The sequence below is a fragment of the Saccharomonospora sp. NPDC046836 genome, from assembly GCF_040645195.1.
Taxonomy (GTDB): domain Bacteria; phylum Actinomycetota; class Actinomycetes; order Mycobacteriales; family Pseudonocardiaceae; genus Prauserella_A.
Window position 1 is genome coordinate 1 of record NZ_JBEYXW010000034.1, and the last position, 55,477, is coordinate 55,477.

A 55,477-nucleotide genomic window follows, 5' to 3' on the forward strand; every position below is an offset into this window, starting at 1 on the left:
ACAAGTTCAAGGTCATCAACGATTCACTGGGGCACAGCATCGGCGACAAGGTGCTGCGGATCGTCGGGCATCGGCTGCAGCACTGCGTGCGCGGCACGGACCTCGTTGGCAGGCTCGGCGGGGACGAGTTCGCCGTCGTAACGTTCGGCGTGGCCGGAGACGACGGCATCCGCTCGCTGATCCGGCACCTGCGCTCGTCACTGACCAGGCCGATCACCCTCGACGGCCGGCAGCTGCGCATCGACGCGAGCATCGGGGTCGTGATCGCGAGGCCCGGCGACCCGCGATCGGCGGAGGATTTGATCCGCGACGCCGATGTGGCGATGTACGAGGCGAAGACGCGTGGCCGCGGGCGGTACGAGTTCTTCGACGTGGAGCTGCGGAAACGTGTGCAGCGGCAGCTCCGGCTCGAGCAGGACCTGCGTGAAGCGGTACGGACCGGGCAGCTCTGGATGGCCTACCAGCCTGTGGTCGACCTGCGGGAGTCCGAGACCGTCGCGGTCGAGGGGTTGATGCGGTGGCGGCACCCCACACACGGGGCCATCTCGCCTGCCGAGTTCATCCCGCTCGCCGAGGAAAGCGATCTGATCAACCTGATCGGCGACTACATGCTGCACACGACGACCAGGGAGATCGCCGCGCACCGGGCGACCTTCGGCGGCGACACCCGCCTCACGGTGAACCTCTCCGCACGTCAGCTCGACAACGCCTCGCTGGTCCAGACCGTGCGGGACGTGCTGTACAGCACCGGGCTCCCCGCGCGGGCCCTGTGCCTGGAGATCACCGAGAGCACGTTGATGCGCGAACCGGTGGCGGCGGGGCGGGCGCTGACGGCGCTGCGCGAGCTCGGTGCGCGGCTGGCGATCGACGACTTCGGTACCGGTTACTCCTCGCTGGCCCAGTTGTGGAAGCTGCCGCTGGACACGCTGAAGATCGACCGGTCGTTCGTCGCCGGCCTCGGTGGCCCCGACGAGTTCGATGCCGAGCCGATCATCAAGGGCATCGTGACCATGGCGCACAGCATGGGGCTCACCGTGATCGCCGAGGGTGTGGAGACCGAGCGGCAGTGCACCATGCTGCGTGACCTCGGCTGTGACCAGGCGCAGGGCTACTACTTCGGCAAACCGGCGGGCCTCGCGGAGCTGGCTACGCCGACCGACTCTGCCCACCGCAGGTGATCACTCGACGATCAGCACCTCGAGTGTCCGGGGTCCGTGCACCCCTTCTACCCGGTTGAACTCGATGTCGCTGGTGGCCGAGGGACCGCTGATGAAGGTCAGCGGGCGCACCGGGTCCAGCCGGGCCAGTGCCTCCGGCACACTCACCACGACCTGCTCGGCACGCACCACGCACAGGTGGTAGTCGGGCACCAGGCTGAGCATCCGGCGGCCCTGCGCCTGCCCGGAGTCCAGCACGATCGTGCCCGTCTCGGCGATGGCCACGGCGCAGCCGGTCAGGACCCCGTCCACGGCGTCGAGCTCCGCCAGCGGCAGCGGCGGTTCGTCCGGGCGCCAGCGCACCGCGGGGACCTGCCACGACGCGGGAGCATCGGCAGGCACGGCAACGGTTGCCGTGCCGCGGCTGGTGAGACAGCCGGCAATACGTTCCGCCATCTCCGCGGCAGGCACCCGGTGCACGATCGCGCGGTAGTCGGCGACACGCTCGGCCAGTAGCCCCAGCGTGTCGGTAGCGGTCCTGCTGCGCTCGTAGTCCCTCGGCACCGGGGTGGCTACTCGGCGCCGGGCGCCGCGAATCCGTGCCAGAATCTCCTCGCGAGCCTCAGCCACGGGTCCGCCTCCACCACGCACGGAACGACTCCTTCGGCACCGCAGGAAAGTCGCGTGTGGACGTCCACTTCGAACCCGGCCAGGGCAGCCACGAGATCGTGCCGTCGCGGGCGAGCAACCGCGACAGCGAGCCCGCCTTCTGCGCTGCCTCGTACCGCTTCGGATCGGCGAACACCCAGGCCGCCGCGGCCATCGCCAGCGCCTCCGGTGTGCGCTTTCCCTTCGCGGCCACCACTTCCGAACGCAGCTGGGTCAGTACCTCGGGGATGTTGATGCGCACCGGACACACCTCGTAACAGGCGCCGCACAGCGACGACGCGTACGGCAGCGACGCGGCCTGCTTGTCGCGCATGTCACCGGCCAGCTGCGGAGCCAGAATCGCCCCGATCGGTCCCGGGTACACCGACCCGTAGGCCTGCCCGCCGGTCCGCTCGTACACGGGGCACACGTTGAGGCATGCCGAGCAGCGGATGCAGCGCAACGCCTGCGCTCCGACCTCGTCGGCGAGGGTGGCCGTGCGCCCGTTGTCCAGCAGCACCAGGTGGAACTTCCGCGGCCCATCGCCCGGCGTCACGCCCGACCACACAGACGTGTAGGGGTTCATCCGCTCCGCTGTGGACGAACGCGGTAGCAGTTGCAGAAAGACCTCGAGGTCCTGCCAGGTCGGCACGAGCTTCTCGATTCCCATCACCGTGATCAGCGTCTCCGGCAGTGTCACGCACATCCGGCCGTTGCCCTCGGACTCCACGACAACCACCGAACCGGTGTCGGCGACAGCGAAGTTGGCACCGGAGATGGCGACCTTGGCCGAGAGGAACTTACGCCGCAGGTGCCTGCGAGCCGCCTCGGCCAGGTCGGCAGGCTCGTCGGAGGCGGGCGGTTCGGTCATCTGCCCGCGGAAGATCTCGCCGATCTCAGCACGGTTGCGGTGTATGGCCGGCACCAGGATGTGCGAGGGGCGATCGTGTCCCAATTGGACGATCAACTCGGCGAGGTCGGTCTCGACGGCGTGCACGCCTCCGGCTTCGAGCGCTTCGTTGAGACCGATCTCCGCGGTGGCCATGGACTTGACCTTCACAACCTCGTCGGCACCCTCGGCGCGAACGAGGTCGAGCACGATCTGGTTGGCCTCGGCCGCGTCGCGGGCCCAATGCACGACACCGCCGCATGCGGTGACCGACTCCTCCAACCGCACCAGGTACGTGTCGAGGTTGGCCAGCACATCGTCCTTAATGGCCGCACCGGCGAGTCGCAGCCGCTCCCAGTCATCCAGCTCGGCGACCACCCCGGCCCGCTTGGCGCGGATCGTCGTGGTGGCCTTGCGCAGGTTGCTGCGCAGCTGTGTGTCGGCGAGCGCGGTGTGCGCTGCCTTCGGGAACGTGGGGCTACCCAGCCAGGTCACCGGGTTGCGGGCACCCATGGTTCCTCCTCCGTGCTGGCCAGGATCTCCGCGAGATGCACCGTGCGGACACCGCTGCGCATGCGGGACAACCCACCGCCGATGTGCATCAGGCACGAGTTGTCGCCCGCGGTCAGCACCTCCGCACCGGTGTCCTGGACGCTGCGCATCTTGTCGGTGAGCATCGCAGTGGACGTCTCGGCGTTCTTCAGTGCGAAGGTCCCGCCGAAACCACAACACTGCTCGGCCCCGGGCAGCTCGGTCAGTTCCAGGCCGCGCACCGTGCGCAGCAACCGCAGCGGCTTGTCGCCGACCTTGAGCATCCGCAGCGAATGGCACGTGGGGTGGTAGGTGACCCGATGCGGGAAGTACGCGCCGACATCGGTCACGCCGAGCACATCGACCAGGAACTCGCTGAGCTCGTAGGTCCGCTCGACGGCGGGGGTGGTGCCGCACAGGCTCGGGTGGATCTCCCTGACCATCCCGCCACACGAGCCCGACGGCGCGACGATGTAGTCGTAACCGGCGAAGGCTGCCGCGTAGTCACTGGCCAGTGGCCTGGCATGGTCGTAGTAGCCGGTGTTGTAGTGCAATTGCCCGCAGCAGGTTTGTTCCAGCGGGAAGTCCACTTCACAGCCGAGGCGTTCCAGCAACCGGAGCACAGCGCGCCCGGTGTCGGGGTACAGGGTGTCGGTGAGGCACGTGGCGAACAGTGCCACCCGGAGCTTGGTCATGGCCGTACCTCCGCGAGCCTGCGCGCCACCGCCTGCCACGCCGCACGCTCCCCCCGCGGCTCGTAACGGGCCAGTGGCGCACTGACGGGTGCACCCGCGAGTACCCCCGCCGTCCTCGCCTGCACGAAGACATTGCCGAGCGCGCTGGCTTCCACCGGACCGGCCAGCACCGGCAACCCGCACGCGTCGGCGGTGAACTGGCACAGCGGTTCGTTGCGGGCACCGCCGCCGACGAGATGCACCACGTCGAGCGAACGATCGGCGAGCCGCGCTGCCGTGCGCAGGGACGCTGCATGCGCGACCGCGAGCGACTCCAGAATCGTGCGCACCACCGCGGGCGGGCTTGTCGGCTCCGGCTGTCCGGTGTCGCGACAGACCCGAGCGATCCTGGCGGGCATGTCTCCCGGAGCCAGGAAAACCGGATCGTCCGGATCCACAATGGACCGAAAAGGTGGCTCGCGCAGCGCTGCGTGCAACACATCGGTGAGCCTAATGTCGTGACCCTGCTCCCGCCACACCCGCATCGACTCGCTGAGCAGCCACAGTCCCATCGTGTTGCGCAGGAACCGTACCGTCCCGTCGATACCGGCCTCGTTGGTGAAGTTCGCCGCGCGGGCCGCCTCAGTGAGCACCGGCGCGGGCAGTTCGAGCCCGACCAGCGACCAGGTACCGCAGGAGATGTAGCCGAAGCGCTCCCCGTCGGCGGGCACGGCGGCCACAGCGGACGCCGTGTCGTGCGAGGCCACCGTCACCACCGGCACACCGTCCGGCCCCACGCCGATCGGCTCGCCCGGCTGCCGCAGCGGCGGCAGCAGTCCCGCCGAAATGCCGGTGCGGTCGAGCAGTTCGGTGGACCAGCGCCGGGTGGTCGCGTCGAGCAGCGCTGTGGTGGACGCGTTCGTCACCTCAGCGCCGAGCTCACCGGTCAGCCAGTAGGCGATGAGGTCCGGCAGCAACAGCAACGTCTTGTCGGCAAGCCGGCCCGGCGGCTCGGCCAGCAGTTGGTAGATCGTGTTGAACGGCAGGTACTGCAGGCCGGTGATGCCGTACAACGTCGTGTCGTCGACATACTGCCGCAGCCGGTCGGCCATGCCGTCGGTACGCGGATCGCGGTAGCACCGCACATCGCCGTCTAGCTTGCCGTCGGGTCCGATCAGGCCGTAGTCCACCGCCCACGAGTCGATGCCGATCGACACGGGATCGGCCGGGGCGGCCTCGCTCAATCCGGCGACGATCTCGCCGTACATTTCCTCGACGTCCCAGCGCAAACCCCCCTCCGCCCGCTCACGCGGGCCCGTCGCGAACCGGCGCACCTCGGTGAGATCGACCCGGCCGTCCGCGACGGTGCCCAGCATGACCCGGCCGCTCGTGGCACCGAGGTCGACCGCGACGAACGAGGTCACCTGCCGACCTCGACCAGCGGGATGTCCAGCAGGCTGGCGACCGCGCGCAGTTCGGCGGCCCGGTGCCCGACGCCGAGCGCCCAGTGGTGCGCGACGCCGCTGGCCGACCAGTCGTCGGTCCACTCGCCGGGGTCACGTCCGAAGTCGACCCGGCTCGTGGTGTTACCGATCCGCATGAGTGGACCGTCGACGACCGCGCCCTCGGACACGATCAGCGAGTACCGGCCGTCGCGGTCCTGGCCGACGCCCAGCAGCGTCACCGGACCGTGTGCGACGTCGAACTCGACCGACACACCCCAGCCGCGCTTGCCGTGGTAGACCCCCAACCCACGCAGCAGCGGCCTCTTCGCGCTGATCGCCAAGTGTGCGGGACCGTCGTGGCCCATCTCCACGTGGCCACGCGTGAAGTCGAGCGCCTGCAGCTCGGTGAACGAACCACCGGCGCCGAGTACGTCCATGATCAGCATTGCCAGGCTGGTGCGCAGCTCGTACTCGCCGGCGGCCGGGATGCCGTGCGCCGTCAGCAGGCTCGCCCCGAGGATCATCCCGGCTCCGAGCCGCTCGTGCTGTTCACCGTCGAGGCCACGGTGGTAGTAGGCGAGGCTGTCCAGCTCGAAGTCGGCCACCAGCCGGTCGAGTCCGACCGAGACCCGCGCACCCCACTGGAGATCCACACGGTCCACTGAGGAGTCCAGCTCGAAGACCGACTCGGCCTCGGCGACCTTCGTAGCCACCTCGTCGTCGCTGACCTTCTCCACGCGCACGCGCAGGTCGTCGAACTCCAGCACCTCGACGTGGCCACCGAAGTGGGCGTTCACCATCGTCAGGTCGGTCGAGACGTCGTACATGCCCGGGTAGAGGTGCCCCATCAAACCGTGCCTGCCGTGCCGCAGCACCTTGCGCACGGCCGCGGCGGAGATCCACCGCCCGATCTTGGCCCAGGCACGCTCATCCCGCAGGTACCCGGACACACTGCGAAATTCCACGCCCGCGCGGCGGAACGCGTTGGCCATCTCGGGCAGCGGGCAGGCGCCGCAGTAGGCCAGCCACTGGCCGGTGTCGAACGTCGCGTGGTCCATCGACTCGGTGGGCTGCAGGTTGATCAGCAACACCGGGGCACCGCTGCGTTGAGCGATGGGCATCAACATGGTGGCCGTCATGTAGGTGGTGAGGAACCCGACGATCAGATCGCACCCGGCCACGCGGAGCTTCTCCGCCGCGAGCGCGCCTTCCTGTGCGTCGGAGATGAACCCGACGTCCACGATGTCGGCGTCGAACCCGGCAATGCGCTCGCTGACGTAGGCCGACGACTGCCGCAACGTCGGCAGCAGATCCGGGAACTGCGGCCAGTAGGCGCCGAGCCCACCGGCCACCAGTCCGATCTTGGGCCGCCGCTTGCTGTTGGTCATGCTGACTCCTTCGTCACCTCAGGAACGCGGCTGCGACGCCTGCGTCGACCGGAATGTGCAGTCCGGTGGTGTGGGACAGCTCGCCGGAGGTCAGCACGAACACGGCATTCGCCACGTGTTCCGGCAGCACCTCCCGCTTGAGCAGAGTCCGCTGGGCATAGAAGGTACCGAGTTCGGACTCCGGCACCCCGTAGACGGCGGCACGCTTCGCTCCCCAGCCAGAGGCGAAGATGCCGGAACCGCGCACGACACCGTCGGGGTTGACGCCGTTGACGCGAATACCGTGCTCGCCGAGCTCCGCCGCCAGCAACCGCACCTGGTGCGCCTGGTCGGCCTTCGTCGCACCGTAGGCGATGTTGTTCGGGCCCGCGAACACACCGTTCTTGCTGACGATGTAGACGATGTCACCGCCGAGCCCCTGCGCGATCATCGCCCGCGCCGCCTCGCGGGCGACGAGGAACGACCCGCGCGCCATCACGTCGTGCTGCAGGTCCCAGTCCCGGGCGCTCGTCTCCAGCAGTGGCTTGGACACCGACAACCCCGCGTTGTTGACCACCAGGTCCACGCCGCCGAACGCCAGCGATGCCGCCACTACCGCACCGGCGACGCCGTTCTCGTCGGTGACGTCGACCGCCACTGCGACGGCCTTGTCGGTGTTGCCGATCTCCTCGGCGACCGCGGTTGCCGCGGCGAGGTCGCGGTCGGCCACCACGACGCACGCGCCCTCGGCTGCCAGCCGCTGCGCGATGGCCTTGCCGATACCGGATCCACCGCCGGTCACGAGCGCGATCCGGGTCGCCAGCGGCTTCGGCTTGGGCATCCGCCGCAGCTTCGCCTCCTCCAGCTCCCAGTACTCGATGCGGAACTTCTCCGATTCCGGGATCGGCGCATAGGTCGACACCGACTCCGCGCCGCGCATCACGTTGATCGCGTTGACGTAGAACTCGCCCGCCACGCGCGCGGTCTGCTTGTCCCGGCCGAAACTGAACATGCCGACGCCAGGCACCAGCACGATCGCCGGATCCGCACCACGCAGTGGCGGCGAGTCCGGTGTCGCGTGCCGGTTGTAATACGCGGCGTATTCCTCGCGGTAGGTCGCGTGCAGTTCCTTCGCCCGCTCGATCACCTGCTCGAGTGGAGCGGTACCCGGCAGGTCCACGACCAGCGGCGCCACTTTCGTACGCAGGAAGTGGTCCGGGCAGGACGTACCCAGCGCCGCGAGCTCAGTGTGCTTCTCCCTGACCAGGAACTCCAGAACCTCTGGACTGTCGGTGAAATGTCCGAGCTGCGGCGAGTCTGTGGAGGCGAGCCCACGCAGCACGGGGAACAACGCGGCCGCGCGCGCCCGTCGATCCTCTTCGGACAGTGGTTCGTACCAGGGGATTACCGCACCGAACGGCTCCGGATCGCCGTGCTCGGCCAGGTAGGCCTCGGCGGTGCGGATTATCTCCAGCGAGTGCTGCTTGCACTCCTCGCTGGTGTCGCCCCACGCCGTGATGCCGTGCCCGCCGAGGACGCAGCCGATCGCCTGCGGGTTGGCCGTCTTGATCGCGGAGATGTCCAGTCCCAGCTGGAAACCAGGCCGTCGCCATGGCACCCACACCACGCGGTCACCGAAGATCTTGCGGGTCAGCTCCTCGCCGTCGACCGCGGTCGCGATCGCGATGCCCGAATCGGGATGCAGGTGGTCGACGTGTGCCGCGTCGACAAGTCCGTGCATCGCGGTGTCGATACTCGGTGCGGCCGTGCCGCCCTTACCGTGCAGGCAGTAGTCGAATGCGGCGACCATCTCGTCCTCGCGCTCCTCGCCGGGGTAGACGTCGACGAGTGCCCGCATCCGGTCGAGACGAAGCACGGCGAGGCCCGCCTCGGTGAGGGTGCCGAGATCACCACCGGAGCCCTTGACCCACATCAACTCGACGTCAGTACCGGTCGCCGGGTCGATGTCGGTGCCCTTCGCCGAGGCATTGCCGCCCGCGTAGTTCGTGTTGCGACGGTCGGCGCCCAGCTCGTGTGAACGGGCGAGCAGCTCGGCGACCGCGGGATGCTGCGTGGTCATTGTCGTCAGGCTCCCCATCCGGCGGCAGTGCCGCCAACGCGTTCCGCCACGATCTGCTCGGCGTAGCCGCTGCGCCGGTACGCCGCGATCGGGTCGGGGTCCAGTCCCATCTCCTCCCGCAGCTCGGCAAGCAGCGGCCGGACGTCGGTGGAGAAAGCGTCTACCAGGATTCCGTTGGCGCCCAAGACATCCCCGGCCCGCTGCGCAGCCCGCAAGGCTTCGGAGTCCACAAGCAACGCCTTCGCCGTCGCCTCCTGCACGTTGAGCACCGAGCGGATCAGCGCCGGGATCTTCGGCTCGATGTTGTGGCACTGGTCGAGCATGAAGGCGACGCCCGACGCGGCGTCGAGGCCGCCGCCGAGCACGATCTCGACCATGATCCGGAACAGCTGGTACGGGTCCGCGGCACCGACCATGAGGTCGTCGTCGGCGTAGAAGCGCGAGTTGAAGTGGAAGCCGCCGAGCCGGTTCTTGCGTAACAGGAACGCGACGATGAACTCGATGTTGGTACCGGGTGCGTGATGGCCTGTGTCGACCAGTACCTGCGCCTTGTCGCCGAGTTCGACACAGTGCGCGTAGCTGGTTCCCCAGTCCGGCACGTCGGTGGCATAGAACGCCGGCTCGAAGAACTTGTACTCCAGCAGCATCCGCTGGTTCTCACCCAGCCGCTCGTATACCGCCGCCAGTGCCTCCTCCAACCGCGCCTGACGGTCGGCCAGCGAGTCCTGGCCGGGGTAGTTGAGCCCGTCGGCCAACCAGATCGAAAGATCCCGGGATCCCGTGGCGTCCATGATGTCGACACAGTCGAGCAGGTGCTCCAGTGCCTTACGGCGGACCGCGGGGTCCGGGTTGCAGATGCTGCCGAGCCGGTAGTCGTCGTCCTGGAACACGTTGGGGTTGACGGCACCGATCTTCACGCCGAGGTTCTCGGCGTGCTTGGCCAGATCGGCGTAATCGTCCACTGTGTCCCATGGAATGTGTACGGCCACGCTCGGCGCGACGCCGGTATAGCGGTGCACGACCGCCGCATCGGCGATCTTCTCGTAGGCATCGCGCGGGATTCCCTCCTGCGCGAACACCTTGAAGCGGGTTCCGGAGTTGCCGAATGCCCACGAGGGCGTCTCGATGTGCTGCGTGCGCAGCACTGCCTTCACGGCGGAGTGGTCAGACATGGATTCCTCCCTGAAGTCGGTGGTCAGTCGAGATGGAAGACCTCGGACAACGGCACGATTCCCTCATCAGGTGCGCCGTCGAGGTTTTCGAAGAAAGGAGCTATCTCCGCCTGCCATCGAGCATTGACTTCCGTTGCTGCCATGCCTGCGAGTGCGGCGTCGAGATCGTCGGTCTCGAAGTAGCCGACCAGCAGCCCATCCGGTGCGAGAAACAGCGAGTAGTTGGTCCACCCGGTCTCCCGCAAGGCTTCCTGCATTTCCGGCCAGACCTCGGCGTGCCGCCTGGCGTACTCGTCCATCCGGTCCGGTTTCACCCTGAGCAGGAAGCAGATCCGCCTCGTGGTAGTGCTTTTCATGGCTTTCCTTCTGCCGGGGCCGCGAGGGTCACCTGACCCCGCACGGCCCCGGCTCGCTCCGGTCAGAAGTTGAACTTGTCGATGTTGTCGGCGTTGAAGACCGTTGGCGGGCCAAGGATGATCTCGCCGTTCTTGCCGATCGTGCGCTCGCCGAGCTTTCCGGCCTTGAGAACCTCACCCTCCTTGCCGGTGATCTGGCCCGACGCCAGCGCCGCTGCCGCGTAGCCGGCGAGGTAACCGAGCTGCTCCGGGTCCCACAGCGCGAACTCGGTGACCGTGTCGTCCTTGATGAACTGGCGCATCTGGTTCGGCGTGCCGAGCCCGGTCAGGACAACCTTGCCCTTGTACGGCGAGGAGGAGATGTAGCGCGCCGCCGCCGAGATGCCAACCGTTGTCGGCGAGACGATCGCCTTCAGGTCCGGAATGGACTGCAGCAGCGCCTGGGTCTCCTGGAAGGACTTCTGGTCGTCGTCGTCACCGTAGGCGACCTTGACCAGCTCGATGTCGGCGTACTCCGGCTTGGTCAGCTCGTCCTTCATGAACTCGATCCACGTGTTCTGGTTCGTCGCGTTCGGTGTCGCGGACAGGATGGCGATCTTGCCCTTGCCGCCGATCTGCTCGGAGACCATCTTGATCTGCGAGCGACCGATGTCCTCGGAGTTGGCCTGGTTGACGAACACCTGGCGGGCGTCCACCGCCGCGTCGGAGTCGTAGCTGACGACCGCGATGCCCTTCGCCATGGCCTCCTTGAGCGCGGGCGCGACCGCATTCGGGTCGTTGGCCGCGATCACGATGGCGTCCTGGTTCTGCTGGATCAGGGTGTTGATGTAGGAGACCTGTGACGACGCCGATGCATCCGATGGGCCGACCTCCTTGCCCGTGCCCTTGAGCTCGGCGACCGCGGCGATACCGCCCTCATCGACGATGTTCTCGTACGGGTTGTCGATTTCCTTGGGCAGGAAGGCGATCTGCAGACCTTCCCTGATGGGGGCGTTCGGGTCGGCGACCTTCTCGGTGCCGGCGCCGCTTTCGGACGACGACGCCGAGTCTTTGGTCGTACCGCCGCATCCGGCCACCAGCACGGCCGCGAGGCCCACGCCGGTCACCGCGAGGAACGCGCGGTTTCTCCGCAGTCGAGAGTGGATCATCTTTGGTCCTCCTCGGGGGTTCCGTGGGACGCGGTCGCCCCCACGGGGTCTGGCAGGGTCTCCTGCGATGGTGGTCCCGCTGCGACGGCCACGGGCTGACGCCGCTTACGCACCAGGTTCGCGACCACGGGAACCAGCACGGAGATGATCAGCAGCAAGCCGTTGATCACGTTCTGAATCTCGTTGGTCACGTCGTTGAGGAACAGCACGTTGCGCAGCCCCGCCATGAGCAGCAGCGCACTGCCGACCCCGATGACCGTGCCCCGGCCACCGAAGATCGACACGCCGCCGAGCAGCACCGCGGCGACCGCGATGAGTTCGAGGCCATTGGCGTTGTCGGCGCGGGCGCTGTTGTAACGCAACGTGTAGATGAGTGAGGCCAGTGCGCACAGGATGCCCGACACGATGTAAAGCGCGAATTTGATGCGCTGCACCCGGATGCCGGAGAAACGTGCGGTCTGCTCGCCGAGGCCAATGGCATAGAGCGAGCGGCCGACGGGCGTGTAGTGCACCACGACCGCCGCTAGCACGCCGACGACGATCACGATCAGCGTGGCGTACGGCAGGAACGTGCCGGGGATCGTGTCCGTCGCGATTGGACGGTAGGCGTCCGGGAATCCGGTGACCGCGCCGTCGCCGAGCACGATGTAGGCGAGCCCGCGGTAGAGCCCGAGCGTGCCGATCGTGACCGCCAGCGCGGGCAGGCCGAACTTGACGATCAGCGTGGCGTTGAGCGAGCCCAGCACCGCGCCGGCCACGATCACGAGCGGCACGATGGTCTCGAACGACATCCCGGCGTCCCACAGCACACCGGTCAGTGCCGAGCAGAACCCGAGGATCGACGCGACCGACAGGTCGATCTCGCCGGTCAGGATGATCGGCAACAGCGCCAGCGCGATCAGCGCCACCTCGGTGTAGTCCAGCAACAGGAAGCTGATGTTGTCGGTCTCGGCGAAACCGGGTGTGCTGGTGGAACCCCACACGAACACGGCAACGCACAACACCACCAGGATCGACTCCCAGCGGAGCAGTTTCTCACGCACGCCGGAGGCTCCTTTCCTTGCGTAGCCGCTGCGCCATTCGCACCATCACGGCCCGGTCGAGCGAGATGGCGAGCAACAACGCGGCACCGTCGACGGCGCGCTGCCAGAAGGCGGGCACGCCGAGGATGGGCAGCGCGCTGGTGATCGTGGTCAGCAGCAGGGCACCGAGAACGGCACCGAGCACGGAGCCGCTACCGCCGAAGATGGCAACACCACCGACGACCACCGCCGCGACGACGGCGAGCTCGCGGCCGGTGCCGACCGAGGCGTTGATCGTGCCGAAGTAGGACGCGTGCAGTACACCGGCGAGGCCCACGAGCGCACCGGAGACCACGAACGCGGTGAACACGCGTTTGCCCGCGGGGATACCGGCAAGCCGCGCGGCCTGCGGGTTGGAGCCGATGGCGTACAGCTCCCGGCCGGACCGCCAGTTGTGCAGCGCGTAGGCCGCGATCACCAGCGCCACCAACGCGATCAGCGACAGGTGCGGGATGCCGAGGACCGAACCGCTGCCGAAGGCCAGGAAACTCTGAGACATCTGGTCGGCGTTGATCTGGTGCACGCCGGTTGCGCTCGCCCAGCCGTAGTCGATGCCGCGGAAAACGTAGAGCGTACCCAGCGTGACCACGAGCGCGGGAACCTTCGCGATTGCTACCAGAGCCCCATTGATCGCCCCACATACGGCGCCGAGGGCCATTCCCGCCAGCACGACGAGGATGGTGGGCGTCTCGTGGTCGGCAATGAACAGCTGCCCCGACATGTACGCGGTCAGGCCCATCACCGAACCCACCGAGAGGTCGATGTTGCGGGTGATCACCAGCAGCGTCTGACCGATGGCCAGCAGCGCCAGGATCGAGGCGTTGAGGAACAGGTCGTGAACACCCTGTCCGTTCACAAAGGACGGACTCACCGCGGTGGTAACGGCGACGAGGGCGACGAGCGCACCGAGGATGCTCAGCTCCCGCCCGGAGAGCACCGCCTTGATCCGGTTCATGCTGTGCCTCCCGCGACCTTGCACGCAGCGCATGGCTTTCTGCGCCTTTTCATGCGGCCGAACCCTTCTTGCCGTTCCCGGTCGCCGCATACATCACGGTCTCCTCGGTGGCTTCCTCTCTGGACAGTTCGGCGGTGATCCGCCCCTCGTGCATCACCAGGACGCGATCGGCCATGCCGAGCACCTCGGGCAGTTCGGAGGAGATGAGCAGGATCGCAATTCCCTCGGCGGCGAGCTCGGACAGCAAGGCGTGCACCTCGACCTTGGCACCGATGTCGATGCCACGGGTGGGCTCGTCCACAATGAGCACCGAGGGCTCGGTCGCCAGCCACTTGCCGAGGACGACCTTCTGCTGGTTCCCACCGGACAGCGTGGCGGCCGGGTCGGAGAGTTTGCCTGCCTTCAGCGACAGTCGCTTGCCCCACCTGGTGGCGAGCTCCCTCTCCCGTGACTGCCGCGTGATGCCGCCAGGCGACACCTTCCGCAACCGCGCCAAGCTCGCGTTGCGCTCGATGGCCAGGTCCAGCACCAGGCCCTGTTCCCTGCGATCCTCGGGAACCAGCGCGATACCCCTGTCGATCGCGGCGCGCGGGTTGCCCGCGGGGAGCGGCTTGGCGTTGACAGTGACACTGCCGGAGTCCCGCTCGTCAACGCCGAAGATGGCTCTGGCCACTTCGGACCGTCCAGAGCCGACCAAGCCAGCCAGCCCGACGATCTCACCACGGCACACCCGGAACGAGATGTCGCGGAACTCACCGGCCCTGCTGAGGCCGTCGACGACGAGCACCTCCTCGCCGATCTCGGTGTCCCGCTTGGGAAAGAGCTGCTCGACCGACCGGCCGACCATGCGCCGAACAAGTGTTTCGCTGTCGATCTCGGTCATCAGCTCGGTGGTGACGAAGGCACCGTCGCGCAGGACGGTGACCCGCTGGCACAACGCGTACATCTCGTCGAGCCGGTGCGAGATGAACAGCAACGCAGCGCCACGCTCGGCGAGGCCGCGGGCGACGCGGAAGAGTCGTTCGGCCTCCACAGCGGACAGTGCCGCGGTCGGTTCGTCCATGACGATGATGCGCGCATCGGCGACGAGTGCCTTGGCGATCTCGATGATCTGCTGGTCTGCAATGGACAGACCACGGGTCTGCCGTGCCGGGTCGATGGGCACGCCGAGTTGCTCGAACACCTCCCCGGCTCGCTGGTTCATCGCGCGCCGGTCGACGCGGCGGCCCGGCCGCAGCGGCTGGCGGCCCATGAACACGTTCTCGGCCACCGACAGATCGGGGAACTGGATCGGTTCCTGGTGGATGACGGCGACGCCGCGCTGCTGCGCCTCACGGGGCGAGGAGAACCGCACCTCCTGGCCGTCGAGGAGGACCTCGCCGCTGTCGGGCTGGTGCTCGCCGCCGATGATGCGGACGACGGTCGACTTGCCCGCTCCGTTCTCGCCCGCGAGTGCATGTATCTCGCCCGCATGCAGCGCGAGAGATACGCCTCGCAGCGCGCGGACCGCCTGGAAAGACTTGGAGACGTCGCGAAGTTCGAGTAGCGGCACGCCGGGGTGCTCCGGTGCTGCCACGGGTGTCCTCCTTCGTTGGAGATCGTGAAACGTTTCATTCACGAGTGCGGCTCAACCTAGGCGCGCCGAGCCGACCCGTCAAGACCCCCGCTGACGTGCGATTCGATAACGATCCGACGGGCCGCGTACCAGCGGCTCGTGTTAGCTTGGCCTGAACCTGGGTACCCCAGGTGAGCGCCATGGGCGCTTGAACGTTTCAGCACGAAGCAGGGGATCAGGCATGTCGCCGAGCATCAAGGACGTCGCCGAGCGCGCGGGTGTCTCCGTGGGCACCGTGTCCAACGTGCTCAATCATCCCGAGCGGGTCGCCGAGAACACCAGGGCCACCGTCCTGTCCGCGATCTCGGCGCTGGGGTTCGTCCGCAACTCCTCCGCCGCGCAGCTGCGGGCCGGCACCAGCCGTTCGATCGGGCTCATCGTGCTGGACATGGCCAACCCCTTCTTTCACGACGTCGCGCGCGGGGTGGAGAAGATCGCCGACGAGCTCGGCTACGCCGTCGTGCTGTGTAACTCCGACGACGAGGTGACACGGGAGAACCGGTACCTCCAGGTGCTGGAGGAACAGCGGGTGCGCGGTGTACTGATCACGCCGATCGAGGTCAGCTCCGACCGGCTCGACGCGCTGCGCAGGCGGGGCACGCCGGCGGTGCTCGTCGACCGGCACGATCCCCGGGTCAACTGCTGCTCGGTGGCGGTGGACGACGTCGTCGGCGGGGAGCTGGCCGGGGCGCACCTCGTGGCGCACGGACACCGGAAGATCCTGTACTTCACCGGCCCGCTGGCCCTGCGGCAGTGTGCCGACCGGCTCACCGGCCTGCGCCGGGCGGTCGCGGCGGCCGGACTGGATCCGGAGGAGACCGTCGAGGTCGTCGAGGGGCGGGTCATGAACGCCCGCAGCGCCCATGACGCCGCTCGGCCCAGGCTCGCCGCGGGCGCGGTGCCGACGGCGGCGTTCTGCGCCAACGACCTGATGGCGCTCGGTGTGCTGCGGGCAGCGGTGTCCACGGGCAGACGAGTGCCGGAGGACCTCGCCATCGTGGGCTACGACGACATCGAGTTCGCCGCGGACGCCGCCGTTCCGCTGACGTCGATCCGGCAGCCGACCCAGCAGATAGGCCGCACCGCCGCCCAGCTCCTCGTCGAGGAGTGCGACAACCCGGACACGCACGCCCACCAGCAGGTGATGTTCAAACCAGAACTGGTGGTCCGCGACTCCACCGGCGGCTGACCCGCGAGTCCCCGCTCCAGCCGGCGAGTCCCCCGCCCCAGCCGGCGAGTTGCCCGCCCCAGTCCGCGAGTTGCCCGCTCCGGTCGGCGAGTTGCCCGTTCGGGCGTGGGCAGCCGGGCTCAGCGCGATCAGCGGCCCCGGCGAGGAGAGCAACCGGGCCGACCGGGCTCGCCGATCGCCCCGAGCCAGCGCCAGTGCGACATCGCTCGCCCGGACGGTCGATCATCGGCATACGCCGCGAACCGGAACGGGCAACTCGCGCGCCTTAGCGGGCAACTCGCGCGCCTTAGCGGGCAACTCGCGCACAGGAGCGGGGGACTCGCGCCCCGGCGGCGGCTTCAGAGGTCCTGCTGCACAGGAACGGGCGTGCCCTGGTGGAAATACAGCCGCCACGTCCCGTCGTCGGCCTTCCGCCACAACGAGCTCCGGCGAGCTCGCCGCCCCGGCTCCTCGGTGACATAGGTGACCAGCACGACGTCATCGGCCACCTGCGCGCCCTCCATCTCCGATACGACGAGGGGTTCATCGTCTGCCGGTTCGGCAGCCATCGCGGTGATCATGGCGCTGCGCTCCCACCGGCGACCCGAGGCGCCGAACTCGAAGAAGTCGGGATGCAGCAACAGGTCGACCTGTTCCGCCGAGCACCGGACGTCCGGTGTCAGCAGTGCACGCTCGCGGCTCATTACCTGTTGGACATCGTCGGCAGGCGAACCCATGGGACCACTCACCGCCAGCCCGCGCGGGCGAGGATTTCGCCGATCACCGGCCATTTCGCCTCAGCGTAGTAGTTCATGTCACGCCATTCCCGTTGCGCCAGTTCCCGTTTGGTCGTGGCATAGAGGTCACGGTCGGCATCACTGGCCCGCAGGCGGTCGCGGAAGGCGAGGTACCGGCGGATCTCGACGTGATCGGGCGGGTAACAGTGCAGGTTGACCGGCCCGTCCGGCTCGCCTGGGCGCAGGCAGCGATGCTCCGGTTCCCGGACACGCAGGTCATAGCCTGCCGCTTCGAGATCGGGCAGATAAGCCTCCTCGTCGTCCGGGTCGTCGATACCGACGACGATGTCGATGACCGGTTTCGCCGCCAGGCCCGGAACCGACGTGGAGCCGATGTGCTCGATCAGCCTGGCTCGCCGGCCGAGGATCTCCCGCAGTTCGGCGGCTCGTCGTTCGAACCTGACGGGCCAGGCGGGGTCGTAGTCGGCGATGACGACCTTTACAGGGCGAAGCCCATGAACGAGCATTGTGGACAGTTTCGTGTCATCGAGTGGATCGGCCATGACCGCAGCCTTCCTGCCGGCTGGAGGCTGGTCAAACCACGGGGTTCCCTGAACTCCACTGCCGCGGCATCTCGTCCCACGTGCGTCCGTCGAGGACGCGCCCGTTCGCATTGCGCGTCCGGCCGCCCCATTGTTTGAACAGGAAAGGGATGCCGGTGGCCACGCACCGGTCGCGGATCGGGCGTACCCAAGCCGGATCCATCGGCCGGTGCGAGGCACCGGACTCACCGCCGACGTAGACCCAGTCCAGGCCGCTGAGTTCGAGGTCCGGGAGCGGCCCGAGTAACGGTTGGAGCGACAAGAACCGCACCGCCGCAGGGGTTTCCCGCAATCGATCGGCCCGGCCGGCGTAGTCGTTGCGTTCGATGGTGGTTCCCCACCAGACATTCGGAAGCGGGGACGGCTGGCGACGGCCGAGCACCGAGACCATCCGCGCCGGGCGTTTGGTCAGGGCGAAGAACGTGTGGCGCTCGGCTCGCCGCATCACCTCGAGGACGTCGGCGAGGAAACTCTCCGGGACCTTGGGGTGGAACAGATCGCTCATCGAGTCGACGAACACCAGCCGGGGCCGCCGCCACCGCAGCGGTGTCTCCAACCGGTCGGGGTGCAGGGTGAGACGAAAGCCGGGGCCACTGGTACGCGGGTCGCCGTCGCGCTGGTATCCGGAGTTGCCCATCGCCTTGAGCCGCTTCGCGAACATGAGCGCGTAGCAGTGGTCGCAGCCGGGGCTGACCACGTCACACCCTGTGGTCGGATTCCAGGTCGCCGACTCGATCTGGCCGTCGTCCATGCCTCGATTGAACGCGCGGCATCCGGACGAAGTCCAAGCCGATCACTGCGGCTCGGTCCCGAGCAGTCTTGCGCCCTCCGCCGGGTTCCAGTAGTCGCGCCACAAAGCTATCTGGCCACCGGAGACCTGAAGTATCTGCAGGTAGCGCATCACGTAGGGGCGGCCGGAGGTCGTCACCACGCCGTGCGCGTCGAATTCGGCGATGGCTACCTCGGGGTTCTGGGTCTCATACACCGTCACCGACTGGAATTCCTTGTGCATCAACGGGGTCTCGATGATCGCCGTCAGGTAGGCACGAATGTTCTCGCGGCCCTGGATCCGGCCGGGGACACCGGGCGGGGCAAACGGCAGCTCATGTACGCCGTCCTCGGCGAACAGGTCCGCGAACCCAGCCAGGTCCTTGTCGAGGAACATCGGGAGCAACCGATCGAACATCTCGCGGGCGTTGGTCACAGCGTGACTCCTTCGTTGTACGCATGTTTACTAAACGAACGTACAACGAAATCGCCATCCATGCAACGGTCGTACAATGACCAGATGGCCGGTCCCGCTTCGCACACGTCCCGAGCCGAACAGCGTCGGCAGACCGAGGCGCGCATCCTCGCCACGGCGCGTCAGCTGTTCTCCGAGCACGGCTACGACCGCACCACCATCCGAGCCGTCGCACGAGCAGCGAAGGTCAATCCCGGACTGGTCATGCACTACTTCGGCTCGAAGGAACAGTTGTTCACCCAGGCGAGCGCAGCCACGCCGGATGAACCGATCTCGGGTACACCCGAGCAACTGACCGAGCAGCTGCTGGCCACGCTGCACGACAAACTGACACACGAACCCACCGCGACCCTGGCAATGCTGCGTTCGATGCTCACCCACCCGGACGCAACCGAAGGCGTCCGGGCCTCGCTGAGCCGTCAGCAGGAACAACTCAGCGACATCCTGTCCGCTGACGACGCGCTTCTTCGCACCGGCTTGACCGGTGCCATCAGCCTCGGCGTCGTCATCGGCCGCCATCTCCTGCAACTCGACGGCCTTCGGGACGCACCACCCGACCAGATCATCGAGCTCCTGCGGCCGTGCTTCGAGTCGCTCACCGCGAGCGGCGACTCCTGAGAGCTACCCCAGACGAATGCCAGCGAGCTGGGTGCTCTGGGCGACCAGCCGGCCGGTCGCATCCCATACGAAACAGGCCTCGTCCACCCGATTTCCGGCAATGAGCTGCGCCTTGTGCAGCACCCGGACGGGTCCGGGTGCGGGAAGCGCACGAACGTAGGCGGTGAGTTCGAGGGTCGGCACCCAGCCGGTGAGTTCGATGTCCAGTGTCGCCGGCGGGAACGCGTCGACGGCGAAGAGCAACGAAACGGCATCGAAGGCGTCGCCGCCGGGTAGTGCGAGCCAGCCGCGGAGCTCCCCGCGACCCGCTGGTTTCCCTGTGAGGAAGCCCTGGCTCTCCGGTTCGAGGCGTACCTCGACCTGATCCATGATGTTGACTTGCATGCCGCCGGGAGTCCGGCCTTCCAGCCGGGCGCACTCGTCGAACGGAGCCATATCGGCACTCGGCACACCGTCGCCCCAGTGCGGTGTGACGCCGTCGAGCTCACTGGCCGTGAGCAGGGCCTCGACACAGGGCGCACCGTCCTGCGACATCCGGGCCCGGAGCTGGCTGGCCGAACGGCCCGCGCGAAGAGGCTCGATCTCGATGTCGACCAGACCCGGCTCCGGCGAACGCAGGTAGTGGGCGCTCGCGGCGACAACGTGCGGATGTGAGCCTGTGGTCGCCGCTGCCCGGCCGAGAATGGAGAGCAGGTAGCCGCCGTTGGGCTTGCCTCCGATCGTCCATTCGGGACTGACATCGGCCGTGAAGCGGCCCGCACCGACCTCGGTCAGGGCGGAAACCTCCGCGAACGTAGTGGTCGGTACGCCTGCCGCCGCGCTCATGCCCGGCCCGCCGGCAGCAGGCTGTCGCGCATTCCTCGACCCGCGATCGCCTTGAGGTCCCGGTCGGTGACCGTCTCCCCACACGCCGAGCAGGTCGGGACGATTTCGGTGATCTCCCCGCAGGCCCGGTGGACGAGGTGCAGTGGAGAGCCATCGGGTGCCGCCCATCGATCGCCCCATTCGCGCAGGGCGGCGATGACCAGCCACAGGTCGCGGCCCTTTGGGGTCAGGCGGTACTCGTCGCGAGGGGGATGCTCGCTGTACTGGACCCGTTCGAGCACCCCGGCCTCGACGAGTGTGATGAGGCGCTGGTTCAGCACGTTGCGGGCAATGCCGAGCCGGTCGTGGAAGTCCTCGAAGCGGGCGACCCCCAGGAGGGCGTCGCGAACGATGAGGAGGGTCCACCACTCACCCACCACCTCGAGGCACTGGGCAACGGAGCAGTGCATGTTCCGGAAGCTGACTCGCCGCATGGAGGCAGCATAGTGCGTTGCTTCATAGGATGCACTACTTTTGCGACCCCTGCGGTGGCCAAAACGTCGTAACCTTGACGTATGCCGCTTCCGGACGGGCATTACCGGCTGGTCCTACCGGCAGGTCGCCTGCTGGTCAGGACGAGCCGTACCGGGTTGGGCGCGCGTGCGGGGCACGATCTGACGATCGAGGCCATCGACTGGAGCGCCGACGTCACCGTGCGGGCGACCGACCCCGGACAGTCGTCGGTGACCGTCGAGATAGGGGTGGACTCGCTCGAGGTGCGGTCCGGCAGCGGCGGCGTCAAGCCGCTCACCGCCTCGGACCGAGCCGAGATCAGGAAGAACCTCCAGTCGAAGGTCCTGCACAGCGACCAGTACCCGAAGATCACGTTCCGCTCGACCCGAGTATCCGGCGGCGCGACCGCGCTCGAGATCGCCGGCGAGCTCACCATCATGAGCCGCACCGAGCCGATCATCGTGCACGCCACGGTCGGCGAGGATGGCCAGGTGACCGGCCGCGCCACCGTCGCTCAAACGCGGTGGGGCATCAAGCCGTACTCCGCACTCCTCGGTGCGCTCAAGCTCGCTGACGAGGTCTCCATCGAAGTCGACGGGGTGCTCGCCTCGGCATAGCCGCTCATCTCGTTCATCGTGGGTGAGGTTTGGCGGGCCCCGAGGTGTCGAGGCTGGTCGAATGGCAGAGACTCCGACGCGCTCCACCGCGCCGTTCGGGGGTAGTTCAGGCCGACGACGGGCTGCTGGCATCTACGGGGCGATCGTTACGGCGGCGATCCTCACCGCGGCCGGGGGGCGGCTGCCGACCGCAGCCCTTGCGGTCACTGTGGTGGTCACGCTGCTGGTGTACTGGGCGGCCGAGGAGTACGCCGAACTGCTCGGGAAACACGTGGAGGGTGGCAAGTTGCCGGGCCGCGAGCAGATTCGGTCGGAGCTGGCCACCACCTGGCCGATGGTGAGCGCCTCGTACGGGCCGCTTCTCGTGTTGCTGGTGGCGCGGTTGGCCGGCGCATCGCCGATGACCGCCGCCAACATCGGACTGGCCGCGGCGGTGGTTCTGCTGGTCTACTACGCGTGGTCGGCCTGCCGCGCGGCTGCGCTGCGAAGCCGGCAGTTGATCGGCATGACTGCTGCCGCGGCGGCCATGGGCGCCGTAATGATCTTGCTCAAGAACCTGGTCCTGCTCCACCTGCACTGAGAGTGGCACCCGCGTAAGCGAGCCTCGGCGATAATCCACCGATGACCCGTGATCCGCTGAGCGATCTCATCGGCGAACTGCTGTCGATACTGCGCACAGGTACTCACGACGTCCTCTGGAGCCGATACAGCACAGTCGAGGAACTGATCCACGAACTGGAGACCTTGCGCCAACGCATCGACGATGGCAATGCGACCGCCCGTGAGCAGTTCAAGGTGCTTTGCTTACCGACTGGCGCGCTGGACGAGATCGCGATCTCCAGCGGCTGGGCCGACACCTGGGTTCGCTTGGTCGACGGCAAGTACCGATCCTAGTTCAACTGAGCCTCCGGCGGCACAACTCCAGCCAGACATGAAAAAACCGCCCTGACCTGCGCCTGGGCGGCTCTCGAAGGTGTGGCCAGGGCCGGGGTCGAACCGGCGACCTTCCGCTTTTCAGGCGGACGCTCGTACCAACTGAGCTACCTGGCCGGAAACGCCGGCTGCTAACCGAACGCTCTGGCGACCCTGACGGGACTCGAACCCGCGACCTTCGCCGTGACAGGGCGACGCGCTAACCAACTGCGCCACAGGGCCTTGCATGTACTGCGTACTCCCAACGGGATTCGAACCCGCGTTGCCGCCTTGAAAGGGCGGAGTCCTAGGCCACTAGACGATGGGAGCCCAGCCGGTTCGGCGAACCGACCGACCGCGCTCTCAGGTCCCCCTGGGAGCGATTACTAGTTTAGGACACCCCTCCAACCCCCTCTTCAGTGGGTCCCAAATCCACTCCGACCTGCAAAAACGTTCGTACGGGCCACCACGCGGCCACGCCGGCCGGATCCCCGCACCCGAGACGTGTAACGGCGTTACCGAAAAGCTTGCCCGACTGTTCACGAAAGCGAAAGACCTTGCGGCGAAACGCCGTGGCCACCGGCAATCGATTGCTTCAGCCCGGTTCAGACCAGTAGCTTGGCTCTGTGCTGCCCAGGTGCACGACCAGGGGGTGTGCATCTGGGCAGCCTGGGGCTGCCGACTCAAGCCAGTCCGGACTCCGCTACCGCTGCACCGGCGCTCGACCGTCCTCGCCCGGTTTCAAACCCAGCATGTCGAGCAACTGACCGCAGTCCTCGACATCATTCGCCCCGCGCGCCACAGCGAGCCTCGCCCTGCGCACCTGGTCATCCGAGACTCGCGGGGCGTCCGCACGACCGACTCGCTGCGTCGGCACGCCGCCGGTGGCACTTTGCCCTTCTCCCTCGTAGCGAAGGAGGAACTGCCGCACTTCCACAGACCCGCTCATGGCTCCTCCAAGGGCTTCTCGATCGCTTGGCGGCGAGGCTAGCGAGCGCCGGACTGAGGCCACAGCCCCCCGGAGAGTGAACCTCTGCGCACGCTGCGTGGGCTTGAGCGGCCATTCGGGCATAGTTCGGAAATGAACGACCCGCAACGGAGAAATGACAGCTCAGAGGTCTTTTTCGGACGCAACCCTCGCGATCGGGCACCTGGTCGTGTAACAATCGAAGTGCTGACACACCCCCGGTCAGCGCCTGTGGAGATCCCCTCCGGCCCCCGCGTTCCTCCCCCTGGCGCGGGGGCCCCTCCATTTCCGGACGCAATCAATTTTGGCTACGCGCAGTGCGCATGCGCTGCGCCGGTGGGACCGCGATTACTCCAGACGACCCAACATTTCCGGAAAAATCGCGACACGCCGAGTGGTTAGAGTCACAGAGACATTGCGGCCGAGACACAACCGTTATCGTGGGGTGGTGCCTCTTTCATTCGGACGGCGGAGCACCCGCACCAACCTCAAGGCAGTGAACGGCGCTCGGCACCCCAACACGGCTGCCAAGGGCGCGGACCCTGCTGCTGAGGACCACGAGCTCACCAGCTACCTCGCCGCGTTGGCGCCCGAGACCGACCCGGAAAGCACCGGGTCCGGCCGACGCTTCGGCGACGCTCAGGTCTACCAGCTCCGCATGAACCTCATCGCCGGCCAACAGTTGAAGGACCTCGCCATCGAGCGTGGCACGTCGCCACAGGCGCTTGCCCTCGAGTGGGTCCTCGAGCGCCTGGCCTGGGAGGGCCAGTCATCCACCGAGCAGCGGCAGGCACAGCGCCACGCCGATGCCGATCCTCAGACCGACGAGCACTTCTTCGACCGCAGCCAGTGGGAGCAGCCTGTTCGCTGACCCGGCGACGGACCAACAAACGATCGAGCCCCCGGCGGATCCCGCCGGGGGCTCGTCGTTTGTCAGGGGGTGACGCCCTTAGAGAGCGCGAACCTTCTGAGCCTGCGGCCCCTTCTGACCCTGGCCGACCTCGAACTCCACCCGCTGGTTCTCTTCGAGCGTGCGGAAACCGCGGCCCTCGATCTCCGAGTAGTGGACGAACACGTCGCCCTCGCCGCCGTCCTGGGCGATGAAGCCGAAGCCCTTTTCGGCGTTGAACCACTTCACAGTGCCTTGCGCCACCGTTTTACTCCTCGTTGCTGTTCCGCATAGACGCCGCCGAAGCGGCACCCTAGCCGTCCCGGGCGGTTCCAACGAGACGAGCAACGAGCACGTGGCTCACGGCTCGCGTCAGAAGTTCCGCGAGTGTGAAGCCACTAACACGCAAAACGACGGCCACCCCGAAGCCTACCGGCTACAGGCCGTTTGCGAACCCCACCTATCAAGGTTGGTCCAACCGGGCGGTTCACGCGCGAACGCGTGACGGAACGGGGCCCTCCAGCGATGTCGCCCCGCGGGAAACTACGGCCTGGTGCGACCAGTCCTCGCACGTGAGGACAGTCACAAATTTCGCTGTGCAACGAACAGCTTCCACCAGGCGTCAGTGGGGGTACATGGGGCGACTAAGGGGCTTGACGTGACACAACGGGGACTGCGGACCGGGCGCGCCGGGGGGCTGCTGGCACTTCTGCTGACGTTTCTCCTGGCGCTGACCGCCTGTTCGGGAGACGGCGGCGGGAGCACCGACCAGACAACGGAGCCGCCGAAGGAGGGGCCACCTCCGGCGGCGGCGGCCGAGGTCACGGCGCAGCCCGCGACCGGCGCACAGGACGTCGCTCCGCGAGATCCGGTCCAGGTTTCCGTGGCAGGCGGGACAATCCGGTCGATCACGTTGACCAACCCGGTGGGCAAGGAGGTCGCCGGCCAGCTCTCCGGCGACAAGCGCAGCTGGACCGCCACCGAGCCGCTCGGCTACGGCAAGACCTATACGTGGTCGGGCACCGCGGTCGGCGAGAACGGAACGACCGAGCCGATCAGTGGGTCCTTCACCACCGTGACGCCCACCGCGACGATGGGTGGCAGGCTCAACGTCGGCGACGACAAGACCTACGGCATCGCGATGCCGATCAGCGTGACCTTCGACAGCCCCGTCACCGACAAGGCCGCGGTGGAGAACGCCCTCTCGGTCGAGACGACGCCGCCGACCGAGGGCGCATGGGCGTGGCTGGAGAACGACTCCTCGGTTCACTGGCGCCCCAAGGAATACTGGCAGCCGGGCACCGAGGTGTCGGTGAAGGCGCTGATCTACGGCGTTCGCCTCGGCGACGGCGTGTACGGCGAAGCCGATCTCACCTCCGACTTCTCCATCGGCCGGTCACAGATCGTCAAGGCGAACACACAAACCCACCGCATGGTCGTCTACCGCGACGGCGCCGAGGTCGCCGACTACCCGGCGAGCTTCGGGCTGGAGTCCGATCCCGGCCGCGTCACCCGCAGCGGCATCCACGTCGTGATGACCAAGCACGAGACGTACTTCATGAACAACCCTGGCTACGGCTACGAGGACTTCGAAGTCAACTGGGCCGTCCGAATCTCGAACAACGGTGAGTTCACCCACGGGGCGCCGTGGTCGGTGGCGGACCAGGGCAAGGAAAACGTCTCGCACGGCTGCATCAACCTGTCGCCGGAGAACGCCAAGGAGTACTTCGACAGCGCGATGATGGGCGATCCGGTCGAGATCGAGGGCAGCACACAGCAACTCGGTCCACGCGACGGCGCCTACCACGACTGGTCCTACTCGTGGGACGAATGGACGGCGATGTCGGCGCTGAGCCGGTAAATCCGCCACCGCGACAGGGGCACAACCGGCACCGGATAACTTGACCGGGTGAGCAAACCTGCAGACAGCTGGCCGCCGGTCGACACGGAACCGGCCGTGCCGCACCCGGCGGCCCCGGCGCCGGGCAGCAAGCTGGGCGTGCACTACACGCACTGCTTCGGTTGTGGTGACCAGATCGAGGACGGACTGCACATGCAGTCGACGGTCGGCGACGGCATGGTCGTGGTGTCCCATTTCACGGTCACCGAAACCCACCAGGGCGCACCGGGACTCGCCCACGGCGGGCTGCTGGCGTGTGCCTTCGACGAGGCACTCGGCGCGGCGGTCGGCAACCTGCTTCGCAAGCCGGCTGTGACCGGTCGGCTGGAGACGGATTTCGTGCGGCCGGTGCCGGTCGGCTCCACGTTGCACATCACGGCCAAGCTCGACGGCGTGGCCGGGCGCAAGATCTACGCCAGTGCCGAAGGCAGGCTGAACGCCGACGACGGCGCCGTGGCGGTTCGGGCGCGGGGACTGTTCGTGACGGTCGGCTTCGACCACTTCACCACGCACGGGGACGCCGACGCACTGGAGAAGCTGCAACAGGCAGGGCAGGAAGGCTGGGACATCAACCCCTGATGTTCATCGCAGCCATCGCACTGCTCCTCGTCTTACATCTTTATCTGTGGAAACGGCTCGTCGCCGACACGACGAGCCCACGCAGCCGGGCCCGCAGGCTCGGCACCACCGCGGTCGTGGTGCTGATGCTGCTGATGGTGGCGGCATTGGCCGTGGGGACCGGGATCGACCCCGCGATCGCGCAGTGGTTCGCGTGGCCCGGGTACCTGTGGCTGGCGTTGTTCTTCTACCTGCTGGTCGCTTTGCTGGTGCTGGAGCTGCCGCGGTTCGCACTGCGTCGCTGGGTACGCCGCGAGCCACCGGCTGAGGAACGCACGGGCGTCAGCAGGCGCGTCGCACTGGCGCGCGGTTCGGCCGCGGTCGCCGGGGTGGTCGCCACCGGGTTCGTGGGTTACGGCGTCGCAGTCGCCATGGGCCCGCCCACGGTGACCCGCGTGCCCATCGGGCTGCGCAGGCTCGACCCGCGCGCGGCGGGCTGCCGGATCGCGCTGCTCAGCGATATCCACCTCGGACCGATCATCGGCCGGTCGTTCACACAGCGGATCGTCGAGCTGGTCAACGCCGAGCGGCCCGACCTGGTGGTGATCGCCGGTGACCTGGTGGACGGCAGGGTGCAGGACCTCGCCGACGCGGCCGCGCCGCTGGCGGACCTGCGCAGCACACACGGCACGTTCTTCGTGACCGGTAACCACGAGTACTACTCGGGGTATCAGGAATGGGTGGACTACCTGCCCTCGCTCGGGATCCGGCCGCTGCGCAACGCGCACGTGGACATCGACCACAACGGTGGCGTGTTCCACCTGGCCGGTATCAACGACCACACGGGGTACCAGTGGCAGGACCCCGGCGACATCGGCGCGGCGGTCGTAGGCCGGGACCCCGACCGGGCCGTGGTGCTGGTTGCGCACCAGCCCCGTGACGCACCCGGCGCCGTCGAACACGGTGTGGACCTGGTGCTGGCCGGGCACACTCACGGCGGGCAGCTGTCGCCGTTCGAGTTGATCGTCAACCTCCAGCAGGGCGCCGTCGCAGGGTCCTACCGGTTCGGCGACACGAAGATGTACGTCACGCGCGGCGCCGGTTTCTGGGGCCCGCCGGTGCGGGTCGGCGCGCCGCCGGACATCACGATCGTCGAGCTCACCACCGAGTAGCCGCCCGCTAGGTCAGCGTGCGCGGGCGGATCGCGTTCGCCTTGTCGACCAGCTCGATCCGCTGCTCGGTGCTGCTGGCCAGCCGGGCCAGCGCCCGGTAACACCGTTCCAGCCCGAACCTCAGGTCCCGTTCGGCGAGGTCCCAGCCGAGTACCTTCGCACCCGGTGCCCGTTGCCCGCCGTGCCGGGCGGCATCGGAGCGCACCCACTGGAACGCCGCCTCCAGCACCTCCGCGGAGAGCCGGGTACGGCGTTCCGCGTCCAGCGCCAGCCGCTCGAGCCGCGTCGCCGCCTCCACGAAGTCGCGTTCCTGCACGACATGGCCCTGGCCACCGGTCAGCCGGGTCTTGATCTTGATGGCGGCGACCTGCGCGGCGACGTGGTGCGTCGAGGACGGCGGCACCGACTCCAGCACCTCGATGGCGCTCGCACGGGCGCCTTGCGCCAGGTACACGCGCGCCAGGCCGAACGCCGCGCTGACGTAGGACCGGTCGGCCCGCCACACCAGCTCGTACAGCCGGGACGCGGTGAAGTAGTCGCCGACGCTCTCCGCGCTGAACCCGAGCGCGAGTTTCGGCGCGACCTCACCGGGCAGTTCGTCGTAGACGGCGTCGAACGCGACATGCGCCACCCGCGGGCGTCCGCCGGCCAGCTCGATGAGCCCGCGGTACCAGTCGATGCGCCAGTCGTGCGGGAACCCCGCCTTGATCGCCAGATACTGGGCCGCCTGCAACTGCCGGTTGGCTTCGGCGAGCTCACCCAGCTCGATGCGGGCACGCACAATGCGCAACCGCACCTCGATCGACTCGCGCGGCGCGTTGGCCAGCGCGTCGATGGCCGTCTTCGGATCCGCGGCCACGAGTGTCGCGAGCACACCGGCACCCGCGTCGTCGGTGTGCACCTGCGGGATCGGCAGGCCGGCGACGACCTCGACCGGGTTCGGCAGCGTGACGTGCTGCCCCGGCGCGGGCACCACCATGTCCACACCGAACGTGTTGGTCTCCGGACCGAACACTGTGGACGGAGCCGGACGCTGTTTTCCGGTACCCAGCGCCATGATCTCGCGCAGCACGCCGGTGAGCTGGTCGGCCATGTCCTCGGCGGAGACGAACCGCCGGTCCGGGTCGGCGTGTGTCGCACGGCGCAGGAACCGGTAGTAGGAGCCGAACAGTTTGAACAACGGCACATCGTCCGGGCTCGGCAACATGGTCTTGTACTTCGTGGTGTAGCCGGCGAACTCGAAGCTCAGCACGGCGAGCGTGCGCCCGACCGTGAACAGGTCGGACGCGACAGAGGCACCACGCTTGGCCAGCTCCGGCGCGCTGTAGCCGGTAGTAAAGAACAGTGGGCTGGTGTAGTCGTCCATGTGCCGCACGGCGCCGAGGTCGATGAGCTTGAGCTGCTCATGCGTCTGGATCACGTTGTCGGGTTTGAGATCGCAGTACAGCAGACCCTGGCTGTGCAGGTAGCCGAGCGCGGGCAGGATCTCCAGCCCGTAGGCGATCACCTGGCCGATCGGCAGCGGTTCTGCCCTGCCGGTCTCCCTGTGGTGCGCCAGCGCGAGCTGCCGCAGCGACTGGCCGCCGACGTACTCCATCACGATGTAGCCGACGGAAGTGCCGGTGTCCGGGTCGGGATGCTGGACGAAGTTGTAGATCTTGACGATGTTCGGGTGCTCGACCTCGGCGAGGAAGCGCGTTTCGTTCTGTGCGGCGGCCATCGCGGTCGCGTCGCCGGTGTCGATCAGTCCTTTGAGGACGACCCAGCGGTCGCTGACGTTGTGGTCCTGCGCGAGGTAGATCCAGCCGAGCCCGCCGTAGGCCAGCGCACCGAGCACCTCGTACTGCCCGCCGACCACCTCGTGCGGACGCAGCTTGGGCGTGAACGAGAACCGGCTCCCGCACTGCTCGCACGTGCCCTGCGGGCTGCCCGGCCGGCCGTCCTTGCCACGACCGACCTTGGTGCCACAGTTGCCACAGAAGCGTTTCTGCTCCGAGACGACCGGGTCCGTGAGCACCGCCGAGGCGGGATCACGGTAGGGCACCTGCGGCACTTCCACGAGCCCGGCGCCGAGCCGGCCGCGCCGCGACGTACGCGACGAGGTGCGGCGTGAGGTCCCGGGGAAGGCACCGGAACCGGTGCCCGGCCCGGTTCCCGGACCCGTCCCGGGGGCAAAGCCGTCGCTCGTACTCGGCGGCAGGACGCTCTCCGTGCCCGGGTCGGGCAGCGTGCCGGGACCGCTCGGCTCCGGCGGCGGCGCGGGCGGGGTGATGAACTCGGTGGCAGGCGAGGGACTGGCCAGCACGCTCGTGGGCTGCGGCTCATCGGGGACCGGCTGGTAGGGCCGCACCTGCTGCGTGTTCGGCACGATCTGCGGCTGCGGTGGTTGCGGCTGCCCCGGTGCCTGCACCCGCGGCCGGGGCGGCGCAGGCCGCGAGCCGGTCAGTACCTCCGGCGGTTGCGTCCAGCCGCTGCCCTCGGGCTCGTCATCCGGCGTGGCGTGCCGAGGACGGCGTGGCTCATCCGACACTGCTACCTCCCTGCCCAATCACCGGTAGTTGGGAGCTGGCGGCGCCGACTGGCCGAGCCTGGCCCGCAGCCACCGGTCGTAGCTGGCCTGCCACAGTCCGCCCCGGACGCGTTCGAGGACGGCGTTCACGAAACGCACCATGTCATCGTTCTCCTGTGGAATGCCGATGCCGTAGTACTCATCGGTGAAGCGGTCACCGACGATCTTGACCGTCGGGTCCTGCTCGGCCATCCCGGCGAGGATGGTGTCGTCAGTGGACACCGCGTCGACCTGCCCCTGTTGCAGCATGACAAGGCAGTCCGACCAGTCGTCCACCGAGACCGGGACCGGCTTCGGGTCGGCGGCCACGATGTTACGCAGCGAGGTGGACGACTTGGTCGCGCACACCCGCTTGTCGCCGAGATCGCCGATACCCTGCACCGGCGAGTTCTCGTCCACCAGGACCCGCTGCCCGGCGACGTAGTACACGGTCGAGAAGTTGATGTCCTTCAGCCGCTCGCAGGTGATCGAGAAGGTACGCGCGACGATGTCCACAGTGCCGTCCTGGAGCACGGGGATGCGTTGCGCCGAGCTGATGGCCCGGAACTGGACAGCGTTGGGATCGCCGAAGATCTCGTTCGCGATCTCCTTGACGATGTCGATGTCGAAACCTTCGAGCATCCCGGTGGTCGGGTTCCGGAACCCGAACAGGAACGTGTTCTGGTCGACGCCGGCGATCAGGTACCCGCGGTCACGGATCTCGTCCATCGTGGAGCCTGCGGGGATCGAGCCGTCTGGTGCAAGGCTCGCGGTGGGGTCGCACTCCTGCTGGCTGGAACCACCGCCCTCGACGTCGGTCTCGACGGCGGCATTGGCAGGCTGCGGGCGCTCGACTGTACTCACCGGAGCCGGATCGACTGGTGCACCAGGGGAACCGCACCCCGCCACCAGCAGCGCCGCCGCCGACAGCAGCAGCCCGAATCGCACGTTCTTCTTCATCAGCGGTACTCCCGCAAGCGTTCCCGGATACCCAAGGTGGTGCCCAGCGCGGCGATCACCGCGAGCACGGCGAAACCGGGGGCCAGCAACGTCATCGCGCGCGAGGCGTTGGTCGTGTCGTCGACGAAGATCTGCCGCCCCGCCCCGATCGCCGCCGCGAGATCGCGGTCGAGGCGGGAGAACGCCGCCGCGGCGGTGTCCTCGGTGGACTCATCGATCGCCAGTCGCACCGCGTCCTGGTAGTTGCCGGAGCCGTCGAGCTCGCGGAGCTGGGCGTGTGCCTCGCGCCAGGCGGCGGCATTACGCACGGCCGAGTCGATGTGCGCGGCCGAAGGGTGCCCCTGCGCCCGGTCTGCCGCCACGGCGAGCAGGCCGCCCTGCCCGTCGGCACCGGCGAGCTGACCGGTCAGCTCGCCGAACTGCTCCTCGTAGGACTCGCCACCGCCCCTGGCCACCAGCGTCAGCGTCTCGTCGGCGCGGGCCTGCAGTGCCGCGATCCTGGCGCGCACGAGCAGATCCGCCTGTTCCGTTCCGTCTCCCCTGCCACCGCTGACCAGCACGCTCTGCACCGTGAGCGCGGTGGCGCTCCACAAAACGGCCACGGCAACGGCGATCGTGGCCACCACGAGCCCGACGTTGAAGACGCGATTGGTCTTGCGCTTGAGGTAGATCTGCGTCGCGATGAGCGCGGCGAGCAGTCCCAGCGTCAGCAGCGCCGTGACCCACGGCACGCCTGTCGCGTCGTCCTGCTCCGCCACGAGCCGCTCGGTGTCGATCTCGTAGAGCTCCTGCGCCGCGGGCAGGATCTTGGCCCGCATCAGTGCCGACGCCTCGCGCAGGTAGGCCGCGCCTGCCGGGAACCCCTGCCGGTTGTTCGCCCGCGCGGTCTCGACGAGTCCGGTGTAGACGGGCAGCTGCTGGTTGATGATGTTCACCTGCTCGGCCGCCTCGGCGACGCTGCCCGAGTCAGCCGCTGCCTTCGCCAGTGCCGCACCGGCCTTGGCGATATCGAACTCGTAACGCTCGCGCAGTTCGGGCGGCTCCGCACCGGTCGCGAGGAACGCGCTCGCTGCCGTCGCGTCGGCGTCCGACAGGGATCGGTAGACCTCCTGTGCCGCGGCGGTCATCGGTTCGCGGTGGTCGATCAGCCCTTCGATGGTGTTTGCGCGGTCCTGCACGGCCACCGTGCCGATGACACCGGTGAGCAGCGACAGCACGATGAGGCCCGCCGCGATGAGGGAGAACCGGCCTGGCGTGGTCGCGGCCGAACGGGTGATGCTCCGGACCGCGTTCGCCGGGAGTTCGAGCAACCAGGCGATTCCCGAACGCGGGCCGCGCGGTTCGTCGGGGGGCTCTGAGCCAGGCACAGCGGGTACGCCCGGACCGCGCGGGGTCACGGTGCTCGTCATCGCTTTCCTCCACCCAGTTCCAGCACCCACATGCAGGCGTAGCCGCGCATCGACAGCGGTTTCTGAAAAGGCACCGTAGCCGAGAACGCCGGAAGGCAACCACGGACGCCACGAACGGACCAAGATCGTGGCTGGCCCGTAACCCGGCCAGGTTAGTTGCCGCGGCGAATCGCCGGCGCGGCGGAGTGCGGCAGTACGAGCTCACGATCCGCAGGCTGCTTCAGCACGACATCGATGTCGTCAGCGAAACGATACGGGGTGCGGGCGAGGAGCCCGCCGAGCTGCCTGCGCAGACGGGACATCTCAGCACGCACCGTCACCGTGCGTGCCGGATCGCCGAACAGGTCGAGCGCGAGTTCCGCCGCCGACCGGCCATCCCGGTACCGCGCGAGCACGTACAGCATCTCGGCGTGCCGCGGGCTCAGCGTGTGCGTCCACGTCCCGCTCGGCCCGGTGACCGTCAGCGTGCAGGCGCGAGGCGAGCGGACATCGAGCACGGCTGTGGTGGGTTCGGCGCCGGCCTCACCATCACCCAGCCGGACCAGCCAGCCACCCGGCAGCGGCTCGAACCGGCAGACACCGAGCGACGGCAACCACATCGCGCCGGCACCGCAGCCGCCGGGCAGGGAAACACGGTCCAGCGGGGACAGCCCGGACACCGCCGCGACCCAGCCGTGCTGATCGGTGACCATGGCGCGGCCCGGCACCTTCGACAACACCGGCAACGCCGCCGCGCGCAACCGTTCCAGCTCGGCGAGGTGGGCGTTGCGCAGCTGCGCTTCGGCGAGCCTGGCGACGGCGGCAACGAGCGCGAGCGTGGTGGCGTGCACGGTCGCGGCAGGCCCGGAGAGGTCGACGACCCCGAGCAGCCTGCCGTCGCGGGGGTCGTGCAGTGGCGCCGCGGCACACGTCCAGGAGTGGTGGGAACGGACGTAGTGTTCCGCGGAGTAGACCTGCATGGGCCTGCGCGCGACGAGCGCGGTGCCGATGGCGTTCGTGCCGACGGTGTTCTCGTGCCAGGACACGCCTTCGGTGAAGCCGAGCCGGTCGGCGCGCTGCCGGACAGCCGCACTGCCATCGCGCCAGAGCACACGGCCCTCGTGGTCGACAACGACCATGATGTGCGCCGCCTCCTCGGCCACGCTGATGAGCCCACCGCGCAGGATGGGCAGCGCGGCGTCGAGCCCGCTGCCGCGCCGCCGCTGCTCCAGCTCCTCGACCGGCAACGGCTGCCCGTCACGGCCGCGGTCGGGGTCGAGCCCCAGCCTGCGCATGCGCTGCCAGGAGGCGCCGATCACCGCGCGCGGTTCGGCCGGTGGCCGTTGCCCGCACACGGCGGCCTCGTGGACCTTCGCCAGAACACGCGCGTATCGCCGGGGATCCTCCCCGACCGGCACCGCTGCCTCGAGGCGCTCCTCGCGCACGTCTACGAGTGTCGCAAGCCGGCGGGCCGCACGCCAAGCCTTCGGCTACTTCGCCGTGATGGCCTCCACCGCGGCGACCACGGCCTGCGGTTTCTCCATGTGCACCATATGGCCTGCCTCTTCGACGTAGCTGACGCCGGTGAGCGCGCTGCCGTTGGCGGCGGGCAGCACCGCGTCCGCGCGGCCCCACACCACCGCAACCGGTACGTCCACACGGGACAGCAGGGGTGCGGCGTCGATGCCGGGCGCGTCCCCGTCGAGCAACGTGTCCAGCAGCGTGTTCAGGGCCTTGTCGACGCCGTCGAGGCGTTTGTACTTCAGCAGGTCGTCGGTGAGCTTCCTGGTGACCTGCGCGGGGTCGGCGAAAAGAGCCCCCAGGTGCGGTTTGAGCTCGCGCCGCGAGGTTACCTCCGCGAACCCACGGAGGTAACCGGAGTTGATCTGGTCGCCGAACCCGGCAGGCGCGACGAGCGTGAGCGAGGCGACCCGGTGGGGTTCCCTTGCCGCGGCCGCGAGAACCACGGCCCCACCGAGGGAATGCCCCACCAGGTGCGCCCGCTCGATGCCCTCGGCCGCAAGGAAACCGAGCATGGCGCCCGCCAGCGTGTCGAGCGAGCCGTCGCCGACGTCCTTGGCCGACTCTCCGTGCCCCGGCAGGTCCAGTGCGTACACAGTGCATGACTGCGACAGCGGCTCCTGCACGAACAGCCAGGAGTTCTTGTCGCCGCCGTAACCGTGCACGAGCACGACGACCTCCTCGGCGTCACCGAGCACGGCGTAGGCGAGCGTGCGGCCTGCCACCTCGACGGTGCCGGTCTGCGGGCCCGGCACCTCCTCGACGGCACCGGAGTCGAGCTCCTCGCGAGCGTGCCTGGCCGCCTCGTCGATGTCGGTCTCGGGCACGTAGGCAGGAGCGAGCAACGCGATCGTCCCGCCGACCGGTACGTCCTCACCGACCAGCGCGATGATCCGGCGCAGCACGCCGTCGTCCGCGGACTCCAGTGCGCCCGCGATCTTGTCGGTGTCGATCTCGGCGAGATCGTCACCGTCGGCGATCTCGTCGCCTTCGGTGGCAATCCACTCGATGACCTTGCCGCTGGTCATCGAAAGGCCCCACTTCGGCATGACGACCTTCTTGATGGCCTCGTTCATCTGGTGGCTTCTTCCTACTTCTTCCACTCGACAACGGTCTTCGCGGCGTTGGTCACCCGCTGGGCGTCCGGGATGTAGAGATCCTCGAGCACGTCGGAGAAGGGCACCGGGGTGTGCGGCGCGGTGACCATCTCGATCGGTGCCCGCAGCGAACCGAAAGCCTCCTTGGCGACGAGCGCGGAGATGTCGGTCGCCAGGTTGCAGCGCGGGGTCGCCTCGTCGACCACCACGAGCCTGCCGGTGTTCTCGACACTCTCCAGAATCGTCTCGGTGTCCAGCGGGCTCGTGGTCCGCGGGTCGATGATCTCGGCTTCGACGCCCGATGTGGACAGTTGTCGCGCGGCCTCCTCGGCCACCGGCACCATCCGCCCGATCGCCACGATCGTCACGTCGTCACCGTCACGGACCACATTGGCCTCACCGAAGGGGATCGTGTAGCTGTCCTGCGGCACCTCACCCGTGGTGTCGTACATCGCCTTGTGCTCACAGAAGATCACCGGGTCGTTGTCGCGAATGGACTGGATCAGCAGCCCCTTCGCCTCGTACGGGCTCGACGGCACCACGACCTTCAGCCCGGGAATGTGGGTGAAGATCGGGTAGAGCGCCTGCGAATGCTGCGCTGCCGCGCGCAGCCCGGCGCCGTACATGGTGCGGATGACGACCGGGGTCTGCGCCCCGCCGCCGAACATGTACCGGAACTTGGCCGCCTGGTTGAAGATCTGGTCGAAGCAGACGCCCATGAAGTCGATGAACATCAGCTCGGCGACAGGGCGCAGCCCCCGCGTCGCTGCACCGATCGCCGCACCGACGAACGCCGACTCGGAGATCGGCGTGTCCAGCACCCGCCCTGGGAACCGGTGGTACAGGCCCTTGGTGACACCGAGTACGCCGCCCCACGCGTCCTCCTCACCGGGGCTGCCCGCACCGCCGGCGTTGTCCTCGCCGAGTACCACGACGGACTCGTCACGTTCCATCTCCTGGGCGAGCGCCTCGTTGATCGCCTCGCGGTAGCTGATCGTGCGCGCCATGGTTGGCCACCCTCCTTATTGGTATGTCACGTAGACGTCGGTTTCCAGATCGGCCACGGTCGGCTTCGGCGCCGCCTTGGCCTCCTCGACTGCCACGGCGATGAGGTCCGCCACCTGTGCGTCCACCGTGTCCAGTTCGGACTCATCGAGCTGCCCGGTCTCGGTGACGCGGTCCCGGAACCGCTTGAGGCAGTCCAGGTTCTGCCTGGCGTTGGCGACCTCGGTGGCACGGTAGGTCTGCTGATCGCCCTCGAAGTGGCCGAAGTAGCGGGTGAACTTCACCTCGATGAGCGTCGGGCCGCCGCCCTCACGTGCCCTGGCGATGGCCTCACCGGCGGCTTCGTGCACGGCGAAGAAGTCGAAGCCGTCCACGATCACCCCCGGCATCCCGAATCCGGCGGCGCGGTCGGCGATGTTGTCGGCGGCGACCGACCAGGTGGCTGCTGTGGCCTCGGCGTAGCCGTTGTTCTCGGCGATGAAGACCGCGGGCAGGTTCCACACCGACGCGAGGTTGAGCGCCTCCAGCGTGGTCCCCTGGTTGCTCGCACCGTCGCCGAAGAACGCGACACCGACACCGCCGGTGCGCTGCTGCTTCGCCGCCAGCGCGGCGCCGCAGATCAGCGGCGGCCCACCGCCGACGATGCCGTTGGCGCCGAGCATCCCCTTGGACAGGTCGGCGATGTGCATCGAACCGCCCTTGCCGTGGCAGGAACCCGTGCTGCGGCCGTAGATCTCGGCCATCATCGCCTTGACGTCCACGCCCTTGGCAAGGCAGTGGCCGTGGCCGCGGTGGGTGCTGGCGATCGAGTCGCGCTCGTCGAGGTGTACGCACACGCCGGTGGCGGACGCCTCCTCACCGGCGTAGAGGTGCACGAAGCCGGGGATCTCGCCGGTCGCGAACTCGTCGTGCAGCCGTTCCTCGAAAGCGCGGATGGTACGCATCGTGCGGTAGGCGTCGAGCAACGCGTTCTCGTCGAGCTCCCGCAATACCGCCGTGGGCAAGGTATCCGTCATCGTTGACGCTCCTTTCGTTGTATCACAAGGTTTTTCACCGAATGTCTGCACGCGGTCGCTACTCATCCGGTTCTGACCTCCTCAATGCCTTTCCGGTGGGAGTTCTCGGTGCGCAGGAGTCCGCGCCTGGGACGCCGATTTCGACGCGTTCGCCGACCGGCAGCCTCCGCCAGGAGCCGACGCCACGACGAGGCCCGGCGCGATCGGCGCGTGTACCACCCAGCGGGCGCGCTCGGGCGGCGCGAGGCTGAGCATGACGCCGTCGCGGGTGTCCCGTGAGCTGGGGCAGAGCTGGCCGGCGAGACCGGCGACCGTGGCCTCCCGCATCCGCGGGAACGCGTTGTTGGTACCGGTCGACAGCGCCAGCAACGGCACGTGGCCGCAGGCGGCAGTGGCAACGCGGGCGGTGCCGTCGCCGCCGAGGCACACGATGAGCTGCGCACCGGCCGCGACCATGTGGCGCACGGCGTTGGTGGTGTCCTCGGCGGTGCCGGTGATGGGGTCCGCGTCGCAGAACTCGACGTCCGGCCATGGGCCGTCTCTGCCGGGTCGGCGGGTGCGCAGCGCACGCAGCACCGCCGAGGAGATGCCGCCGAGGTCGGTGGACAGCAGCGCGCGGGCGACACCGACCGAGGCGAACGCGGCGAGCAGGCGCTGCACCATGTTGGCCTTCTCGGCGGTCGGGAACACCGATGCCTGCGCCACGAGCCGCCGGATGTCCCGCCCGGACGCGGGATTGGCCACGACGCCGACCGTCGTCGCGGGTCTGCCCACCGCCACCTCCCGCTGCGTGGCGTCGCCGTCGACGCCGTGCCTCTATGGCACTCCCAGGAAGGGGGTGAGCGGAAGGGTTGCAAGGGGTTGCAACCGGATTCACCTACCGTGCGGCGGCGAGCCTGCCGAGCCGGATCGGGGTCGGCCAGCGGACCTCACGTGCCCAGCCGAGCTTCTCGAACAGCCAGATCACCCGCGCGGAGATGTCGATCTGGCCGCGCAGCACACCGTGCCGGGCGCAGGTGGGGTCGGCATGGTGCAGGTTGTGCCAGGCCTCGCCGAAGGAGAAGATCGCCAGCGGCCAGAAGTTCGCCGCCTTGTCCCTGCTGGCGAACGGGCGCTCACCGATCATGTGACAGATCGAGTTCACCGACCACGTGACGTGGTGCAGCAGGCCGATGCGGACGAAACCGGCCCAGAAGAAGGCGGTCAGCCCACCCCAGACCGACCAGGTGATGAGCCCGCCGAGCACACCGGGTAAGACCAGGCTGAGCCCCACCCACAGCGGGAACAGCGTGTCGACGCGCTGGATACCCCGGTCGGCGAGCAGGTCGGGGGCGAACCGCTCGGCATTGGTGACGTCGCGGTCGAACAGCCAGCCCATGTGCGCATGCCAGAAGCCCTTCGCCAGTGCCGCCGGGCCGGTGCCGAACAGCCATGGCGAATGCGGGTCGCCAGCGCGGTCGGAGAACGCGTGGTGCCTGCGGTGATCGGCGACCCACGGCGTGAGCTGGCCCTGCGCGGCGAGGCTCCCCGCGACGGCCAGCACGATCCGCAGTGGCCGGCTCGCCTTGAACGAGCCGTGCGTGAACAGCCGGTGGTAGCCCACGGTCACGCCGAGCCCGCTGAGCACGAAGAAGGCCGCACCGAGTCCGATGTCGAGCCAGCTCAACCCCCAGCCCCACGCGAACGGGACGGCCACGGCCAGCGCGACGAGTGGCGCCAGCACGAAGATCTTGACGGTCACATGCTCGGGCAGCGACTTGCGCCCGGAGATCAGCGGCTTGCGGTGGCGCCCGGCGGAGTTGGGAGTAGCCGACATGAAAACCTCACTGTTCGGCTGGAAATATCTTGTGGCGAAAAGGCGAAAACGCCAGAAGAAAAGCGAAACGCCGAATTTCTCCACCCGGCCGGCTCGCGTTGTTCGTCTCGTCGACGCTACCGGAATCCGGGTGGGCTCGCCATGCCCCGTATGCTACGGAAAGTAGTAGTTGAGCTGGAGCGGGAGGACCCGTGATCACTGGCTATGCCGTGACGATGGCGCTGTGCTCGCTGGCCGTTGCGGGGTGGGCATTCGTGCTCGTGGCACGCAACCGGGCACCGGGGCGGCCACTGCTGGCCGGGCTGGCCGTCATCGAGGCCCTGCTCGTCGTACAGGTGGTGATCTCGGTCGTGCTGCTGATCGGCGGTGACCGGCCGGGCAGCATGGTCACCTTCCTGGCCTACCTGATCGGCGCCCTGCTCGTGCTGCCGATCGGCGCCGTGTGGGCACTCGCCGAACGCACCCGCTCCAGCACCGCGGTACTCGGCATCGCCTGCGTGACCGTGCCGGTGCTGATCCTGCGCATGTCGGAGGTGTGGGGTGGCGCGAGTGCCTGACGCCGCCGAGATTCCCGAACGGCCGGCGACCGCGAGCGGGCCGGGCCGGGTCCTGATCGCGGTCTACGCGATCTTCGCGGTAGCCGCGACCTCGCGCGCGGCCACGCAGATCGCGACCCGCTTCGACGAGGCGCCGGTGCCGTACCTGCTGTCCGCGTTCGCCGCGGTGGTGTACCTGCTCGCGACGTTCGCACTGGCCCGCACCGGCGCCACCTGGTGGCGTGTCGCCCTCATCTCCTGCTCTGTCGAGCTGGCCGGCGTGCTCATCGTCGGCACGCTCAGCGTCTTCGACAGTGCCGCCTTCCCGGACGCCGCCGTCTGGTCCAACTACGGGATGGGTTACCTCTTCGTACCGCTCGTACTACCCGCGCTCGGGCTGCTGTGGTTGCGCCGCACAGCGCCTACCAGATCACCGCGATGACCACATTGACGAACGTCAGGCCCGCCACCGTGCCGAACAGGCGACGGTCGGATTCGGGCCGCCGCAGCCAGATGTGAGCCAGTACGAGCACCGCAACCGCGATAGCGAGCTTCACGGCGACCTTGGCGTTGTCGATCTCGTTGGCGACCAGACCCGCGGACGCGATCCCGACCAGAGCCACCCCGGTGATCACCTGCGCACCCGCGCTCCACATCGTGATCGCGGGGGCAGGACCGGCCGGTGCGACGCTGCGCGCGACCACGCCACTGACGATGCCGGCCATACCGACCAGGTGCAGCACGACGAGTACGTCGTAGACGATTTCCATGCCGGCAACTTACTACAGTTAGTAGTAAGTGATCAGAGCGGCACAGCGAACAGCGCGACCGAGGTCGCGAGCGCGGTCAGCGCCAGCAGGCAGGCAAGCGGCCAGGTGAAAGGCAGCCCGAACCGGTCCGGCTCCCGCAGCCTGCGGATACGCGCCTGCACGGGCGCATCGGCCACGGCCAGCGCACCGGCCGGTGTACCGCCGGTCCCATTGGCGCGGAATCGTTCGAGCGCGCTCGCCAGCGGCTCCCTGCCGTGCTGCCGGGCGGCCTTGTCATCGGCGCACATCTCGACCAGCAGCTCGATGGTGGCGCACACCCTGGTCAGCAGCGCACTGTTCGGCAGCAGCCTGCGCAAGGCCTGGAACGGCGCGACGACGAGATGGTGCCGCTCGCGCGCATGTGCCCGCTCGTGGGCGAGCACGGCGGCGAACTCGGCATCGGTGAGCAGCCGCCGGGCCCCGGCGCTCACCACGATGCGTGGGGTACGGCCCGGCAGGCAGTAGGCGACCGCGATCGGATGGTCGACCACCAGTGCACCGGTGTCCTGACGGGCGACCAGCTGCAGCAGCAGCCGGTGCCTGGCGCGGGCACGGGCCGTGCTGCGCATGCTGAGCAGCTGGTTGGCCAGCAGCCAGCCAGCCAGTGTCAACCCTGCGCCGACCGCGATGAGATGCCACAGGTCCAGTTCCTGCACCTGCCACGGCAGGTCGATCAGTGCGGGCAGCAGCCCGCGGCGGTAGGGCGCGAGGCCGATGCCGAGCAGCGCGCCGATCGCCGACACGATCACCGTCAGCACGCTGATCTGCCACAGGATCAGGGCTGCCCGCGGATGTGCGTACGTCCAGCGGCTTCGCAGAAGCCAGAGCGCCACGATCGCGGCCGCTGCGCCCGCCACGAGCTGGTGCCCGGCAAGGATCACGTCTTCTCGCCCCGTTCCAGCGCTTGACGCAACGCATCGGCCTCATCGCTGGTGACCGACTGCGCGAACCGGACCAGTGCCGAGCCACGGTCGCCGGTCAGCTCCAGCGCCTCCAGCATCAGTTCGGCGACGTACTCCTCGCGCGTCGCCGCCGGCGCGTACAACCACGCACGCCCCGACCGTTCCCGCCGCACCACGTTCTTGGCGGCCAGACGGGTCAACACTGTCATCACGGTCGTGTAGGCCAACCCTCGATCGGCCAGTGCCGCATGGACCTCACGGACGCTGACCGGTTCGGGTCGCGCCCAGAGCACATCCATCACCGCGCGCTCCAGTTCTCCGAGCCTCGCCACAGCCACCCCTTTTTGCAGTCCGCCTAACTGGGATTCAACCACGAACGGACTCGAGATCGCCGCCTGTTGTGACGGCGGGCAAGAGCTGGAGGTGACAGGCCAGCCGCGCCCTCGGGTCGCGCAGATCGACACCGCTCACCGCGATCGCCCTACGCACCCGATGCCGCACGGTGTTGGGGTGAACGTGCAACCCAGCAGCGACGGCACGGATGTCACCCATGGCGTCCAGGTAGGCCAGCAGCGTGCTCGCCAACTCGGAACCGTGCTCGGCGTCGTGGGCGAGCAGCGCATCGATCCCGGGGTCGCGCAGGTCCGGATTGGCCGCCAGCGACGCCGTCGCCTCGGCCAGCAGCACCTCGGCACGCAGGTCACCTATCGTCGCGACGACCCGGCCTGCGCCGAGCGCGTCGAGTACCCGGTCCGCCTCCGCCCTCGACCTCGCCACCTCCCGCAGGGACGCAGCCGCGCCGATGCCCGCACGCACCAGCAGGCCGGTGCGCCGGGTCAGTACCTCAACGACGTCGGTGACCAGCGGCGCGACGTCCGGCGCACCGGGCAGCACGGCGTACACCCGCGACCCGTCGGCGCCGATCAGCGCGCCACGGCGGTACGACGTCATGTGGACCGACACCATCGTGAGCATCTCGGTGCGGTGCAGCTCGCGCACCGGCCCGTCGGGTTCGGTGCCGGACGCCGCGAAGGCCACCACCGTTGCCGGCGCACCCGGATCGAGACCGAGCTGGCCGGCGACGAGGTCCGGGCTGGTGTCCCCGGTGAGCAGGCCGGTGACCAGCTCCTCGCGGGAACGGCTCGCTTCACTGCGCCTGCGCAGCAGGTGCACGGCCGCGAGCCGGGCACCGCCGAGGAGTGCCTGCTCTGCGCGTTCGGCGAGCGGCTCCCGGCCCTGCTGCACCCACACGGTGCCGAGGTGATGGGTACCCGCCCTGATCCCCACGGCGAGGCGGCGCCGGATGCCCAGCTCGGGACGTTCCTCGATGTGCACCACCTCCTCGCTGGAGCGCAACCGCTGGAACACGCCCCACTCGCGCAGCAGCGCGAGGTAGCTCTCCGGCCCCTGCCAGCCGAGGATCGACAGCCTGCGCAGCTCGTCCACCTCGTCGTCGGAGCGGGAGTAGGCGAGCACCCGGTTGCCGGCATCCTCAATGCTCACGCTGCCACCGGTCAGCAGGGCAAGCGTTTGCGCCAAGGCGAAGAGATCGCCCGGTTCGTCTACCGTCCCGTCGGCGAGCATGGCGCTGTCGAGCACCTCACGCACCAGCGTCGCCAGCTGGTCCCAGCGCACGTCAGGCGCCACGTCGAGCAACGCGATCCCGGCACGCGCGGCGGTCTCGGCGAGCTCGGCCGGCGCGTCCTTCACTGCGACGGCCGCCGCACCGTGACGGGCGGCGGCGCGCACGAACCGGGCCGCTTCGCGTCCGCGTACCCCGATGATCAACACCAGGTCGCCCGAGTAGTTGCCCGGCTCGTCGTCCGGATCGAGGATCGCGACACCGCCCACCACCGGCCCCGGCTCCGGTGTGCGTTGCTCGACGAGCGGCTGCCCGATCGCCACCAGCAACTGCCGTAACGCGACGCCTTTGTTCGATCGGCCAACGCTCATGTCTCGACGCTAGCCGATCGGACAAGCCCACAGCGGCCGCGCAACCTTACCTTCCTGCTATGGACGCCATCACCAGCCCGCCAGCGCCACGCAACGAGCCCATCCGGGACTACGCGCCAGGCTCGCCGGAACGCGCGAGCCTGGCGCGCACACTCGCCGAGCTGGCCGGTCAGCGTTTCGAGCTGACCGCCACGATCGGTGGCCAACAGCGAATGCCGGGCGGTAGCCCGATCGACGTCGTCCAGCCGCACAACCATGCCCACGTGCTCGGCACCACCGCCAACTCGACGCACGAGGACGCCAAGGCCGCGATCGGCGCCGCGCTGGACGCGGCCGAGTCGTGGCGCCGCCTGCCGTTCGACGAGCGTGCCGCGGTGCTGCTGCGCGCTGCCGACCTGCTGTCCGGACCGTGGCGCGACACCGTCAACGCCGCGACGATGCTGGGCCAGTCGAAGACCGTGGTGCAGGCCGAGATCGACTCCGCATGCGAGCTCGCCGACTTCTGGCGCTTCAACGTGCACTTCGCGCGGCAGCTGCTGAGCGGCCAGCCGGACAGCTCGGCGGGCGTGTGGAACCGGCTCGACTACCGCCCGCTGGAAGGGTTCGTCTACGCCATCACGCCGTTCAACTTCACCGCGATCGCGGGGAACCTGCCCACCGCGCCCGCGCTCATGGGCAACACCGTGCTGTGGAAGCCCGCGCAGACGCAGGGCCTCGCCGCTCACCTGACAATGCGCCTGCTCGAGGAGGCGGGCCTGCCGCCGGGCGTGATCAACCTCCTGCCGGGCGACGGCATCGCGGTGTCGGAGGTCGCGCTGACCGATCCGGCGCTCGCCGGCATCCACTTCACCGGCTCGACGCGCACGTTCCAGCACCTGTGGTCGACCGTCGGCGCCAACATCGGTGGTTACCGGACCTATCCCAGGCTGGTCGGCGAGACCGGCGGCAAGGATTTCGTCCTCGCGCACGCCAGCGCGGACGTCGACGTGCTGCGTACCGCACTGGTGCGCGGCGCGTTCGAGTACCAGGGCCAGAAGTGCTCCGCGGCGTCCCGCGCGTTCGTTCCGCGCTCAGTCTGGACGCGGCTCAAGGACGAGCTGATCGCCGAGGTGGAGGCGCTGCGAGTCGGCGACGTGAACGACTTCGGCAACTTCCTGGGGGCCGTGATCGACCGGCGGGCGTTCGACCGGCTCACCGGTGTGCTCGAGATGGTGCACGCGGCACCCTCGCTGACCGTTCTCGCAGGCGGTACGGCCGACGGCTCACGGGGCTACTTCGTCCGGCCCACCGTCGTCGAAGGCACCGACCCGGCGCACGAGGTGTTCCACACCGAGTACTTCGGCCCCGTCCTCGCGGTGCACGTCTACGACGACGGCGACTACGACCGCGTGCTCACGGAGATCGACCGCGGCGCGGCGTACGGGCTCACCGGCTCCGTCATCGCCCGCGACCGGGCCGCGATCGGCCTCGCGAGTGAACGGCTGCGCTTCGCCGCAGGCAACTTCTACGTCAACGACAAGCCGACCGGTGCCGTCGTCGGCCAGCAGCCCTTCGGCGGCGCCCGCGCCTCCGGCACCAACGACAAGGCCGGTTCGGTTTACAACCTGCTGCGCTGGGTCAGCCCCCGCACCCTCAAGGAGACGTTCGTGCCGCCGGTGCGCTCGTCGTACCCGCACCAGCTCTAGGAACCAGGAGGTGGCCATGCTCCGCTCGGCTCTCGTCGCCGCGTCCCGCTCGCCCCGTTGCCGGGCGCTGGTCGAGCGCCTGCCGCTGGCGCGGCCCGTCGTGGACCGGTTCGTCGCGGGTGAACACGAGGCGGACGCGCTGCACACGGCGCGGGCACTCGCGGCCGACCGGTTCGTGACCCTCGACCGGCTCGGGGAGGACACGACCGACCGCGCGCAGGCGGAGATCACCGTCGATGCGTACCGATCACTGCTGGCGGCTGTCGCGCGCGAGGGGCTGGCCGAGCGGGTGGAGGTGTCGGTGAAGCTGTCGGCACTGGGCGCGGCGCTGCCGCTGGACGGCGAGAAGATCGCGCTGGACAACGCGCGCCGGATCTGCGTTGCCGCTGCCGAGGCAGGCACCACCGTCACCGTCGACATGGAGGACCACACGACCGTCGACGCGACGCTGTCGGTGGTGCGGGACCTGCGGGTGGACTTTCCCGCCACGGGCGCCGTGCTGCAGGCCTACCTGCGGCGCACGGAAGGTGACTGTGCTGATCTCGCGGGGCCCGGCTCACGAATCCGGCTGTGCAAGGGCGCCTACGACGAGCCCGCGTCGGTCGCCTTCCGGCGCAGGGCCGAGGTGGACGCTTCCTACGTACGCTGCCTGAAGGTGCTCATGAGTGGCCAGGGCTATCCCATGGTCGCCACGCACGACCCGCGGCTGATTCCGATCGCGCGCGAGCTGGCGACCCGCGCGGGTAGGACATCCCGCGACTACGAGTTCCAGATGCTGTTCGGTGTCCGCGTCGATGCGCAGCGCCGGATGGCTGCCGCTGGGCAACGGATGCGGGTGTACGTGCCCTACGGCGGCGAGTGGTACCCGTACTTCATGCGACGCCTTGGCGAACGGCCGGCCAACCTGGCCTTCTTCGCCAGGGCACTCGTCGGCCGCTGAGACGCCCCCAAGGCCACCTTGGTTGCGTTGAACCTGGATTCGCTGTTGATCTTGGTGGGTGGGTCGTGTCGTAGTCGGGCAGATGCCCTCTGACTTGGGACGATGTTCTTGCGAGAGATACACGTCAACCTGAGTGAGAGGGCATCTGCTGGATGCGATCGTCTCATAGCGCCGGTGCGGTGTCGGCCATCTTTGATGATCCGAATCTCGTGTCGCACGCTGGGCTGGTGCCGCTGGTGCGGTTGGTGGAGAACATCGGGCTTCCAGCGCTGGCCGAGGAGTTGGTGCGCCTGGGTGGCAGCGCGGGCGCCCACCCTGCCGCGAAGATCACCACGGTCGTGGCCGGGATGGCCGCGGGCGCGGACTCGATCTCCGATCTGGCCGTGTTGCGTCAGGGTGGGATGGGTCGGCTGTTTGATGGGGTGCGCGCCCCGTCAACGATCGGGACGTTCCTGCGCTGGTTCACTCCGGGGCATGTCGCGCAGCTGGAAAAGCTGCTCGCCGAGGTGCTGCGGCGACTGACCGTGCAGGCCGATCTGCTGCCCGGGATCGAGGAGTTGGCGTTTCTGGATTTGGACTCCAAGATCACCGAAGTGCACAGCGGTAGGAAAGAGGGCGCCGCCTACGGCTACACCAAGGTGCTGGGCCTGAACTTTCTGGCCGCCACCTTGGCCACCGAGCAAGCCGCGCCGGTGGTCACCGGCACCCGGCTGCGCGGCGGCAACGCCGACACCCGCCGCAAGGTAACCTCCTTCGCCCGCGCACAGCTGCGTATCGCCCGCGCCTGCGGCGCCGGAAAGAAGCTCCTGGTCCGGATGGATTCCGGATTCTACGTGGGCGAGCTGATCACCGAGATCGCCCGCAGCGGGGCGTGGTTCTCAGTCACCGTGCCCCTGCGAAAGCCCATCCGGGCGGCGATCGCCGCCCTCGATGAGGCGGCGTGGAAGCCGATCATCTACGCCCGCCCGGTCCGCGACGAGGACACCGGTGAGGCGATCACCGGCGCCGAGATCGCCGAAACCTCCTACACCGCCTTCACCAACCCCACCTACAACCCCGGGCGCCAAACCACCGGCCGGCTGATCGTGCGCCGCACCCCGATCACCACGATTGACGAGCAGGGCGAGTTGTTCACCGTCTGGCGCTACCACGCCTTCTTCACCAACAGCCCGTTCAACCCGATCACCGCCGAAGCCCAGCACCGCGATCGCGCCGGCGCGATCGAGCACGTCTTCGCCGACCTGCACGCCGGCGCCCTGGCCCACTTCCCCTCCGGCGACTTCCACGCCAACGCCGCCTGGCTCACCCACGCCGCCCTGACCCACAACCTGCTACGCACCCTGGGCTGCATAGCCGGCGATGTCCACGCCACCGCCCGCACCCCCACCCTGCGCCGACGGTTCATCACCATCGCCGCCCGCCTCGCCCGCTCCGCCCGCCGCCTCACCCTGCACCTGCCCCAACACTGGCCCTGGCAACACGCCTGGCAACAACTGTTCACCACCACCCACCCCCCACCCACACCCACCTGACCACCACGCCACCCCAGGCCCAACCAGAAACACAACGGACAAGCTGGGCAGACCAGCGACCCCCGCACGCCCACACCAGCACCGCCCAACCACCAACCACAACCAACCACCACCAAGATCACCAAACAAGATCAACAGTGGATCCAGGTTGAATGCAACCAAGGTGGCCTTGGGGGCTGTTAACCGGCTATCGGGCGCCTACGGCGTCACGGGCTTCGGCGCCCCGTTCGGTGGACTCGCGTGCGCAGTGGGCACAGCAGTAGAACTGGCCATCCACGGAGACCCCGTGGCCGATCACGCGGCAACCACAGTGCTCGCAGATCGGGGCAAGTTTGTGGATGGCGCACTCGAACGAGTCGAACGTGTGCCTGCCGCCGCCGAACGTGTGGATCTCGAACGCCAGGTCGTACTCGTTGCCGCAGACTTCGCATGTAGCCATGCGAGTCACCTCCGTGTTCGCGCCTGCCCATACCTACCGGTCCAGGAATACCCGCATGGGTTCGGCCGAAACGTCCGGAGTGTCAGGCTTGGTTCACCAGCTCCTCGTGCCGGCTACGCAGACCACGGATCAGCAGGTCTAGACCGTATTCGAAGGTCGACATCGCCGAGTTGCGCTCCAGCGCGGCCGCGGCGAGGAACGGGAACCGGTCCGAATCGGACACGGCGCCGTGCAGCACGCTGTCGTCGGTACCCTCGCTTTCCCGCGACGCCTCGGACTGCCACTCCAGCGCCAGGCCGCCGACATAGGCGCCGAGCACGAAGAACACCTCCTGCGCCTCCCTGGCACTGAACCCGGCCGCGACGAGCTCACCGAGCGCGATGTCGACGCCCTCCAGCATGTCCATGGTCGGCCGGTTGCCCGCAATCACCTGCGGGGCGTCCCGGACCGCGATCATCATCCGGAACATCGCCGTGGTGCGGGCCGCCAGCCACTCCCACCACGGCTGCCCCTTGGCGGGACGGGGTGACACGCCGCCGCTTCCCGAGCGCAGCAGGTGCTCGGCGACGCGGTCGAGCAGCTCCCGCTTGTTCGCGATGTACCAGTACAGCGTCGGCGCCGACACCCCGAGCTCCGTGGCGATCCGGCGTAGCGACACCGCCGCCAGCCCGCGCTCCACCATCAGCTCGACGGCCTTGGCGACAATGGCCTCTTTCGACAACGCCGCCTTACCAGACATTTCGGTCGACACCTTGACAGCCTAACAGTGTTAGAGAGATCCTGCCTCTAACACTGTTAGAGAGGGGGATCGAGATGCCTGAGCGACTTCCCGCGGTGCGGGTACGCGGGCTCGAGAAGACCTACGGCGAGGTACGCGCGGTCAACGGCATCGACCTCGATGTGGACGAGGGCGAGATGTTCGGCTTCCTTGGACCGAACGGTGCGGGCAAGACCACCGCCATCAAGATCCTGTGCACGATCGCCGACGCGACCGCAGGCACGGCGACCGTCGCCGGGACAGACGTGCGCACTCAGCGGGCCGAGGTTCGGCGCCGGATCGGTGTGGTGTTCCAGGAACCCACGCTCGACAGCTACCTCACCGCCGAGCAGAACCTGCGCTTCCACGGCGAGCTCTACGGAATGCCGCGACGGCAGTTGCGCGAGCGCATCACCGAAGTACTGGAGATGGTCGGACTCACGCAGCGGCGGGACGACCCGGTCCTGAAGTTCTCCGGCGGTATGAAGCGCAGGCTGGAGATCGGCCGCGGCCTGCTCCATGCGCCGAAGGTGCTGTTCCTCGACGAGCCGACGATCGGACTCGACCCGCAGACCAGGGCCTCCATCTGGGACTACATCGCAACACTGCGGCAGGAACAGGACATCACGATCTTCGTCACGACCCACTACATGGACGAGGCCGAGCACTGCGACCGGATCTCGATCATGAATCGGGGCGACATCGTCGTGACCGGCACGCCCGATGCGCTCAAGAGCAGCGTCGGCGCCGACCGGGTGCGCATCCGCACCGAGGACGACCACGCCGCCATTCGGGCGCTGCGTGAACGGTTCGAACTCGACGCTGCCGTGCACGACGGGATGGTGACGTTCTCGGTCGGCGACGGCGCCCAGTTCGTACCGCGGCTGTTCGCCGAATTGGGGATCGCGATCGACACGGTCACGGTGACCCGCCCCAGCCTTGACGACGTGTTCATGGTCTACACCGGCCGGACCATGGCCGACACCGAGAAAGCTGAAGGAGCCAGTGTGATGATGCGAGCGATGGCGGCGAGACGATGACGACACTGGAGACGGTCCGCAAAGGACAGACGACGATCGCGCCTGGTGGTCTGGCACATGAACTGCGGGCGACCACGATGGTCTGGCGGCGCGAGCTGATCCGGTTCCGGCACGACCGCACGCGCATGCTGGCGATGTTGCTACAGCCGGTGCTGTTCCTGTTCGTGCTGGGCACGGGGCTCTCCAGCGTGATCAGCACGGGCACGGAGATCGACTTCCGTACCTTTCTGTTCCCTGGCGTGCTGGCCATGTCGGTGCTGTTCAGCGCTGCGTTCGCGGGCATCTCGCTGGTGTGGGACCGAGAGTTCGGCTTCCTGCGCGAGATGCTGGTGGCGCCGGTGAGCAAGTCGGCGATCATCCTGGGCAAGTGCCTCGGCGGTGCGACCACGGCGACGCTGCAGACGCTGGTGCTGCTGGCGCTGGCGGGGCTGGTCGGGGTGCCCTACAACCTGATGCTGTTCCTGTCGCTGCTGGGGTTGCTCTTCGTCGGGGCGCTCATGTTGACCGCGCTCGGGGTGCTGCTGTCGGCTCGGGTCAAGCAGATCCAGGCGGCGATGCCGTTGAGCCAGCTGATCATCACGCCGATGATGTTCCTCTCCGGGGCACTGTTCCCCATGGCGAACCTACCCGGCTGGCTGGCGGTGCTCACCAAGATCAACCCGCTGACCTACGTGGTCCAGCCGATGCGCTCGGTGGTCTTCGACTACCTCACCCTGCCCGCCACCGCCCGCGCGGCCTTCAACCCGGCGATCACCTGGGGAGCGTGGACGGTGCCCCTCGGCGTGCAGGTACTGGTGGCGGTGGCATGTACCGCCGGCTTGGTCGCTGCCGGGATCGCGGTCTTCAACCGCACCGACTGACGCCGCGCGAGTCCCCCGCTCCAGCGCGCGAGTCCCCCCTTCCGGCACGCGAGTCCCCCCGCCCGGTCCGCGAGTCCCCCGCTCCCGTCGGCGAGCGCCCCGCTCCGGTTCCGCCGCGCAGGGCCTCACGACCGGGCAACTCACGAACCTACGCGGGCAACTCGCGGGCCTGAGCGGGCAACTCGCGGGCTCGGGCGGGCAACTCGCGGGCTCGGGCGGGCAACTCGCGGGCTCGGGCGGGGGACTCGCGGGTCTGGGCGGGGGACTCGCGCACTGGGGAGCCTGCTCGGCACTGGCCACCGATGACCTTCTGGCTATGCTCGCGGGGTGACGACGACGATGCGGTACCTGTTGCAACTACACGGAAACCTGCCCATCGAGACGTACCCCGAGGTAGCCGCGCGCGCGGAAGAGCTCGGTTTCGAGGACGTCACGGTGCACGACGTGCTCCTCCGCAGGCCGGTCTGGCCTGTGCTCTGCGACATCGCCCGTGCCACCTCCCGGATAAAGGTCGGGCCGAATGTCACCCACCCGTACCTGAGCCACCCGGTACAGATCGCGGCCAACATCGCCCACCTCGACGAGCTCTCCGGCGGCCGCGCCATGCTCGGCATCGGCCGCGGCTCGATGTACGAGCTCGTCGGCCAGACCAACCCCGCCACCCTGCGTGGCGTCCGCGAGGCCATCGACGTCATCCGCCATCTCATCACCGGTGACGGCTCGGAGTACCGCGGCAAGGTGTTCCAGCTGGGCAAGTCCGCGGCACTGCACTTCGGCACCGGGCGCCGGATCCCCGTCTATCTCGGCGCGCTCGGCCCGAAGGGCGCGCAGCTCGCCGGTGAGCACTGCGAGGGTCTGCGCCTTGCGGCGCAATGGGATCCCGCGTACGCGAGTATGCTGCGCGAGCACCTGATCGCCGGCGCGGCAGCGGCAGGACGCACTCCCGACGATGTCGACTTCGTCGTCGAGAACTGGACCTATGTACACCCCGACCGGGAACTCGCGCGCAGCGGCGCGCGGCGCATCCTGGCGACTTTCCTGCCACACTTGGGCCCGCTGCTGTCATTCCACAATGTACCGCAGGTCGAGGTCGAAGCCGCGCGTGCGGCGACCAGGGATGGCCAGACCGAGCGGCTGGCCGAGATCAGCGACAGGACACTGGATCTCTTCATGGCGGCCGGTGACCTTGACGACCTCGTCGCGGGAATCAAACGACTGGAGGCCGCCGGTTTCGGTGCGGTGTCGTTCTCCGGCGAGCTCGGCCCCGATCCCGAGATGGCACTGGAACTGATCGGCCAGGCCATCCGGGCAACAGGATAGTCCTCAATAGACCGAGCGGTGGTCGAACACGCGCTTGGTCTTACCCGTGTTGCGGGGCAGCGATCCAATCGGAACCAGATCGACCTCGACCCGCAGGCCGATCTTGGCACGCAGGCGTTGCGCCAGCTCGCCTGCCAGCCCGGGATGGTCGCTGCCCTCGACACGGACCGTCAACGTGTCCCGACCGCTGCCGTCACGGTCCACATGCGCCTCAAACTCCGTGCCAGCGCCCGGGATCTCAGCCAGTACGGTGTCGACCTGCGCCGGGAAGAAGATCACACCCCGGACCTTCACCTGGTCGTCGGAGCGGCCCTGGATGCGCCCGATGCGGGGGTACGGGCTGCCGCACGGGCACGGTTCGGAGTACAGGTAGGACAGATCCCGGGTGCGGTACCGGATGAGCGGCGCGGCCTCCTTGGTCAGTGTGGTCACAACGACTTCGCCAGGCGTTCCCGGCGGCACGGGCCCGAGCGTTTCCGGATCGACGATCTCGACGTAGTAATGGTCTGTCCACACGTGAATGCCGTCGTGCAGCGAACATTCGATACCCGTGCCAGGGCCCCACAACTCGGTCATGCCGTAGAGGTCGAAGGTCTCGATTCCCAGCGCGGACTCGATGCGCCTGCGGGTCGCCTCGCCCCAGCGCTCCGAGCCGACGACGCCGACGCGCAGCGCGAGATCGTCGCGTAGGCCCGCGCGCTCAACCAGCTCCGCGATCAGCAGCGCGAACGACGAGGTAGCCCCGAACACGGTCGTGCCCACCTCGCGCATCATGTCCAGCTGCAGCTCGGTGTTCCCTGGCCCGGTCGGCACGCTCATCGCGCCGATCCGCTCGGCGCCTGCCTGGAATCCCACACCCGCGGTCCACAGGCCGTAGCCCACCATCAGCTGTACCCGGTCGACGGCCGTCACCCCCGCATAGGTGTAGCAGCGCGCGAACATGTCCGCCCAGTCCTCGATGTCCTTGGCGGAGTACGAACAGATCGTGCGCCGGCCCGTCGTTCCCGACGACGCGTGGATGCGCACGATCCGGTCAGCAGGCACCGCGGCGTAGTCCAGGAACGGGGTGTCGCGCAGCTCCTGTTTCGTGGTGAAGGGGAGCCTTTCGAACTCCTCGGCACTACGGATCGCCACCTCGCCGAGCTTCGCGCGCAGGAACGCCGAGCCCGCGCGGGCACGCTCGACCGCCTGAGCCAGTTCCGCAACCGGGACAGTCACGGCACCACCAGGAGCCGTTCGGGGCCACGGAAATCCAGGGTCGGCTGCCACTCGATTTCCGTGGTGGCAAGCCGCAGAGCCGGAAACCGCTCGAGCAGGATCGGCACGACGACCTCCATCTCGGCCCGCGCCAGTGCCGCACCGAGGCAGAAGTGCATGCCATGTGAGAAGGCCAGGTGGGGGTTCGGCGAGCGGGTGATGTCGAACCGGTCCGGATCGGTGAACACGTCCGGGTCCCGGTTGGCGGCACCGAGCAGCAGGATCACGGACTGGCCGGCGCGCAGCCGCAGCCCACGGAACTCGCGGTCCCGGTCGGCGATGCGTGCCGCGATCTGCACCGGCCCCTCGAAGCGCAACATCTCCTCGGTCGCCGCGCCGAGCAACGAGAGGTCACCACGCAACAGCTCCAGCTGATCGGGGTGCCGCAGCAGACTCAGCACGCCGTTGCTCAGCATGTTCGTCGCCGTCTCGTGCCCGGCCGTCATCAGGAACAGGGCATTGGCATACAGCTCGTCCTCGGTGAGCCGCTCGCCCTCGTCCGCCGCCGCGATCATCGCGCTGAGCAGGTCCGGACCAGGCGCGCGACGGCGTTCGGCGACGAGCCTGGACAGCAGCCCGCGCAGCTGCACCGCGCTGCGGCTCGCGCGCTGCGCCAGCTCGGGTGTGATCCGGCCCGATCCCACCACGAGCACCAGATCCAGCGCCCAGCCCTGAAACTCCTGATGATCGGCTTCGGGAACGCCGAGCAACGCGGAGACCACCAGCGCGGGCAGCGGGTACATGAGCCCCCGGTGCAGGTCGACGACATCGCCGTCCGCGGTGAGCGAATCCAGCAGCTGGTGCGTGAGCTTCTCGATCGCCGGCTTGGCCTGCTCCACCACGCGCGGCGTGAACGCCTTCGTCATGAGCCGCCGCAGCCGCCGGTGATCCGGCTGGTCGGAGAACACGATGATGTCGCGCATCGTCTGCTCCAGCGGGGCGGCGGCCCGCCGCGCGTCCTCGGGCAACGGGCGCAGGATCGCCGAAACCCGATCGGAGCTCAGTTCCCGGTCGTAGAGCGCCTCACGAACGTCCGCGTGGCGAAACAGGAACCGGCCGGTGGGCAGACCGGCGTCGGCGGCACCACGGATCTCCCGGTAGATCGCGTACGGATCGGCCAACCCCACTGGACTCGACAACCGGCGGACCAACGCGGTGACAGACCATTCGTCGCTCACCAGACCACCCTGGAGCGCCACGGCAGCGCCGTCAACCGACTCAGGCATGGCTGGTGAAGGTGACCGAGCGCCCGACACCGCTGTCAACCGGCTCGCCACACCATCGGCGACAACACAACGGCTGCCTCGGCGACTCGGCGGCCCGTCTTGGTCGTGAGGCTGGCGACGGCGCTGCTGATCCACTCGTCGACATCGCTCACACCGAGGTGCCGGTACTCCACGGCCTGCAGCAACATCTCCAGCTTGTCGGCGTCCCTGGCGCAGCGCGCCTCGGCGGTGAAGGCCTCCTCGTACTCGGCGACGGCGCCACGCACGCTCAGCCGACCGGCCTCGGGCAGCTGCGCCGTCTGGTCCTCGGTGATCCGCTGCGGATCGGGCTTGGTGAGGTAGGCCCTGGCCGTGTGCGGAAGATCGCCGGTCCGTGTCTCCTGCGTGTCGTGCCACAGCGCGAGGTAGGCAGCACGCTCAGGGCTGGCCCCCTCCTCGGCGGCCAGCAGGGCGGCGAGCTGGCTGACCCGCATGGTGTGCTCGGCGACCGACTCCGGGTCCCGCACCCCCGCGTGCCACCACCCCGCGCGGCGGATCCGCTTGAGGACACCGAGTTCGTAGCCGAAGCCGGCGATACCGGCGGCAGTATCGGTCACCGTGAGCCTCCCTCACGTACTCGAGCGACAGGGAGTTCAGGTTACGACCGCCTGCCGGGTCGAGGCAGGGCGTCACGCTGAACCGCGCGGCGGGCAACTCGCGCGCAGGAGCGGGGGACTCGCCGGCCTGAGCGGGGGACTCGCGGGGTGGTGGCAACGGGTCACGGTATGTAGCACTGGCCGTCGCGGTACAGGTAACCCGGCTCTACCGGTAGCCCCGGCGGCGGATCGACCTGGTAGCTCTGCGGCCCGTCGAGCGTCAACCGGTTCTCACACGCGATGACGCCCTCATCTATGGCCGGACCGGTCCACAGATCGACATGGGTACCGTCGCACGTCGCGCAGATGTCCTCCAGCATGAAGTAGCGCTGCACGTGCGGTACGTAGATGCGCGTGCCCGGCTCGAAGATCCCTTCCTGAGCGGCGAAGGTGAGCGGATCGGCGAAGGTACCGGT

The 55,477-nt window shown here is 68.5% G+C and carries 57 protein-coding genes and 3 tRNA genes (1 of these 60 cut by a window edge); 18 read left to right on the forward strand and 42 right to left on the reverse strand.

Annotated elements, in window-relative coordinates:
- A partial coding sequence (locus ABZ863_RS28185) for a bifunctional diguanylate cyclase/phosphodiesterase (RefSeq protein ID WP_358541612.1) occupies window positions 1–1,178 on the forward strand: 1,178 nt, incomplete at its 5' end.
- Here the strand turns inward: ABZ863_RS28185 and ABZ863_RS28190 are convergent.
- From ABZ863_RS28190 to ABZ863_RS28245, 12 genes are all read right to left on the reverse strand, one after another.
- Window positions 1,179–1,787, reverse strand: coding sequence for a lactate utilization protein C (locus ABZ863_RS28190; protein WP_358541615.1), 609 nt, complete (start codon window positions 1,785–1,787; stop codon window positions 1,179–1,181).
- A complete protein-coding gene (locus ABZ863_RS28195) occupies window positions 1,780–3,207 on the reverse strand; it encodes a LutB/LldF family L-lactate oxidation iron-sulfur protein (RefSeq protein WP_358541617.1) in 1,428 nt (475 codons plus the stop codon). The genes ABZ863_RS28190 and ABZ863_RS28195 overlap by 8 nt, the downstream gene beginning before the upstream one ends.
- The gene (locus ABZ863_RS28200; protein ID WP_358541619.1) at window positions 3,186–3,920 is read right to left on the reverse strand and encodes a (Fe-S)-binding protein; all 735 of its coding nucleotides are present in this window, start codon (window positions 3,918–3,920) and stop codon (window positions 3,186–3,188) included. Before ABZ863_RS28200 ends, ABZ863_RS28195 begins: the two co-directional genes overlap by 22 nt.
- Complete coding sequence (locus tag ABZ863_RS28205; RefSeq protein WP_358541622.1) at window positions 3,917–5,323, reverse strand: rhamnulokinase family protein; 1,407 nt, start codon at window positions 5,321–5,323, stop codon at window positions 3,917–3,919. The genes ABZ863_RS28200 and ABZ863_RS28205 overlap by 4 nt, the downstream gene beginning before the upstream one ends.
- Window positions 5,320–6,732 (reverse strand): L-fucose/L-arabinose isomerase family protein, encoded by a 1,413-nt coding sequence (locus tag ABZ863_RS28210; RefSeq protein WP_358541624.1) that lies wholly within the window; start codon window positions 6,730–6,732, stop codon window positions 5,320–5,322. Before ABZ863_RS28210 ends, ABZ863_RS28205 begins: the two co-directional genes overlap by 4 nt.
- 13 nt (window positions 6,733–6,745) lie before the next feature.
- Entirely contained in the window at window positions 6,746–8,791 is a 2,046-nt protein-coding gene (locus ABZ863_RS28215; RefSeq protein WP_358541626.1) for a bifunctional aldolase/short-chain dehydrogenase, read from the reverse strand.
- 5 nt (window positions 8,792–8,796) lie between these two features.
- Window positions 8,797–9,963 (reverse strand): L-rhamnose isomerase, encoded by a 1,167-nt coding sequence (gene rhaI, locus ABZ863_RS28220; protein ID WP_358541629.1) that lies wholly within the window; start codon window positions 9,961–9,963, stop codon window positions 8,797–8,799.
- 23 nt (window positions 9,964–9,986) lie between these two features.
- A complete protein-coding gene (locus tag ABZ863_RS28225) occupies window positions 9,987–10,319 on the reverse strand; it encodes an L-rhamnose mutarotase (RefSeq protein ID WP_358541632.1) in 333 nt (110 codons plus the stop codon).
- Between the two features lie 62 nt (window positions 10,320–10,381).
- A complete protein-coding gene (rhaS, locus tag ABZ863_RS28230) occupies window positions 10,382–11,467 on the reverse strand; it encodes a rhamnose ABC transporter substrate-binding protein (protein ID WP_358541635.1) in 1,086 nt (361 codons plus the stop codon).
- The gene (locus ABZ863_RS28235; RefSeq protein ID WP_358541637.1) at window positions 11,464–12,510 is read right to left on the reverse strand and encodes an ABC transporter permease; all 1,047 of its coding nucleotides are present in this window, start codon (window positions 12,508–12,510) and stop codon (window positions 11,464–11,466) included. The genes rhaS and ABZ863_RS28235 overlap by 4 nt, the downstream gene beginning before the upstream one ends.
- Window positions 12,503–13,504: an ABC transporter permease gene (locus ABZ863_RS28240; RefSeq protein WP_358541639.1), complete on the reverse strand. Its 1,002-nt coding sequence runs from the start codon at window positions 13,502–13,504 to the stop codon at window positions 12,503–12,505. Before ABZ863_RS28240 ends, ABZ863_RS28235 begins: the two co-directional genes overlap by 8 nt.
- A gap of 49 nt (window positions 13,505–13,553) precedes the next feature.
- Window positions 13,554–15,080: a sugar ABC transporter ATP-binding protein gene (locus ABZ863_RS28245; RefSeq protein WP_358541642.1), complete on the reverse strand. Its 1,527-nt coding sequence runs from the start codon at window positions 15,078–15,080 to the stop codon at window positions 13,554–13,556.
- A 220-nt stretch (window positions 15,081–15,300) separates the two neighbouring features.
- Here ABZ863_RS28245 and ABZ863_RS28250 point away from each other — a divergent pair, with 220 nt between their 5' ends.
- Window positions 15,301–16,308: a substrate-binding domain-containing protein gene (locus tag ABZ863_RS28250; protein WP_358541645.1), complete on the forward strand. Its 1,008-nt coding sequence runs from the start codon at window positions 15,301–15,303 to the stop codon at window positions 16,306–16,308.
- A 338-nt stretch (window positions 16,309–16,646) separates the two neighbouring features.
- On the opposite strand, the gene ABZ863_RS28255 is transcribed toward ABZ863_RS28250, so the two are convergent.
- From ABZ863_RS28255 to ABZ863_RS28270, 4 genes are read right to left on the reverse strand one after another with little or no spacing between them, the layout of a single operon-like run.
- Window positions 16,647–16,991 (reverse strand): nuclear transport factor 2 family protein, encoded by a 345-nt coding sequence (locus ABZ863_RS28255; RefSeq protein WP_358541648.1) that lies wholly within the window; start codon window positions 16,989–16,991, stop codon window positions 16,647–16,649.
- 41 nt (window positions 16,992–17,032) lie between these two features.
- Complete coding sequence (locus ABZ863_RS28260) at window positions 17,033–17,587, reverse strand: GrpB family protein (RefSeq protein ID WP_358541651.1); 555 nt, start codon at window positions 17,585–17,587, stop codon at window positions 17,033–17,035.
- 31 nt (window positions 17,588–17,618) lie between these two features.
- A complete protein-coding gene (locus tag ABZ863_RS28265; protein ID WP_358541654.1) occupies window positions 17,619–18,377 on the reverse strand; it encodes a phage Gp37/Gp68 family protein in 759 nt (252 codons plus the stop codon).
- A gap of 42 nt (window positions 18,378–18,419) precedes the next feature.
- Window positions 18,420–18,830, reverse strand: a complete 411-nt coding sequence (locus tag ABZ863_RS28270; protein WP_358541657.1) for a nuclear transport factor 2 family protein — start codon at window positions 18,828–18,830, stop codon at window positions 18,420–18,422.
- Between the two features lie 84 nt (window positions 18,831–18,914).
- Here ABZ863_RS28270 and ABZ863_RS28275 point away from each other — a divergent pair, with 84 nt between their 5' ends.
- Window positions 18,915–19,487, forward strand: a complete 573-nt coding sequence (locus ABZ863_RS28275; RefSeq protein ID WP_358541659.1) for a TetR family transcriptional regulator — start codon at window positions 18,915–18,917, stop codon at window positions 19,485–19,487.
- 3 nt (window positions 19,488–19,490) lie between these two features.
- Here ABZ863_RS28275 and ABZ863_RS28280 read toward each other — a convergent pair whose 3' ends face one another.
- Together ABZ863_RS28280 and ABZ863_RS28285 are read right to left on the reverse strand one after the other, a co-directional pair.
- The gene (locus tag ABZ863_RS28280) at window positions 19,491–20,312 is read right to left on the reverse strand and encodes a thioesterase family protein (RefSeq protein WP_358541662.1); all 822 of its coding nucleotides are present in this window, start codon (window positions 20,310–20,312) and stop codon (window positions 19,491–19,493) included.
- Window positions 20,309–20,785: a helix-turn-helix domain-containing protein gene (locus tag ABZ863_RS28285; RefSeq protein ID WP_358541665.1), complete on the reverse strand. Its 477-nt coding sequence runs from the start codon at window positions 20,783–20,785 to the stop codon at window positions 20,309–20,311. The genes ABZ863_RS28280 and ABZ863_RS28285 overlap by 4 nt, the downstream gene beginning before the upstream one ends.
- An 81-nt stretch (window positions 20,786–20,866) precedes the next feature.
- Here ABZ863_RS28285 and ABZ863_RS28290 point away from each other — a divergent pair, with 81 nt between their 5' ends.
- The 3 genes from ABZ863_RS28290 (at window position 20,867) to ABZ863_RS28300 (ending at window position 22,315) form a co-directional block, all read left to right on the forward strand.
- Complete coding sequence (locus ABZ863_RS28290) at window positions 20,867–21,421, forward strand: YceI family protein (RefSeq protein ID WP_358541668.1); 555 nt, start codon at window positions 20,867–20,869, stop codon at window positions 21,419–21,421.
- 61 nt (window positions 21,422–21,482) lie between these two features.
- A complete protein-coding gene (locus tag ABZ863_RS28295) occupies window positions 21,483–22,001 on the forward strand; it encodes a hypothetical protein (RefSeq protein WP_358541671.1) in 519 nt (172 codons plus the stop codon).
- Window positions 22,002–22,042: 41 nt separating this feature from the next.
- The gene (locus ABZ863_RS28300) at window positions 22,043–22,315 is read left to right on the forward strand and encodes a hypothetical protein (RefSeq protein WP_358541674.1); all 273 of its coding nucleotides are present in this window, start codon (window positions 22,043–22,045) and stop codon (window positions 22,313–22,315) included.
- A gap of 82 nt (window positions 22,316–22,397) precedes the next feature.
- Here the strand turns inward: ABZ863_RS28300 and ABZ863_RS28305 are convergent.
- The 4 genes from ABZ863_RS28305 to ABZ863_RS28320 form a co-directional block, all read right to left on the reverse strand.
- Window positions 22,398–22,471 (reverse strand) — tRNA-Phe (locus tag ABZ863_RS28305).
- Window positions 22,472–22,499: 28 nt separating this feature from the next.
- A tRNA-Asp gene (locus tag ABZ863_RS28310) sits at window positions 22,500–22,576 on the reverse strand.
- A gap of 14 nt (window positions 22,577–22,590) precedes the next feature.
- Window positions 22,591–22,663: transfer RNA gene (locus ABZ863_RS28315), tRNA-Glu, on the reverse strand.
- A gap of 373 nt (window positions 22,664–23,036) precedes the next feature.
- Window positions 23,037–23,282: a hypothetical protein gene (locus ABZ863_RS28320; RefSeq protein WP_358541677.1), complete on the reverse strand. Its 246-nt coding sequence runs from the start codon at window positions 23,280–23,282 to the stop codon at window positions 23,037–23,039.
- Between the two features lie 466 nt (window positions 23,283–23,748).
- On the opposite strand from ABZ863_RS28320, the gene ABZ863_RS28325 reads away from it, so the two are divergent.
- Window positions 23,749–24,171, forward strand: coding sequence for a hypothetical protein (locus ABZ863_RS28325; protein ID WP_358541680.1), 423 nt, complete (start codon window positions 23,749–23,751; stop codon window positions 24,169–24,171).
- Between the two features lie 78 nt (window positions 24,172–24,249).
- Here ABZ863_RS28325 and ABZ863_RS28330 read toward each other — a convergent pair whose 3' ends face one another.
- Entirely contained in the window at window positions 24,250–24,453 is a 204-nt protein-coding gene (locus ABZ863_RS28330; protein WP_009156738.1) for a cold-shock protein, read from the reverse strand.
- Between the two features lie 394 nt (window positions 24,454–24,847).
- On the opposite strand from ABZ863_RS28330, the gene ABZ863_RS28335 reads away from it, so the two are divergent.
- The 3 genes from ABZ863_RS28335 to ABZ863_RS28345 are packed head-to-tail and all read left to right on the forward strand — an operon-like array spanning window position 24,848 to window position 27,819.
- On the forward strand, window positions 24,848–26,050 hold the full coding sequence (locus ABZ863_RS28335; protein ID WP_358541685.1) for an Ig-like domain-containing protein: 1,203 nt from the start codon (window positions 24,848–24,850) through the stop codon (window positions 26,048–26,050).
- Window positions 26,051–26,098: 48 nt separating this feature from the next.
- Window positions 26,099–26,668 carry a PaaI family thioesterase gene (locus ABZ863_RS28340; RefSeq protein WP_358541688.1) on the forward strand — a complete coding sequence of 190 codons (570 nt, stop codon included), beginning with the start codon at window positions 26,099–26,101 and terminating at the stop codon, window positions 26,666–26,668.
- On the forward strand, window positions 26,668–27,819 hold the full coding sequence (locus ABZ863_RS28345; protein ID WP_358541691.1) for a metallophosphoesterase: 1,152 nt from the start codon (window positions 26,668–26,670) through the stop codon (window positions 27,817–27,819). Before ABZ863_RS28340 ends, ABZ863_RS28345 begins: the two co-directional genes overlap by 1 nt.
- Window positions 27,820–27,826: 7 nt before the next feature.
- Here the strand turns inward: ABZ863_RS28345 and ABZ863_RS28350 are convergent, their stop codons facing one another.
- The 9 genes from ABZ863_RS28350 to ABZ863_RS28390 all read right to left on the reverse strand — a co-directional run bounded on the left by ABZ863_RS28350 (window position 27,827) and on the right by ABZ863_RS28390 (window position 39,170).
- Window positions 27,827–30,349: a tetratricopeptide repeat protein gene (locus ABZ863_RS28350; RefSeq protein WP_358541694.1), complete on the reverse strand. Its 2,523-nt coding sequence runs from the start codon at window positions 30,347–30,349 to the stop codon at window positions 27,827–27,829.
- A gap of 18 nt (window positions 30,350–30,367) precedes the next feature.
- Entirely contained in the window at window positions 30,368–31,327 is a 960-nt protein-coding gene (locus ABZ863_RS28355; RefSeq protein WP_358541697.1) for a glutamate ABC transporter substrate-binding protein, read from the reverse strand.
- Entirely contained in the window at window positions 31,327–32,736 is a 1,410-nt protein-coding gene (locus tag ABZ863_RS28360; RefSeq protein WP_358541700.1) for a hypothetical protein, read from the reverse strand. Before ABZ863_RS28360 ends, ABZ863_RS28355 begins: the two co-directional genes overlap by 1 nt.
- A 152-nt stretch (window positions 32,737–32,888) precedes the next feature.
- A complete protein-coding gene (locus tag ABZ863_RS28365) occupies window positions 32,889–34,160 on the reverse strand; it encodes a GAF domain-containing protein (protein WP_358541703.1) in 1,272 nt (423 codons plus the stop codon).
- Between the two features lie 45 nt (window positions 34,161–34,205).
- On the reverse strand, window positions 34,206–35,312 hold the full coding sequence (locus ABZ863_RS28370; RefSeq protein ID WP_358541705.1) for an acetoin dehydrogenase dihydrolipoyllysine-residue acetyltransferase subunit: 1,107 nt from the start codon (window positions 35,310–35,312) through the stop codon (window positions 34,206–34,208).
- Window positions 35,313–35,326: 14 nt separating this feature from the next.
- On the reverse strand, window positions 35,327–36,340 hold the full coding sequence (locus tag ABZ863_RS28375; RefSeq protein WP_358541708.1) for an alpha-ketoacid dehydrogenase subunit beta: 1,014 nt from the start codon (window positions 36,338–36,340) through the stop codon (window positions 35,327–35,329).
- A gap of 15 nt (window positions 36,341–36,355) precedes the next feature.
- Entirely contained in the window at window positions 36,356–37,354 is a 999-nt protein-coding gene (locus ABZ863_RS28380; protein WP_358541710.1) for a thiamine pyrophosphate-dependent dehydrogenase E1 component subunit alpha, read from the reverse strand.
- Window positions 37,355–37,435: 81 nt separating this feature from the next.
- Window positions 37,436–38,128: an NAD(+)/NADH kinase gene (locus tag ABZ863_RS28385; RefSeq protein WP_358541713.1), complete on the reverse strand. Its 693-nt coding sequence runs from the start codon at window positions 38,126–38,128 to the stop codon at window positions 37,436–37,438.
- Window positions 38,129–38,231: 103 nt separating this feature from the next.
- A complete protein-coding gene (locus tag ABZ863_RS28390; RefSeq protein ID WP_358541715.1) occupies window positions 38,232–39,170 on the reverse strand; it encodes an acyl-CoA desaturase in 939 nt (312 codons plus the stop codon).
- 191 nt (window positions 39,171–39,361) lie between these two features.
- On the opposite strand from ABZ863_RS28390, the gene ABZ863_RS28395 reads away from it, so the two are divergent.
- Both ABZ863_RS28395 and ABZ863_RS28400 read left to right on the forward strand, forming a co-directional pair.
- The gene (locus ABZ863_RS28395; RefSeq protein WP_358541718.1) at window positions 39,362–39,727 is read left to right on the forward strand and encodes a hypothetical protein; all 366 of its coding nucleotides are present in this window, start codon (window positions 39,362–39,364) and stop codon (window positions 39,725–39,727) included.
- Window positions 39,720–40,148, forward strand: a complete 429-nt coding sequence (locus ABZ863_RS28400; protein WP_358541721.1) for a hypothetical protein — start codon at window positions 39,720–39,722, stop codon at window positions 40,146–40,148. The genes ABZ863_RS28395 and ABZ863_RS28400 overlap by 8 nt, the downstream gene beginning before the upstream one ends.
- Here the strand turns inward: ABZ863_RS28400 and ABZ863_RS28405 are convergent.
- The 4 genes from ABZ863_RS28405 to ABZ863_RS28420 are packed head-to-tail and all read right to left on the reverse strand — an operon-like array spanning window position 40,129 to window position 43,370.
- Window positions 40,129–40,476, reverse strand: a complete 348-nt coding sequence (locus ABZ863_RS28405) for a hypothetical protein (RefSeq protein WP_358541723.1) — start codon at window positions 40,474–40,476, stop codon at window positions 40,129–40,131. The two genes, ABZ863_RS28400 and ABZ863_RS28405, sit on opposite strands and share 20 nt — an antisense overlap.
- Window positions 40,477–40,508: 32 nt before the next feature.
- Window positions 40,509–41,396 (reverse strand): M56 family metallopeptidase, encoded by an 888-nt coding sequence (locus ABZ863_RS28410; protein WP_358541726.1) that lies wholly within the window; start codon window positions 41,394–41,396, stop codon window positions 40,509–40,511.
- Window positions 41,393–41,755, reverse strand: coding sequence for a BlaI/MecI/CopY family transcriptional regulator (locus ABZ863_RS28415; protein ID WP_358541728.1), 363 nt, complete (start codon window positions 41,753–41,755; stop codon window positions 41,393–41,395). The genes ABZ863_RS28410 and ABZ863_RS28415 overlap by 4 nt, the downstream gene beginning before the upstream one ends.
- Before the next feature lie 28 nt (window positions 41,756–41,783).
- Window positions 41,784–43,370, reverse strand: coding sequence for a helix-turn-helix domain-containing protein (locus tag ABZ863_RS28420; protein ID WP_358541731.1), 1,587 nt, complete (start codon window positions 43,368–43,370; stop codon window positions 41,784–41,786).
- Between the two features lie 59 nt (window positions 43,371–43,429).
- Between ABZ863_RS28420 and pruA the strand changes: the two genes are divergently transcribed.
- The 3 genes from pruA (at window position 43,430) to ABZ863_RS28435 (ending at window position 47,527) form a co-directional block, all read left to right on the forward strand.
- Entirely contained in the window at window positions 43,430–45,055 is a 1,626-nt protein-coding gene (gene pruA, locus ABZ863_RS28425; RefSeq protein ID WP_358541733.1) for an L-glutamate gamma-semialdehyde dehydrogenase, read from the forward strand.
- Window positions 45,056–45,071: 16 nt separating this feature from the next.
- Complete coding sequence (locus tag ABZ863_RS28430; RefSeq protein ID WP_358541736.1) at window positions 45,072–45,995, forward strand: proline dehydrogenase family protein; 924 nt, start codon at window positions 45,072–45,074, stop codon at window positions 45,993–45,995.
- 179 nt (window positions 45,996–46,174) lie between these two features.
- Window positions 46,175–47,527: an IS1380 family transposase gene (locus ABZ863_RS28435; RefSeq protein WP_358541738.1), complete on the forward strand. Its 1,353-nt coding sequence runs from the start codon at window positions 46,175–46,177 to the stop codon at window positions 47,525–47,527.
- A gap of 187 nt (window positions 47,528–47,714) precedes the next feature.
- Here ABZ863_RS28435 and ABZ863_RS28440 read toward each other — a convergent pair whose 3' ends face one another.
- Both ABZ863_RS28440 and ABZ863_RS28445 read right to left on the reverse strand, forming a co-directional pair.
- Window positions 47,715–47,966, reverse strand: coding sequence for a Prokaryotic metallothionein (locus tag ABZ863_RS28440; protein WP_358541741.1), 252 nt, complete (start codon window positions 47,964–47,966; stop codon window positions 47,715–47,717).
- 82 nt (window positions 47,967–48,048) lie between these two features.
- Window positions 48,049–48,705 (reverse strand): TetR/AcrR family transcriptional regulator C-terminal domain-containing protein, encoded by a 657-nt coding sequence (locus ABZ863_RS28445; RefSeq protein WP_358541743.1) that lies wholly within the window; start codon window positions 48,703–48,705, stop codon window positions 48,049–48,051.
- Window positions 48,706–48,779: 74 nt separating this feature from the next.
- Between ABZ863_RS28445 and ABZ863_RS28450 the strand changes: the two genes are divergently transcribed.
- The 3 genes from ABZ863_RS28450 to ABZ863_RS28460 all read left to right on the forward strand — a co-directional run bounded on the left by ABZ863_RS28450 (window position 48,780) and on the right by ABZ863_RS28460 (window position 51,943).
- Complete coding sequence (locus tag ABZ863_RS28450; protein WP_358541746.1) at window positions 48,780–49,763, forward strand: ATP-binding cassette domain-containing protein; 984 nt, start codon at window positions 48,780–48,782, stop codon at window positions 49,761–49,763.
- On the forward strand, window positions 49,760–50,623 hold the full coding sequence (locus tag ABZ863_RS28455; protein ID WP_358541749.1) for an ABC transporter permease: 864 nt from the start codon (window positions 49,760–49,762) through the stop codon (window positions 50,621–50,623). The genes ABZ863_RS28450 and ABZ863_RS28455 overlap by 4 nt, the downstream gene beginning before the upstream one ends.
- A gap of 327 nt (window positions 50,624–50,950) precedes the next feature.
- On the forward strand, window positions 50,951–51,943 hold the full coding sequence (locus ABZ863_RS28460; RefSeq protein WP_358541752.1) for an LLM class flavin-dependent oxidoreductase: 993 nt from the start codon (window positions 50,951–50,953) through the stop codon (window positions 51,941–51,943).
- Window positions 51,944–51,946: 3 nt separating this feature from the next.
- On the opposite strand, the gene ABZ863_RS28465 is transcribed toward ABZ863_RS28460, so the two are convergent.
- From ABZ863_RS28465 to ABZ863_RS28480, 4 genes are all read right to left on the reverse strand, one after another.
- Entirely contained in the window at window positions 51,947–53,161 is a 1,215-nt protein-coding gene (locus tag ABZ863_RS28465; RefSeq protein ID WP_358541755.1) for a phenylacetate--CoA ligase, read from the reverse strand.
- Window positions 53,158–54,426: a cytochrome P450 gene (locus ABZ863_RS28470; protein ID WP_358541757.1), complete on the reverse strand. Its 1,269-nt coding sequence runs from the start codon at window positions 54,424–54,426 to the stop codon at window positions 53,158–53,160. Before ABZ863_RS28470 ends, ABZ863_RS28465 begins: the two co-directional genes overlap by 4 nt.
- Window positions 54,427–54,461: 35 nt before the next feature.
- Entirely contained in the window at window positions 54,462–55,022 is a 561-nt protein-coding gene (locus ABZ863_RS28475; RefSeq protein WP_358541760.1) for an HD domain-containing protein, read from the reverse strand.
- A 161-nt stretch (window positions 55,023–55,183) separates the two neighbouring features.
- On the reverse strand, window positions 55,184–55,477 hold the 3' portion of the coding sequence (locus tag ABZ863_RS28480) for a hypothetical protein (RefSeq protein WP_358541763.1). Its footprint extends 234 nt past the window's final position; 294 of the gene's 528 nt are visible here — the last part of the coding sequence; the start codon falls outside the window, past its right edge; the stop codon is at window positions 55,184–55,186.

Bases quoted from the DNA above. Each gene is read 5' to 3' on its own strand.
- ABZ863_RS28195 (WP_358541617.1), bottom strand. From the start codon at position 3,207: ATGGGTGCCCGCAACCCGGTGACCTGGCTGGGTAGCCCCACGTTCCCG.
- ABZ863_RS28390 (WP_358541715.1), bottom strand. From the start codon at position 39,170: ATGTCGGCTACTCCCAACTCCGCCGGGCGCCACCGCAAGCCGCTGATC.
- ABZ863_RS28440 (WP_358541741.1), bottom strand. From the start codon at position 47,966: ATGGCTACATGCGAAGTCTGCGGCAACGAGTACGACCTGGCGTTCGAG.
- pruA (WP_358541733.1), top strand. From the start codon at position 43,430: ATGGACGCCATCACCAGCCCGCCAGCGCCACGCAACGAGCCCATCCGG.
- ABZ863_RS28250 (WP_358541645.1), top strand. From the start codon at position 15,301: ATGTCGCCGAGCATCAAGGACGTCGCCGAGCGCGCGGGTGTCTCCGTG.
- ABZ863_RS28285 (WP_358541665.1), bottom strand. From the start codon at position 20,785: ATGCGGCGAGTCAGCTTCCGGAACATGCACTGCTCCGTTGCCCAGTGC.
- ABZ863_RS28405 (WP_358541723.1), bottom strand. From the start codon at position 40,476: ATGGAAATCGTCTACGACGTACTCGTCGTGCTGCACCTGGTCGGTATG.
- ABZ863_RS28450 (WP_358541746.1), top strand. From the start codon at position 48,780: ATGCCTGAGCGACTTCCCGCGGTGCGGGTACGCGGGCTCGAGAAGACC.
- ABZ863_RS28290 (WP_358541668.1), top strand. From the start codon at position 20,867: ATGCCGCTTCCGGACGGGCATTACCGGCTGGTCCTACCGGCAGGTCGC.
- ABZ863_RS28360 (WP_358541700.1), bottom strand. From the start codon at position 32,736: ATGACGAGCACCGTGACCCCGCGCGGTCCGGGCGTACCCGCTGTGCCT.
- ABZ863_RS28300 (WP_358541674.1), top strand. From the start codon at position 22,043: ATGACCCGTGATCCGCTGAGCGATCTCATCGGCGAACTGCTGTCGATA.
- ABZ863_RS28260 (WP_358541651.1), bottom strand. From the start codon at position 17,587: ATGGCCGATCCACTCGATGACACGAAACTGTCCACAATGCTCGTTCAT.
- ABZ863_RS28275 (WP_358541659.1), top strand. From the start codon at position 18,915: ATGGCCGGTCCCGCTTCGCACACGTCCCGAGCCGAACAGCGTCGGCAG.
- ABZ863_RS28295 (WP_358541671.1), top strand. From the start codon at position 21,483: ATGGCAGAGACTCCGACGCGCTCCACCGCGCCGTTCGGGGGTAGTTCA.
- ABZ863_RS28455 (WP_358541749.1), top strand. From the start codon at position 49,760: ATGACGACACTGGAGACGGTCCGCAAAGGACAGACGACGATCGCGCCT.
- ABZ863_RS28200 (WP_358541619.1), bottom strand. From the start codon at position 3,920: ATGACCAAGCTCCGGGTGGCACTGTTCGCCACGTGCCTCACCGACACC.
- ABZ863_RS28215 (WP_358541626.1), bottom strand. From the start codon at position 8,791: ATGACCACGCAGCATCCCGCGGTCGCCGAGCTGCTCGCCCGTTCACAC.
- ABZ863_RS28380 (WP_358541710.1), bottom strand. From the start codon at position 37,354: ATGACGGATACCTTGCCCACGGCGGTATTGCGGGAGCTCGACGAGAAC.
- ABZ863_RS28320 (WP_358541677.1), bottom strand. From the start codon at position 23,282: ATGAGCGGGTCTGTGGAAGTGCGGCAGTTCCTCCTTCGCTACGAGGGA.
- ABZ863_RS28430 (WP_358541736.1), top strand. From the start codon at position 45,072: ATGCTCCGCTCGGCTCTCGTCGCCGCGTCCCGCTCGCCCCGTTGCCGG.
- ABZ863_RS28355 (WP_358541697.1), bottom strand. From the start codon at position 31,327: ATGAAGAAGAACGTGCGATTCGGGCTGCTGCTGTCGGCGGCGGCGCTG.
- ABZ863_RS28420 (WP_358541731.1), bottom strand. From the start codon at position 43,370: ATGAGCGTTGGCCGATCGAACAAAGGCGTCGCGTTACGGCAGTTGCTG.
- ABZ863_RS28470 (WP_358541757.1), bottom strand. From the start codon at position 54,426: ATGCCTGAGTCGGTTGACGGCGCTGCCGTGGCGCTCCAGGGTGGTCTG.
- ABZ863_RS28370 (WP_358541705.1), bottom strand. From the start codon at position 35,312: ATGAACGAGGCCATCAAGAAGGTCGTCATGCCGAAGTGGGGCCTTTCG.
- rhaS (WP_358541635.1), bottom strand. From the start codon at position 11,467: ATGATCCACTCTCGACTGCGGAGAAACCGCGCGTTCCTCGCGGTGACC.
- rhaI (WP_358541629.1), bottom strand. From the start codon at position 9,963: ATGTCTGACCACTCCGCCGTGAAGGCAGTGCTGCGCACGCAGCACATC.
- ABZ863_RS28255 (WP_358541648.1), bottom strand. From the start codon at position 16,991: ATGAGCCGCGAGCGTGCACTGCTGACACCGGACGTCCGGTGCTCGGCG.
- ABZ863_RS28265 (WP_358541654.1), bottom strand. From the start codon at position 18,377: ATGGACGACGGCCAGATCGAGTCGGCGACCTGGAATCCGACCACAGGG.
- ABZ863_RS28210 (WP_358541624.1), bottom strand. From the start codon at position 6,732: ATGACCAACAGCAAGCGGCGGCCCAAGATCGGACTGGTGGCCGGTGGG.
- ABZ863_RS28445 (WP_358541743.1), bottom strand. From the start codon at position 48,705: ATGTCTGGTAAGGCGGCGTTGTCGAAAGAGGCCATTGTCGCCAAGGCC.
- ABZ863_RS28240 (WP_358541639.1), bottom strand. From the start codon at position 13,504: ATGAACCGGATCAAGGCGGTGCTCTCCGGGCGGGAGCTGAGCATCCTC.
- ABZ863_RS28375 (WP_358541708.1), bottom strand. From the start codon at position 36,340: ATGGCGCGCACGATCAGCTACCGCGAGGCGATCAACGAGGCGCTCGCC.
- ABZ863_RS28225 (WP_358541632.1), bottom strand. From the start codon at position 10,319: ATGAAAAGCACTACCACGAGGCGGATCTGCTTCCTGCTCAGGGTGAAA.
- ABZ863_RS28345 (WP_358541691.1), top strand. From the start codon at position 26,668: ATGTTCATCGCAGCCATCGCACTGCTCCTCGTCTTACATCTTTATCTG.
- ABZ863_RS28280 (WP_358541662.1), bottom strand. From the start codon at position 20,312: ATGAGCGCGGCGGCAGGCGTACCGACCACTACGTTCGCGGAGGTTTCC.